The 57,671-nt window shown below is 58.1% G+C and carries 44 protein-coding genes (2 of these 44 running past the window's edge); 15 read left to right on the top strand and 29 right to left on the bottom strand.

What is annotated here, in order from left to right; genetic code table 11:
* From BLQ12_RS22120 to BLQ12_RS22110, 3 genes are all read right to left on the bottom strand, one after another.
* On the bottom strand, positions 1–1,036 hold the 5' portion of the coding sequence (locus BLQ12_RS22120; RefSeq protein ID WP_092214226.1) for an efflux RND transporter permease subunit. Its footprint begins 2,102 nt before the window's first position; only the first 1,036 of its 3,138 coding nucleotides appear in the window; its start codon is at positions 1,034–1,036; the stop codon falls past the left edge of the window.
* A gap of 118 nt (positions 1,037–1,154) precedes the next feature.
* The gene (locus BLQ12_RS22115) at positions 1,155–2,312 is read right to left on the bottom strand and encodes an efflux RND transporter periplasmic adaptor subunit (RefSeq protein WP_175470009.1); all 1,158 of its coding nucleotides are present in this window, start codon (positions 2,310–2,312) and stop codon (positions 1,155–1,157) included.
* A 333-nt stretch (positions 2,313–2,645) separates the two neighbouring features.
* Positions 2,646–3,056 carry a MarR family winged helix-turn-helix transcriptional regulator gene (locus BLQ12_RS22110; protein ID WP_175470008.1) on the bottom strand — a complete coding sequence of 137 codons (411 nt, stop codon included), beginning with the start codon at positions 3,054–3,056 and terminating at the stop codon, positions 2,646–2,648.
* Between the two features lie 377 nt (positions 3,057–3,433).
* Between BLQ12_RS22110 and BLQ12_RS22105 the strand changes: the two genes are divergently transcribed.
* Positions 3,434–4,345, top strand: coding sequence for an alpha/beta fold hydrolase (locus tag BLQ12_RS22105; protein WP_175470007.1), 912 nt, complete (start codon positions 3,434–3,436; stop codon positions 4,343–4,345).
* A 427-nt stretch (positions 4,346–4,772) separates the two neighbouring features.
* Here the strand turns inward: BLQ12_RS22105 and BLQ12_RS22100 are convergent, their stop codons facing one another.
* Positions 4,773–6,038 (bottom strand): NYN domain-containing protein, encoded by a 1,266-nt coding sequence (locus BLQ12_RS22100; RefSeq protein ID WP_175470006.1) that lies wholly within the window; start codon positions 6,036–6,038, stop codon positions 4,773–4,775.
* Between the two features lie 256 nt (positions 6,039–6,294).
* Between BLQ12_RS22100 and BLQ12_RS22095 the strand changes: the two genes are divergently transcribed.
* Positions 6,295–6,912 carry a LysE family translocator gene (locus tag BLQ12_RS22095; protein ID WP_175470005.1) on the top strand — a complete coding sequence of 206 codons (618 nt, stop codon included), beginning with the start codon at positions 6,295–6,297 and terminating at the stop codon, positions 6,910–6,912.
* Positions 6,913–6,920: 8 nt separating this feature from the next.
* Positions 6,921–7,715: a hypothetical protein gene (locus BLQ12_RS22090; protein WP_092214214.1), complete on the top strand. Its 795-nt coding sequence runs from the start codon at positions 6,921–6,923 to the stop codon at positions 7,713–7,715.
* Positions 7,716–8,191: 476 nt separating this feature from the next.
* On the opposite strand, the gene BLQ12_RS22085 is transcribed toward BLQ12_RS22090, so the two are convergent.
* Entirely contained in the window at positions 8,192–9,922 is a 1,731-nt protein-coding gene (locus tag BLQ12_RS22085) for a hypothetical protein (RefSeq protein WP_139164069.1), read from the bottom strand.
* A gap of 332 nt (positions 9,923–10,254) precedes the next feature.
* Here BLQ12_RS22085 and BLQ12_RS22080 point away from each other — a divergent pair, with 332 nt between their 5' ends.
* On the top strand, positions 10,255–11,268 hold the full coding sequence (locus BLQ12_RS22080; RefSeq protein ID WP_092214208.1) for a helix-turn-helix transcriptional regulator: 1,014 nt from the start codon (positions 10,255–10,257) through the stop codon (positions 11,266–11,268).
* Between the two features lie 219 nt (positions 11,269–11,487).
* Here BLQ12_RS22080 and BLQ12_RS22075 read toward each other — a convergent pair whose 3' ends face one another.
* The 7 genes from BLQ12_RS22075 to BLQ12_RS22040 form a co-directional block, all read right to left on the bottom strand.
* The gene (locus BLQ12_RS22075; RefSeq protein WP_092214206.1) at positions 11,488–13,011 is read right to left on the bottom strand and encodes a spermine/spermidine synthase domain-containing protein; all 1,524 of its coding nucleotides are present in this window, start codon (positions 13,009–13,011) and stop codon (positions 11,488–11,490) included.
* Complete coding sequence (locus BLQ12_RS22070; RefSeq protein ID WP_092214204.1) at positions 13,008–13,604, bottom strand: spermidine synthase family protein; 597 nt, start codon at positions 13,602–13,604, stop codon at positions 13,008–13,010. Before BLQ12_RS22070 ends, BLQ12_RS22075 begins: the two co-directional genes overlap by 4 nt.
* 324 nt (positions 13,605–13,928) lie before the next feature.
* Positions 13,929–16,346: a formylglycine-generating enzyme family protein gene (locus tag BLQ12_RS22065; RefSeq protein WP_175470004.1), complete on the bottom strand. Its 2,418-nt coding sequence runs from the start codon at positions 16,344–16,346 to the stop codon at positions 13,929–13,931.
* Between the two features lie 608 nt (positions 16,347–16,954).
* The gene (locus BLQ12_RS22055; protein WP_175470003.1) at positions 16,955–17,716 is read right to left on the bottom strand and encodes an enoyl-ACP reductase FabI; all 762 of its coding nucleotides are present in this window, start codon (positions 17,714–17,716) and stop codon (positions 16,955–16,957) included.
* Positions 17,717–17,871: 155 nt separating this feature from the next.
* Positions 17,872–18,654: an enoyl-ACP reductase FabI gene (locus tag BLQ12_RS22050; RefSeq protein WP_092214195.1), complete on the bottom strand. Its 783-nt coding sequence runs from the start codon at positions 18,652–18,654 to the stop codon at positions 17,872–17,874.
* Between the two features lie 58 nt (positions 18,655–18,712).
* A complete protein-coding gene (locus BLQ12_RS22045) occupies positions 18,713–19,198 on the bottom strand; it encodes an ecotin family protein (RefSeq protein WP_092214192.1) in 486 nt (161 codons plus the stop codon).
* A gap of 397 nt (positions 19,199–19,595) precedes the next feature.
* The gene (locus tag BLQ12_RS22040; RefSeq protein WP_226860049.1) at positions 19,596–20,447 is read right to left on the bottom strand and encodes an acid phosphatase; all 852 of its coding nucleotides are present in this window, start codon (positions 20,445–20,447) and stop codon (positions 19,596–19,598) included.
* 874 nt (positions 20,448–21,321) lie between these two features.
* Here BLQ12_RS22040 and BLQ12_RS22035 point away from each other — a divergent pair.
* Positions 21,322–21,981 (top strand): protein kinase family protein, encoded by a 660-nt coding sequence (locus BLQ12_RS22035; protein ID WP_092214190.1) that lies wholly within the window; start codon positions 21,322–21,324, stop codon positions 21,979–21,981.
* Between the two features lie 10 nt (positions 21,982–21,991).
* On the opposite strand, the gene BLQ12_RS22030 is transcribed toward BLQ12_RS22035, so the two are convergent.
* Together BLQ12_RS22030 and BLQ12_RS22025 are read right to left on the bottom strand one after the other, a co-directional pair.
* On the bottom strand, positions 21,992–22,579 hold the full coding sequence (locus BLQ12_RS22030; protein WP_092214188.1) for a methyltransferase family protein: 588 nt from the start codon (positions 22,577–22,579) through the stop codon (positions 21,992–21,994).
* Between the two features lie 210 nt (positions 22,580–22,789).
* The gene (locus BLQ12_RS22025; RefSeq protein WP_092214187.1) at positions 22,790–23,920 is read right to left on the bottom strand and encodes an alpha/beta fold hydrolase; all 1,131 of its coding nucleotides are present in this window, start codon (positions 23,918–23,920) and stop codon (positions 22,790–22,792) included.
* 559 nt (positions 23,921–24,479) lie between these two features.
* On the opposite strand from BLQ12_RS22025, the gene BLQ12_RS22020 reads away from it, so the two are divergent.
* The 4 genes from BLQ12_RS22020 to BLQ12_RS22005 all read left to right on the top strand — a co-directional run bounded on the left by BLQ12_RS22020 (position 24,480) and on the right by BLQ12_RS22005 (position 29,054).
* Positions 24,480–25,040: a DUF4062 domain-containing protein gene (locus BLQ12_RS22020; RefSeq protein ID WP_092214185.1), complete on the top strand. Its 561-nt coding sequence runs from the start codon at positions 24,480–24,482 to the stop codon at positions 25,038–25,040.
* A gap of 392 nt (positions 25,041–25,432) precedes the next feature.
* Positions 25,433–26,137 carry an aquaporin Z gene (aqpZ, locus tag BLQ12_RS22015; RefSeq protein WP_092214182.1) on the top strand — a complete coding sequence of 235 codons (705 nt, stop codon included), beginning with the start codon at positions 25,433–25,435 and terminating at the stop codon, positions 26,135–26,137.
* A gap of 136 nt (positions 26,138–26,273) precedes the next feature.
* Positions 26,274–27,923, top strand: coding sequence for a sulfatase-like hydrolase/transferase (locus BLQ12_RS22010; protein ID WP_092214180.1), 1,650 nt, complete (start codon positions 26,274–26,276; stop codon positions 27,921–27,923).
* Between the two features lie 249 nt (positions 27,924–28,172).
* Positions 28,173–29,054: a DMT family transporter gene (locus tag BLQ12_RS22005; protein ID WP_092214178.1), complete on the top strand. Its 882-nt coding sequence runs from the start codon at positions 28,173–28,175 to the stop codon at positions 29,052–29,054.
* A gap of 371 nt (positions 29,055–29,425) precedes the next feature.
* Here BLQ12_RS22005 and BLQ12_RS22000 read toward each other — a convergent pair whose 3' ends face one another.
* The gene (locus tag BLQ12_RS22000) at positions 29,426–30,592 is read right to left on the bottom strand and encodes an iron-containing alcohol dehydrogenase (protein WP_092214176.1); all 1,167 of its coding nucleotides are present in this window, start codon (positions 30,590–30,592) and stop codon (positions 29,426–29,428) included.
* A gap of 188 nt (positions 30,593–30,780) precedes the next feature.
* Here BLQ12_RS22000 and BLQ12_RS21995 point away from each other — a divergent pair, with 188 nt between their 5' ends.
* Complete coding sequence (locus tag BLQ12_RS21995) at positions 30,781–31,692, top strand: AraC family transcriptional regulator (RefSeq protein ID WP_092214174.1); 912 nt, start codon at positions 30,781–30,783, stop codon at positions 31,690–31,692.
* On the opposite strand, the gene BLQ12_RS21990 is transcribed toward BLQ12_RS21995, so the two are convergent.
* From BLQ12_RS21990 to BLQ12_RS21965, 6 genes are all read right to left on the bottom strand, one after another.
* Positions 31,641–32,780: a YibE/F family protein gene (locus BLQ12_RS21990; protein WP_092214172.1), complete on the bottom strand. Its 1,140-nt coding sequence runs from the start codon at positions 32,778–32,780 to the stop codon at positions 31,641–31,643. The genes BLQ12_RS21995 and BLQ12_RS21990 overlap by 52 nt on opposite strands.
* 348 nt (positions 32,781–33,128) lie before the next feature.
* Positions 33,129–34,577, bottom strand: a complete 1,449-nt coding sequence (locus tag BLQ12_RS21985) for an alkaline phosphatase (protein WP_092214170.1) — start codon at positions 34,575–34,577, stop codon at positions 33,129–33,131.
* A 202-nt stretch (positions 34,578–34,779) separates the two neighbouring features.
* A complete protein-coding gene (locus tag BLQ12_RS21980) occupies positions 34,780–36,798 on the bottom strand; it encodes a methyl-accepting chemotaxis protein (RefSeq protein ID WP_092214168.1) in 2,019 nt (672 codons plus the stop codon).
* 449 nt (positions 36,799–37,247) lie between these two features.
* On the bottom strand, positions 37,248–39,266 hold the full coding sequence (locus BLQ12_RS21975; protein ID WP_092214166.1) for a methyl-accepting chemotaxis protein: 2,019 nt from the start codon (positions 39,264–39,266) through the stop codon (positions 37,248–37,250).
* 509 nt (positions 39,267–39,775) lie between these two features.
* Positions 39,776–41,764: an acyl CoA:acetate/3-ketoacid CoA transferase gene (locus BLQ12_RS21970; RefSeq protein WP_254782096.1), complete on the bottom strand. Its 1,989-nt coding sequence runs from the start codon at positions 41,762–41,764 to the stop codon at positions 39,776–39,778.
* A gap of 85 nt (positions 41,765–41,849) precedes the next feature.
* Positions 41,850–43,091, bottom strand: coding sequence for a NupC/NupG family nucleoside CNT transporter (locus BLQ12_RS21965; RefSeq protein ID WP_092214162.1), 1,242 nt, complete (start codon positions 43,089–43,091; stop codon positions 41,850–41,852).
* 244 nt (positions 43,092–43,335) lie between these two features.
* Here BLQ12_RS21965 and BLQ12_RS21960 point away from each other — a divergent pair, with 244 nt between their 5' ends.
* Positions 43,336–43,854 carry a nitroreductase family protein gene (locus tag BLQ12_RS21960; protein WP_092214160.1) on the top strand — a complete coding sequence of 173 codons (519 nt, stop codon included), beginning with the start codon at positions 43,336–43,338 and terminating at the stop codon, positions 43,852–43,854.
* 321 nt (positions 43,855–44,175) lie between these two features.
* Here the strand turns inward: BLQ12_RS21960 and BLQ12_RS21955 are convergent, their stop codons facing one another.
* The 6 genes from BLQ12_RS21955 to BLQ12_RS21930 form a co-directional block, all read right to left on the bottom strand.
* Positions 44,176–44,919 (bottom strand): IclR family transcriptional regulator, encoded by a 744-nt coding sequence (locus BLQ12_RS21955; protein ID WP_092214158.1) that lies wholly within the window; start codon positions 44,917–44,919, stop codon positions 44,176–44,178.
* A gap of 451 nt (positions 44,920–45,370) precedes the next feature.
* A complete protein-coding gene (locus tag BLQ12_RS21950) occupies positions 45,371–46,096 on the bottom strand; it encodes an aspartate/glutamate racemase family protein (RefSeq protein WP_217640378.1) in 726 nt (241 codons plus the stop codon).
* A 440-nt stretch (positions 46,097–46,536) separates the two neighbouring features.
* A complete protein-coding gene (locus BLQ12_RS21945; protein ID WP_217640377.1) occupies positions 46,537–47,922 on the bottom strand; it encodes an NAD(P)/FAD-dependent oxidoreductase in 1,386 nt (461 codons plus the stop codon).
* A complete protein-coding gene (locus BLQ12_RS21940) occupies positions 47,919–48,212 on the bottom strand; it encodes a (2Fe-2S)-binding protein (protein ID WP_092214154.1) in 294 nt (97 codons plus the stop codon). Before BLQ12_RS21940 ends, BLQ12_RS21945 begins: the two co-directional genes overlap by 4 nt.
* A gap of 7 nt (positions 48,213–48,219) precedes the next feature.
* Positions 48,220–49,380, bottom strand: a complete 1,161-nt coding sequence (locus BLQ12_RS21935; protein WP_092214152.1) for an NAD(P)/FAD-dependent oxidoreductase — start codon at positions 49,378–49,380, stop codon at positions 48,220–48,222.
* 36 nt (positions 49,381–49,416) lie between these two features.
* Positions 49,417–49,797 (bottom strand): RidA family protein, encoded by a 381-nt coding sequence (locus BLQ12_RS21930; RefSeq protein ID WP_092214151.1) that lies wholly within the window; start codon positions 49,795–49,797, stop codon positions 49,417–49,419.
* Positions 49,798–50,220: 423 nt separating this feature from the next.
* Between BLQ12_RS21930 and BLQ12_RS21925 the strand changes: the two genes are divergently transcribed.
* The gene (locus BLQ12_RS21925; RefSeq protein ID WP_092214149.1) at positions 50,221–51,663 is read left to right on the top strand and encodes a sodium:solute symporter family protein; all 1,443 of its coding nucleotides are present in this window, start codon (positions 50,221–50,223) and stop codon (positions 51,661–51,663) included.
* Between the two features lie 474 nt (positions 51,664–52,137).
* Here the strand turns inward: BLQ12_RS21925 and BLQ12_RS21920 are convergent, their stop codons facing one another.
* The gene (locus tag BLQ12_RS21920) at positions 52,138–53,064 is read right to left on the bottom strand and encodes a cation diffusion facilitator family transporter (RefSeq protein ID WP_175470002.1); all 927 of its coding nucleotides are present in this window, start codon (positions 53,062–53,064) and stop codon (positions 52,138–52,140) included.
* A gap of 276 nt (positions 53,065–53,340) precedes the next feature.
* Between BLQ12_RS21920 and BLQ12_RS21915 the strand changes: the two genes are divergently transcribed.
* From BLQ12_RS21915 to BLQ12_RS21905, 3 genes are all read left to right on the top strand, one after another.
* The gene (locus BLQ12_RS21915) at positions 53,341–54,570 is read left to right on the top strand and encodes an NADH:flavin oxidoreductase/NADH oxidase family protein (protein WP_092214145.1); all 1,230 of its coding nucleotides are present in this window, start codon (positions 53,341–53,343) and stop codon (positions 54,568–54,570) included.
* A 247-nt stretch (positions 54,571–54,817) separates the two neighbouring features.
* Entirely contained in the window at positions 54,818–56,122 is a 1,305-nt protein-coding gene (locus BLQ12_RS21910) for a DUF945 family protein (protein ID WP_092214143.1), read from the top strand.
* Between the two features lie 93 nt (positions 56,123–56,215).
* Positions 56,216–57,016 (top strand): alpha/beta fold hydrolase, encoded by an 801-nt coding sequence (locus BLQ12_RS21905; protein WP_092214141.1) that lies wholly within the window; start codon positions 56,216–56,218, stop codon positions 57,014–57,016.
* Positions 57,017–57,415: 399 nt separating this feature from the next.
* Here BLQ12_RS21905 and BLQ12_RS21900 read toward each other — a convergent pair whose 3' ends face one another.
* Positions 57,416–57,671 carry the final stretch of a [Fe-Fe] hydrogenase large subunit C-terminal domain-containing protein gene (locus tag BLQ12_RS21900; RefSeq protein ID WP_092214140.1) on the bottom strand. The gene runs 1,682 nt beyond the window's last position, so the window shows 256 of its 1,938 coding nt (coding positions 1,683–1,938); its start codon lies off the right edge, out of view; it ends in the stop codon at positions 57,416–57,418.

Raw genomic sequence — 57,671 nt, 5'->3', positions numbered from 1 at the left:
CCAGCAGGGTGTGGACCACGGACTCAATGGAGATCTCCACAAAGGGCGTTGTGTCATAGGGAAAAGAGTAGCTCACCCCGTCCGGCAGGTACTCGGAGAGTTCTGCCAGCTTGTCCTTCACCCGCTTGGCCGTGTCCAGGGCGTTGGCCCCGGTGGCCAGGCTCACGCCAAAGGCCGCCGCAGGCGCCCCGTTACGCTCCACCACGGTGCCGTAGGTTTCTTGACCCAGGGAGATGGTGGAGACGTCCTTCAGGCGCACCTGGGAGCCGTCTTCATTGACGCGCAGGATAATGTCCCTGAACTGGTCCGCGGTGTTGAGCCGGGACTGGGCCAGGATGGTGGCGTTGATCTCCTGCCCCTTCACCGCAGGCAGGGCGCCGAACTGCCCTGCCGAGACATCGAGGTTCTGCTCGGAGATGGCGTGCAGCACCTCATTGGTGGAGATGTTGTAGGAGTAGAGCCGGTCCGGGTCCAGCCACACCCGCATGGCGTAGGGCGAGCCAAAGGTGCTCACCGATCCCACACCCTTGACGCGGGAGATGGGGTCCTGGATGCGTGAAGCCACCAGGTCCGCCAGGTAGGTCTGGCCGATGTCCGGGTTGGTGGAGTGAAAACTGGTCACGAACAGAAAGGAGGTGGACGCCTTTTCCACCACCACGCCCTGGGACTGCACCGCTGAAGGGAGCTGGGGCATGGCCGTCTGCACCTTGTTCTGCACCTGGACCTGGGCAATGTCCGGGTCGGTGCCCGGCTCAAGCGTCACGATGATCTCCACCTTGCCCGTGGCATCGGAAGAGGAGCTGAAGTACCGGAGGTTGTCGATCCCCGTGAGCTGCTGCTCAATGACCTGGGTAACCGAGTTTTGAACCGTGTCCGCCGAGGCACCCGGGTAAAAGGTGCTTACGGAGATCTGGGGAGGAGCCAGGGTGGGGTATTGCTCCACCGGCATCTGCGGGATCGACAAAACCCCTGCCAGCATGATGAGCAGAGCGACCACCCAGGCAAACACCGGGCGATCAAGAAAAAATCGAGACATGACTGCGTGTCCTTATATCATAAAGCGGTATGACCCGGATCCCGGGCAGGGCGGCCCCAAAGGGGGGATCGCCTGCACCGACACCGTGTCTGTATCATCTGAATTGGCGGGAGCGTCATTAATCGGCCAGGGCCAGTTTGGCGGGGGAGACCTCGACAGCACTGTCGGGCCGCAGGCGTTGAAAGCCTTCCGTTACAATGGATTCCCCTTCGGAAATACCACCTGCAACGATCCAGTTGTTCCCATGGGCTCCGTCCACCTCAATGGGGCGGGGGTGCACCTTGCTCTCCTTGTCCACCACCCACACGATACGCTTGCCGTTGGGCTGGAGAATGGCCGCTTTCTGGGGAACCAGGATCACGTCGGCCTTGTCCAGGAACAAGGTGGCGCTGGCGAAAAAGCCGGGGTACAGCTCTTCGTTGGGGTTGGGAAAAAGAGCCCTCAACACCACAGAGGAGGTGGTGGGATCCACGGTGACTTCTGAGAACTGGAGTTCCCCCATGTGCCCGTAGGCCCCTGCCTTGTCCCCGTAATCCAGGGTAACTTCGACCTTCTCGGTATGAACGCTCTTCTTCTTAAACTCCGAGAGCTTCTCCCGTGCCTGCTGCATGTCCACGTAGATGGGATCCAGCTGGGTGATCTGGGCCATCATCTGCTGTTGATTGGCCGTCACCAGAGCCCCTTCGGTGACCGTTGACTTGCCGATGCGCCCGGTGATGGGGGCGTAGACCCGGGTATAGTCCACATTGATCTTGGCCTGGGCCACCGAGGCTTGGGCCACGGCAATGGCGGCACGGGCCTTGAGCAGCGCCGCGTGGGCATCGTCGAACTCCTGACGGCTCACCGCCTTGTCCTCCACCAGGCGTCCGTAGCGCTCTTCCCGGGCCCGGGTTGTTTCGAGCTGGGCCTTGGCCTGGAGCAGATTCGCCATGGCTGAGTCATACACAGCCTGATAGGAGGAGGGGTCGATCTGGTAAAGGGGCTGCCCCTTTTTGACCATGCCGCCTTCCACAAAAAAGCGTTTGGTCACGATGCCCGTGACCTGGGGCCTGACCTCCGCCACCTTAAAGGCGTTGATCCGTGCAGGGACGGTCTGGGTATACTGGATGGATGTTTTTTCCAATGTCATGGCCGATACAGGGGCTTTGGCCTCGGGCCCCTGGGCCAGGGCGACGGACGGTATCACAACGAGCCCCAGGATCATGGCGGCAATCAGGCCCACGACTCCTGAGAGGCGGTGCTGGTTAAACAATGGTGATGCGAATCTTTCACTCATGATGATGTGTCTCCAAATCATACTTTTTTTTGACGTCTCCCCCCGACACAGTCGAGGGGGGCATGATCAACCGCTCGAAAAGCGGCCGTTATCCAGCGCCTGTGTGCGCAGATCGACTAAAAAAACCCCGACGGGGCAAGCCTCAAAAAACAAGGCGAATATCCTGTTATTTTTTACCGAATGAAATATAGGAAAACGGAGTGGTTAAAAAACCCTCAGCGTAGCCCGGTTCCATGGGCCGCAAGCCCACCGAGACGGGATTTATGCACTACCTCCGAAAAAAGGCAGCGGAAATAAACGTATGATCCAACCCATAGAGCGTGGGCGGCCCCCTTAAAGATCAATCCCCAGGTTTGATAAAATCCTCAGATGGGCCCGGTGCATGGTCTGGAGTTCCTCCTCGGACAAACCGGCAAACACAACGCCTGAAAAATCAGACACGATGGGAGCGCACTCATCCAGCACCTCCCGTCCTTCATCGGTGAGGAACACAAGCTGTCGGCGCTTGTCGCCACCGTCGGAGCGGCGCTGGACACAGCCTTTCTGCTCCAAAGAGGCGATAATGCGGGCCATGTTGTGCCGGTTTTTCCGGGTGAGTCGTGCCAACTCGCTCTGGTGGACGCCCTCCTGGTTCACGAGCATGGCCAGCACCACGAAATTCTCCGGGGTAATGGCGGCTCCTGCGGCCTCAAAGCGCCGCCTGATGCCTGCACCGATCTCAAGGTCCAGCAGGTGAATGATCATGCCCCTCGCATCTCGGTTTGGAATCACGGGGTGGTCGAACATCACAAATTCATTGGGTGGTGTTGTTGTTTTTGTTGCCATAGTAACGTTACCATAGCAACATAATTTTCACAGATCAATAGTCTGCCGCCGATTTTTGTCAATCCGCCTGTTTCCAAAACCAAGCAGAGAAAAATATCCACTTAAAATCAAGGCGCTACGCCTTGCATTCCCCCCCAAAAAAACAACATGCCCCCTTTTTTACCCCGGCAGGGGAACAGAACAGAATTCCAGTGATCCCGACGCGTCATTTTGGTAAGATGTCAAGCAATTGGCGTCCGTATGCCGTACCGTTTGAGCCTTCTAATCCCGACCAACAACCCACAACGAGGTACCCCATGAAACGATCCCGATTGTTGACGGTGTGTTCCCTTCTGATTGTCGGCCTTGCCCTCCTGCACCTTGCGGCATGCAACAGCACGTCCAAAGAGATGACCGGGACACCCCCCGATACAACCCGGTCTGTCACTTTAATCTCCGGCCTCTCCCTTGAGTACCTGGAGATGGGGGACCCGGGCGGCATGGCGGTGGTCTTTCTCCATGGCTACACCGACAGCCACGACTCCTTCAGTCGCGTTGCCCCCCTCATGCCCCGGGAGGTCCACGCCTTCTACCTGACCATGCGCGGCCACGGCAACTCCGCCAGACCGGGGGCCTACGCCATGGACCTCTTTGCATCGGATGTGGCCGGATTCATGGACCAGGTGGGTATCGAGCACGCCGTGGTGGTGGGCCACTCCATGGGCAGCTTCATAGCCCAGCGGGTGGCCCTGGACTTTCCCGAAAAGGTCACCGGGCTGGTCCTCATCGGCTCAGGTGCCTCGTGCAGCGACAACGCCGTCCTGGCTGAGCTGAAAACCTATGTGGATACGTTGAAGGATCCCATTGACCGGGGCTTTGTGCGGGAATTCCAGGCAAGCACCGTGGCAGCACCCGTGCCGGATGCCTTTTTAAGCCACGTGGTGGATGAGAGCATGAAACTTAAAGCCCATGTGTGGAAAGAGGTTCTGGCGGAACTCATGGCAGTGGACCACCGGGATCAGGTAAGCGCCATTGTGGTGCCCACCCTGGTGTTGTGGGGAGAAAAAGACGGGGTATTCGGTGCGGCGGACCAGCTTTACCTCGGCACCCATATCCCCGAGGCCTCCCTGAAGCTCTACGCCGACACCGGCCACGGGCTCCAGTGGGAGCGCCCCGAAAGATTCGTGGCCGATCTTTCGGACTTTCTCAAAACAACGCACAGCGATTGAGACGCGCGTTGCCTCCTATGGTTAAAGTCGGATGAACGACAGGGGCAAAAGGCCTGCAACCAGGCCTTTTTCAAAACACATTTTAAGGCACTTGACGGGCCTTCTCATGGAAGCCACTTAGGCAAAATACCTTGAAAGCAGGTTGCGAATGCGCTTTCCCCTTCGTTCCTCAGGGAAAATCACATTCGCCTTTAAAACGGCATTCATTCAAAAAGAGTTTTTAAGACCTGTTTGTTAAACGTTTTTCAAAGTTTAGCCCCCGGCAGGGCCGCCGGAGGCATCTTTAACCGGACTTCCTCCGGCGGCCCTGACGAGGACCAACCCGTTGAAACGTTTGATAAGCAGACAGCAAAAACGCCCTGTCGCGGCAACACGACAGGGCGTCATTTTTTTTCATGGTTCTGGGCAAGGGCCCCTTTGGACCGTCTCAGACGAACTTCTGGGGCAACCGGTTCAGGATATGTTCGATGTAGCTGTCGTCGTCTTCGGGCTCCAGCTCCAACAGTTTTTTGCAGATGCCCAGCGCATCGCTCAAAGAAGAGGGGAGCAGCTCCTTGATCTTGTAGATCAGGCTGTATTCAAACCGGCTGATAAACGACTCAATGTCATGGTACTCGGTTTTCAATGCGATGTCCCGGTCCCGAAAGGTGCCGTTGCCCGCATGCTGCATCTGAAGCATGCTCGAATGGTTGCACACCTTGATGTACCCGTCGAGTTTCCGGGAGCTGACCACGCGACCGTCATCAAAGGTCATGCCCTCCAGCTCTTCGATGATGGAGTTGACGGTGAAGGTCTCCGCACGGACCATGTTGTCGTGGATAAAGGCGAGCATGCCGTCCCGGGAGGCGCGGTCCCAGTCGATGTTAAGCCCGCTCATCTTGGCTCGGAGCTTGGGAATGATGTCATCGGCCTCGTCCCTTTGGGGGGCCTTGTTTTCGAAGCGGGCGGCCTTGATGTAAAAATCCCCCACGCTATCGCTTCGCTCCACGGTTGCGATGTCGTCCAGGGCCAGGATCAGGTCGATGAACTTGCGGAACCCGTAGCGCGACTCGTCAAAGGAGGAGGATATATGGCGGCGAATCAAGGATTTCAACTGGGCCCCTAAAATCCCCTGCTCTCCCACATGGCGCTCCAGAAGGTCCCGAAGCTGGGCCTTGAAGACGTTGAGCATTTCGGAATTGCCGCCGTTGTGGGGCCTTAGCCCCGTGTCGAAAATGTCCTGCAGGCTCTCGTAGTTCACAAAGCGATCACACAGCTCCGCCAGGTCTTCCGAGGCGCAGTTCTCCGGGGAGACCCCCACGATCTCTTTGTTGTGAAGCTTGAGCTTTTTGAGCAGGTGGATAAAATCCCGGTCCCCGCTGACAATGACGTACCGGTCGATCTGGGGGCGCTCGTAGATCATCTCCATGGCATCCACGGCCATTCTCAAGTCCACGGCATTTTTCTGGCCTTTGCCCAGGACATGGACCAGCTCCACCCCGTGCTGGTAGAGCTTGAACTGGTGCTGGTTGTAATCCCGATGGCGCCAGTCCGCATAGGCCAGGGCCGTGGTCAATTTCCCCTGGTCTTCGGAAATTTTCAACAGAAGTGAGGGATCAAACAGCCCTTCATCGCTGTCCGTGCTGTTGTTTCCGCTCAGCCCGCAGATGAGGTTTTCAAAATCGATAAGAAGTGCCGTGTTTTTCAGTTTCATGCCCTCGTTTCGTTCCAGAATCTTTAATGGTACATTCGTAAAAAAATTACCCATCGTCCGGGCCCGTCCCTGTCACGATACCTCACGTGCCAACGCGTCCCGCACCCCCATAACCCTTACCACATGCCACAAAAAAAAACAGGGCCATGGACTCCCCCCTCCCCATCCCAAGGGACAAGGACCTTGAATTTTAGCACAAAAAATGATCCAATACACCTTTTACTCATTTTTCTCACTATCTCAAGGATCACGCCTCATGGATATTTTCTCCCTTGCAGGACTGGCCGCCGCCATGGTGGTGCTCGCCCTGACACCCGGGCCGGGTGTTTTCGCCACCGTGGCCTCCGCCCTCTCATCCGGTTTTCGAGGCACCTTGAGCCTCATCGCCGGGCTGGTCACCGGAGACATCTGCTACCTCCTGTTTGCCGTCTTCGGCCTCTCCATGGTGGCAGAAGCTTTCGGGGAGTGCTTTATCTTCATCAAACTCGGCGCCGGTGCCTACCTGGCGTACCTGGGCATCAAGCTCATGGCAGCGGGGCCCGCCCGGGCCGGGTCTGCACCGACTCCGTCCACGGGCCGCTCCTACGCAAGCGGACTCTTCATCACCCTGGCCAACCCCAAGGTGATCCTCTTCTACTGCGGGTTTCTTCCCGCCTTCATGGATCTTGGGGCCCTCACCCCCACCGGCATCGGCCTTGCCGCCCTCACCGTGGCCACGGTGATCACCTCGGTGCTCTGCGGGTATGCCCTGCTGGCCTCCAGAGCAAGGCAGGCCATGACCAGGCGCCATGCCGTCGGTGCCGTCCAGAAGACTGCCGGGGGCCTGATGATCGCCGCAGGCCTGAAACTCGCCACCGACGTCATCACGGAGTAGCCCCTGCCATGAAAAAAGCGGTTTTGCACCTCATGATCGTCATCGCCCTTGTTCTCTGCACGGGCTGCACCACCATGATCTCACGGGTGGTGGAGCGAAGCGCCCTGTCCAACATGAAGGAGAAACCGATCCATGAAGCCTTCTATATTTCCCCTGCCACCCGATGCGGGGACACTGTCTACCGCTGGTACCACCATGACGAATTGGACAGGGACTTCGGCTCCTGGATCGAGGTGCTGGAGATCAACGGAGAAGAAATCCACCTGGCCAGTTACCCGGAAGGAGATATTTTCCTGCACCGGGTGCACTACTGGGTGAAAGACCACAAGGTGATCAGGGCGGAACTGCACTACCGGGACAGCGTCTTTCCCCTCTCGGTGGAGCCCGCCCGCAAAGACGGCATGTACACCTCCTTTGAAGCCCTGGACCTTGCAGCCCCCCAGGAACTGACCATCGGCGGTGCAACCTTCCGGATACACCGCATCGAAACCCTGAGCGTCCACGACGTCACCTCGGCCGTGGGCACCACCTACGGCACCCGGTTCAAGTCCATCCGGTACATCTCCAACGAGGTATCCATAGGCGCGGTCAAAGAGGAGACCTTCTTCAGCACCCAGGTTCTCCGGGACAACTGGGAATACGTCAAACTGGGCCTGAAGGCCCTGGACCCCATGCGCTCATCCGCCGACACCCTCATGGGCCTGCTGCGCACCTTCCGGGAAAAAGAGAAGACCAATTTTCAGATTGAGTTTTTTCAGGAAAAAAGAGAGAAAAACGCGCCGCCCGTGGCCAACGCCGGGTAACCCGGCCAAGACCGAAAGCATGACCTTTAAGAGGATGCCTTTGCAACTGATTCGTTTCTAAAAAGCAGCCTTCTATGGTTAAAGTGGGTGGGAAAAAGCTTGCCTCCGGCGGCGAGGTGAGCCACCTCGAAAGCAGATTGCGAATGCGCTTTCCCCTTCGTTCCTCAGGGAAAAACACATTCGCCTATGGTTCAGATTAAACTGAATCTGTTTTTTTAAAACCTGTTTATCTAACTTTTCAAAAGTTTGGCCCTCGGCAGGGCCGCCGGAGGCATCTTTAACTTGGCTGCATCCGGCGGCAAGGTGTGCCACCTTGAAAGCAGCTTGCAAATGCGCTTTCCCCCCTCGTTTCTCGGAGAAAATCACATTCGCTATTGATTTAGATTAAACGAAGTCTGTTTTTAAAACCTGTTTATTAAACTTTTTAAAAGTTTCGCCCCCGGCAGGGCCGCCGGAGGCATTGTGGCCAAGGGGACCTATTTTTTGTAAATGGTCACCTTGGCACCCGGCATGACAACGGAAACGGGCTCGTACCCGCTTCCGTTAAACTGTCGGCAGATCTTCACGTCGTAGCCCCTGTAAAAATCTTCCCCGTCCACGTGGTAAAGTCCCCTTCCCGTGCCGCTTTTGCTCAAAGGGATCCCCAGGTCGTTTTTATTGACATACCACTTTTCAACCGGCATGCCGACATAGACGAGTTCCATCCCCCTGGATTTCGCGGTTTGTGAGGCGACCCGTTTCATGGCCGAGGTCTTGTAAGGATAGTCTGATTTTTTAAATTTCAGCTTCTTTCGAACAGATTTGACGGATGCTTTGAAGGTATCTTGAAACGCCTTGATTTCTTCAAATTTTTCTGTTGGCACAGGAAGGCCCGTGACCTTGCAGACGGCCCGTGTCTTTGTGATGCAATTAAGAGGCTCACCGAAATTCGTAAGGTGCAGGTCGTTGAGAATACCGGAGACCACCAGGTTCTTTTCAAGGATACCTGCATTGGCTTTGTTGAAGAAGGCAACCTGGCTGGCCAAATCCTGGTCAATGGTCCTCTGGGCCAGGGCATTTCTATAGGTCAGGCGGTTTTCTGCAAGGTCGAAAATAGATTTTACCGTTTCCCCCTCAACCTCCCTGTCCGGATCCTGCTCCAGGAGCAGTGTGTATTTTTCCTGGCATGTCGCGTGAAAGGTGTCCAACGCGCCAAAATTTTCGAAGAGGGGTTCCAGGCTGACGAGGCTGTTTACGGTTTGTCCGTCCCGGCCCGCCTGGAGGTAACTCAGAATGCGTGCATTGTTTCGCACCTCGGACTCGAAACGTGTCCGGAGCCTGAGCATCTGGTTTTTCTTTTCGATCCCCTCCTTGCGCGCGACAATGGCCTGGGTAACGATTGCGTTCATCTCGTCAAAGGTCTTTTTGGTTGCCTGTACCCCGGGGTCCTGCTGGAATTCTGGACCGATTTTCACGTACAGTTTCTCCGCATCGATGAGCCGCCGCTCACAGATGGCGTAGTCCTTTTCCTTAAAAAACCGATCGGCTTCGGTCATTTTTTTCTCGAAACGGCTTGCGTATCTCTTTGCTTTTTTAAGCGCCTTGGGATCCAGGCCATAGGTCTCCGCTGACTCTGCGGATACCGCTGCAACAGCGGTTCCGGCTGTCGATGAAGCCCCCATCTTTGCTGCAAGCGCTTCGTATCGAGCATGAATCGCCTTCACATCGGCCCTGTTTCGCTGGCCTGAAGGAATGCCTTCGTAACTGGCAAGGGCCTTCGCCATGAATCGTTTTGCATTTTTGGTGTCTCGTCGGTCCAGGTACTTCTGCGCCTCGGTGACCTTTTTATCAAACGTTTTGACTGACTTTTCCATGCCGGCGAGGGCCTTGGCCTCATCCACCTGAGATGTGAGCTCATCAAATCGTTTTTTTTTGATCACGACATCCGGGTACAACCGGTAAGGAGCGAGCATTTTGTTATAGGTGCGCTCGGCATTGGCCAGCCTCTTGCCCGCCATGCTCAGGTTGTTCTTCTGAACGAACTGCTCCGCCTGATCGACTTGTTTTGCATACTGTGCGGAAAGGCGTTTTGCTTTTGACAACTCCTTTGAACTGAGGCCTGCCGCATCGAACGTTCCTGCCGTTGCCCCGGAGGCAACCAGCAATACCATCATCACACACAGGCAGAAAAATCTGCCGACCATCGACAACCCTGTACTCTGTCTCATAACTCTCCTCACGTCTTTTTTTAAAAAAATGCCACCCAAACATGTTTTGTTCTATAGCAACAACCGTCGCCGCCTCATTTGCCATCAAAACGAAACTCAGCAGCAGGTCATACCGCCCCATCAATACACACAAATTCAGCAAGAAATAAAAACCGTTACAACCCACCGACATCAAGCAAGCCACAACACAAAATGTCCCCTTACAAGTCGCAGGATATTAGGTCTTGTTTTCCTTTCCATCCCCACGATAAAGTGCCATCAAGTCATGCATGTGTATTTCATTTTTTATTTTCACTTAATCACCACATAACGCTGAAAAACCAGACATCACTATGCCCCCAAGACGACATGCCTCAAGCAAGCCTTCCCTGGACGAGATATCCTTAGCCATCGAAGACGACAGCCATCTCGACACCCAGAAGGTCCCCGAGGACATTGGGCAGGGGCACACCCGAACCATCAACATCGGCGGCCGGATTCGCCTCATCAACCGGGATATCATCCCCAAAAAAACCGAGACGGTTCACTATCAGAACAAGCTTCCCGACCAGGCCACTGTGGGCGCTATATCCCTCCATGGTGGCGCCCTGACCGACCTGAACAACATCCGATGCCAGCTGCACCACTGCCAGGGCAACTACCACTGGGGGCATATCCCTGAGGACGACGGCGGCATCATGTTTCGAGGTCAGGAGCGTTCCTGCATACTGTACCTCAGCGTAAGTCATGACCTGCTCACTCAGTTCCCTGAATCCATGGACTCAGTCGAGCAAAGCAGCCTCTGGCGGCTCATGACAGGCCGAGAGGACGGGGTATCCGCCCCCCGATTCCTGCCCAACGAAGCCATCTCCACCCTGAGGGACCTGGTGGCCAGCCCCATAACCACCCCCTGGGACTGGATGCGTGTGGAGGCCAAGGCCCTTGAAATCATCTCCACCTGCATTTTTCACTATGACCGCGAGCCCGAGGACTCCTCAGAGATCCCCCTCTCACCGGAGGACCAGAAAAAAATAACGGACGCTCGGGACCTTTTGATCCATCGCATGGACACCCCACCCACCATCGCCGAGATGGCCAAAGCCGTCGGGGTCAATGCATTCAAGCTAAAAAAGGGGTTCAAGCAGCTCTACGGCACCACCTTGTTCGCCTACCTGCGATCCAGGCGACTGGACCGAGCCTACGAGCTCATCCGGTCAGGGGAGATGAACGTCACCGAAGCCGCCTTTGAGGTGGGCTATGCCAACCCCAGCGCCTTTACCTCAGCCTTTCGCAAGGCATACGGAACCAACCCCATTGACTGCCGAAAGAGATATTTCCAGGTCGCCGACTCCGGACCAGAAAGCTGACCCGTCGGGATGGGACGCAAAAGGAACCTCACCACCCCAACCCGATGTCATTAATCCATCCGTGGGGCAGCCACCACCTCCAGCGGGAGTCTTTTTTACGTTTAAAGGAATTTTTAAAGATAAGAGGGAACGTTTTTGCAGGTTGCCATAGTGCAGCCAAAGACGAAAACGGGCGCTTTTCTCAAAAAACGCCCCATCGGAGGACAGGCGGACCGGTTGTCACCTGCCGCCCTTGCCGAACTCTGTCACCATGTTATCGTCTGTCACCGTGGACCTGCCTTTGGATCGGGCCAGAAGCTGATCGCGATCCACGCCCAACGTGAGTTTCCTCACCCTGTCAAGCAGTCGCCCGTCCCGGGGAGTTAACGCATCCACCACGGGGCTGCCGTTGATGGCATAACGAACCAGAAGGTCTGCAAAGCGATTGGGGTCAAGGTCAAAGGGGGAATCGGACGCCAGGAGGTAAACCGTGTATTTCCGGACGCATTTAAAGTGTTTGGCCACGGTTTTGTCCACAGAACGGGACCCTGTACCGTTCAGGCAGATCACCCCGCCCGGGGCAAGGTGGGCCTTTACCTCTTGAAGAAACTCTTCGGAAAGAAGGGCCGTGGCATGGTTCCGCCAATGGAAGGTGGTGTTCATGACGATGAGGTCGAAGGTACGCGAGGGGTTTCTCCGCAGCCACCGCCTGCCGTCGTCGATGACGGCACGAAATTTTGAATTGTCCAGAAGGCTTGCCATCTCCGGGCTGCCCTTCACCACCTCAAGATAGGCCGGGTTGATCTCCACGGCCGTCACCTGCTCCACCTTCGGTCCGTTCACCAACACCTGGCACCACGCCCCGCTGCCCAGACCAATGGTAAGGATCTCCCGCGCCCCGGGGTGCACAAGGAACTGGAGATAGGCGCTGAAGATCTCCGGGTTTGTGCGGTACGAGAGGCTGGTGCTCAGCACCCCGTCGTAGGCCCCGTCCCCGAACACCTTCCCATTCCGGCTCACGACCACCACCCCGTTGCGATTCTCGATCACCTGGGCAAAGGGGGGCAAATGCCGGCTCCGGGGCTTGTACTTCAACTTTTCGTACAGGTGCCGGTGAAACACCCCGCTGGTAAAACAGATGCAGACGGCCACCCCCAGGGGGCCCCACAGGGCCCGTTTCGAAAACCCGCCGCCTGACCGGAAGGCCGCCCAGGCATACCCCAGCCCGGGCACCAGGCATGCCACGGACATCAAGGTGGAAATCCGGCCTGCCGGAAGAAGGTCCAGCAACAGGTACCCGGTCACCAGGGCCCCCAGGGTAGAGCCGGCGATGTTGCCCGCATAGAGCCCGCCGGTCAGGGCCCCGGCCCCTTCTTCGTCCCGAAGCGTCCACTGCACCAAAAGGGGCAGGATCCCCCCGAAAGAGAGCGACGCCGCAAAAACAGCCGCAAAACCCCACGCCCACCCATTGTACGAAAGGGTGGAAAACCACGCCGTCAGGGGGATCACCAGATAGCAGGCCATGGCCGACACGGTAAAGAGAAGGGCCAGGAGGCTGGAAAGCCATTGCCTGGAGGCCCCCATCCACCGCCGGCAGACAAAGGATGAAATGGCGATTCCCAGAAGGTAGATTCCCAAAAGGTTCCCGAAAACACGGGGGCTGGACTGGGAGGCAAAGGAAAAGACCCGCACCCAGAGGACCTCGAAGGAGAGAAAGACAAACCCCGAGACAAACGCCGCGGCAAAGGCACCAAGCCGGTTCATGACGCCCTCCTTCCCGCTGCCAGAACGAAGGCCGCGATGCCCATGTTGATCAGGGCGGCAAACCACACCGTCTTCTGGAGCCCCAGCAGGCCAAAGAGAAAATTCACCGTGGCCATGGCCGCGCAGGCCGCCCCCAGGGTGTTGGCAAAATAGAGCGTGGCCACCGTCTCCCCCGCGTTCTTCACCCGGGCGTTAACATGCTGGGTCAACAGGGGCAAGGATGCCCCCATCATCACCGTGGGACCGATAAGGATCCCGAAGCAGAGCCCGAGGGTGTGCAGATGGGTGGGCTGGGGAAAGTGGGCCAGGCGTCCGATGGCGGCCAGGCTCACCAGACCGTAAAGCCCCGTTCCCGCCTCCAGCAGGGCAAAGAGACGCACCGAAACGCACGCCCCCAGCCTGGAAAGCCGCCCACCGGCAAAGGCCCCCAGACCGAGGCCCAGCATGAACACCGCCACCACCAGGGTCACCGACTCGATGTCACTCCCCACCAAAGTAAGGAGGGCCCGCTGCCAGCACACCTGGTAGATGAGGGCAGAAAACCCGCTTAGGAAAAAGAGAAGGAGATAAAGACGAATTCCGGGACGTGCCATATCAAAAGGCGCCTTCTATGGGTAAAGTAAGTGTATGATAAAAGCCTCCGGCGGCAAGGGGCTGAGCCCCTTGACCCCAGGTTCGCAAATGCTCTGTACCTTCGTTCCTCAGGTACTTCACATTTGCTGACGGATACCATTAAGGTCGTTTAAAAGCTGATAAAGGATTTGGCTGCCGGGGCTTTGCCCCCGGAGGGGCCCAATCATGCGAATGCTCCAGGGCTTCGCCCGGAGCATTCGCAAACCAGCGTTCAAGGTATTTTAGCCTGAGTGCTTCGCCACCCTTGCCCCCGCAGGGCCGCCGAATCGTTTCAGGCAGAGGGATTAAAAGCCAATACCGAGGAAGGGCAATTTTGCTGTCGCAGTTTCAGTGTCGAATTCCAACCAACGCCCATCTGTGGATCCATGGTGTCCAAAAGTGGCATTAACACTGTCACCTTTTCGGGTCCAATTAGAAGCAGTGGCTCTGGGGGTGCCATCCAACTCGCTGCCGCTCCACCAGTACTCTTCCCGGCTGCCCTCGAACACCCCGGCAACACGAAGGGCCACCTCGATCGTCCCATCGAACAAATCCGCCCAGTTGTTGGCGATGACGGTCTCTCCATCAGGGCTTGTGATGGGTATGTCCGTCGGAAAACCGTATCTTTCCGGCAGATTCAGAAGATAATCATACTGACTGACAGTCACAAACCCGAAGGTGTTGGGCATGCCCTGGGGACGATTGGCATCCTCCCGGCAGAGGCGGTCGATGCCCTCACGGCCGCCGGCGTCGGTTTCATGCGTCTTTCCGGTGGCAAAGAGGCGCAGCTTGTCCGGTGTGTGCACCGACCGGGTGATGACGGCGATGCCGACCAGGTCGTTCCTGTCATTGGAGTCGTCGGGTTCATATCCACTGACCGCGCTGTGATAACTCAGCCACGATTTATCAGCTGAATCAAAGCTGCCCACAGCGCCCCGGGTGCTTCCATCCCCCTCGGTCCAGCCGTTGCAGTTATCGGCCAGGGTGCCGTCGGGCTTACTGCCGCTCCACCACGTGTTTTTCTTGGTACCTAAACCCCCGAGTTCGTCCAGAGAGGCCGGCAGGGAGCCATCCATGAGATCAGCCCAGTTTTCCGCCACTTTCACTGCCCCGTATGTTGTTCTGTCCTCCTTAATGTAAACGGGAATATTATCCGGAAACCCGAAATTTTTCGGCATATTCTTGATGCAGTCCTCTTCGGTCACCGACAAAAAGGCGTGGATCTTCTGGGCGTGCCAGGGAAGCCAGTAGTAGTACTTCACCAGCTCATCCGCACCGGTGCGCCCCCCCTCACCCAGTTCTCCCGTGAACTCGTTGTAAAGGGGAAACAGCACAACCTTGTCGATCACGTGGGCATCCATGGTCAGCGCCTTGGAGACCGGCGCACTGTGGCCGTCGTCCACCGTCAGCTCAAAAGTGTAGTAGCCGGGGATATCCGGGGTGAGCGAGGCGTTGGCACGTGTTTCTCCGGAAAGCCTTGCCGTGCTACCTTCCGGGGCAGAGATCAGCTTCCACTGGTACGTAAGGAGGTAGCCGTCGGGATCGTAGCTTCCGGAGCCGTCCAGCTGAAAGGGAGACCCGACAACCGTCGTTCCTTCCACGCCGGGATCCGCCACTGGCAGGGTCTCCAGCTCACGCACCAGGCGAAAGCCGATGTTGTTGGGATAATAAGGGTCACCGGGATCGTCGAGCTCGCCGGTCTCCCTGGTCGCGCTGCGGCAGCCCGCCTCCGTGGAGTTATAAGCGCCGCCCCTCACCACAGGGTCGCCGGTGTCAGCTCCGGTGGGGTCAACGACCGGCTCCACCGCATAAGGCGTGACGCCGTCCCAACGGTCGAAGCACATCTCGCGCACGTTGCCGTGCATATCGTAGAGGCCCCAGGCATTGGGTTCCTTCAGAGCCACCTCATGCTTCTGGCCACCGGAGTTGACGCTATACCACCCCACTTTGTCGAGGTTTTCCGCAGAAAACGCCCCGTTGGCAAAAGCCTCCTCGCTCCCCGCACGGGCCGCATACTCCCACTGCGCTTCCGTGGGCAGGTGGTAGACCCATTCGGGATATGTGTTGAGATTTTCCAGAAAGCCTTCCGCTCTACCGCTGTCAATCTTTGCCGGTTTTTCCGATTCGATAGTGACCGGTGCCGCGACGCCCTTGTCAATGGTTTCCCATTGCCGGTTGGTCATCTCCGTGGTCATCATGTAGTACCCCTTGGTCAGGGTCACCTCATGCGGTGTTTCTTTGGGATCCCGTTCGGGTTCATCCAACGGGCTGCCCATGGTAAAGGTGCCCGGGGGAATGTAGGCAAACTCTAAAATGACGCCCTCACCCACCTCCCGGGTAAATCCGGTGATCACCGTGACATAGGCCGGGGCACTCTCAGCCTTGCCGTCGCTCACCACCAGCTTGAAGCGGTACATCCCAAGCTTATCGGGGACAAATGAGGGATAGGGAATCTCCGGGTCGCTCAGCTCCGCCGTGCTGCCGGAAGGTGCTTTATCCAAGGTCCACGCGTAGGTCAAGGTGTCGTTGTCTTCATCTGAACTGGAGCCGGCAGAGAGGTCCACCGTGTCACCCACACGGGCCTTGATATCCGCCTCTTCCACACTGGCCACCGGAGCCTTGTTCTCCGGTGGCGTGTCACCACCGCTGTCGCCGCTTCCGCCACACCCGACCATGCCCATCAGGCACAGGGCCGCAATCATGGCAGCAGCTCTCTTTTTCATAGCCATATTCTTTCCTTATCGATTTTCTACTATTCATCTTCTCCGAAGTATCTTTCCAACTCCGGCTTCTCCATCACGGAGCCATAAGTCACCAGACAAGGGGCGTAAGCGGTATCGCACGCCCCAGCCCGGTGTCATTAGTCCATCCGTGAAGCAGCCACCACCTCCAGCGGGAGTCTTTTTTATGCTTAAAGGAATCCATCGGGAAAACGTGGCAAAAAGTATTCCGTTTGCTGCCCACGTTCCCTGGGGGGCAAGGGATAAGGAGTTTTTTTATGGGTGGGGAAAGGGAAAAAATGGATTGGTCGAAAGCGGAAAGGCGGGTATGAATCCGGGGCCCGGGAGCGCGAAACCGCAGCCCCTCTTCCACCGGAATTGTTCTGCACAACGTCACGGGAAAGCGGGTTACAAAACCTAAAACGTAACCATTCAGCGCCTAAAAAGCAGCCCCCGGCGGCAAGGTGTGCCACCTTGAAAGCAGGTTGCGTAATGTAAAAAAGTGGAAATTATTTCGGCGGAACCTGGAAAGGCTTGCTTAAGACTTGCTTGTCAAACTGTTTAAACGTTTGGCCCCCGGCAGGGCCGCCGGAGGCATAGGCTCTGCCCGGCTACCGCTCCATGATCTCCACACCGCAGTCGATGGTGTAGACCATGCCGGAGATGGAGTTGTTTTCAAGGAGACTCACCGAAAGGCTCGCCACGTCCTCTTTTCTCACGTTGGTTTTCAAGGGGGAGGCGTCCCTTGCCTTTTCAAGGAGCTCCAGGGTGTTGCCCACCTTGGCAAGGGAATAGGTAGGAACAAAGCCGGGGGAGATGCCGTTGACCTTCATCTTCCTGGCCTTGCCCAGGGACTGGGCCAGGCCGCGCACCATGGATTCCAGGGCGGCCTTGGCTGCACAGACCACGTTGAAATTAGGCACCGCCACCCGCCCCCAGCGAAGGGAAACGGCCAGGATGGAGGCATCCTCCCGGAACACGTCCAGGAGCCTTCCGGAGACCTCCACCAGGGAAAAGGCCCCCACCCGGATGGCATCGGTGAACTCACCCCACTCCACCTGCACCAGGGGCAGGTTCAGCTTGGCACCGGACGCCGTGGAGTAGGAGATACCGTGGACCAGGGCGTCGAGCTTCACCCCTTCGGCCTTGAAGGCCGCAACAAAGGCGTCCAGGTCCTCGTCCTTTCTCGCGTCGTATTTAAAGAGCCGGCGGATTCCCAAGTCCTCGGCCACCCGCTCCACATGCTCCCGGGTATCCTCATCCTGATAGGTCGCATACAGGGTGTACCCGGCCTTCTTCACCTCGGCCGCAATGGAGGTGCAGAGGCTCTCTGTGTTTCGAATCCCGATGATCAAGGCGTTTTTGTCCGTCATGTTCATGGTCTCCTTGAAAAAAACAAAAGCACAAAAGAAGGACGCCTCCGGCAGCCCTTCCGGGGGCCAACGTCTTGAAAAGTCAGACAAATAAGTGTTAAAAAAACACCACCCAGCGGAGGCACCGCTGACAGCCATCCGTCTCCCGGGGAAAGTCAGGGAACGTCGGGCTCCCTGCCCACGCGGACCAGGACGCTTGACCCGCAATCCACCACGTACGAGCCCCCGTTGATGGACGGATTGGTGATCACCTCGTAGGCGATGTTCCCGATGTCCTCAAGGGTGGCGGTCCGGTCCAGGGGCGTGGCGCTGCGCACGTGGTTGATCAGGTCTGAAAAACCGCCGATGCCGCTGGCGGCCCGGGTCATGACGGGCCCCGGAGAAAGGGCGTTCACACGGATGCCCTTGCCCCCCAGCTCCGAAGCAAGGCCTCGCACCAGGGCCTCCAGAATGCTCTTCACCGGCCCCATCATGTTGTAGCCCTCCACCGCCAGATGGGAGCCGATGTAGGAGAGGGTCAGGATACTGCACCCCGGGTTCAACAGGTCCGCGTCCAGCATCCGCCGGGTGATCTCCACCAGGGAAAAGGCGGAAATCCGTGTTGAATCCCGAAAGCTCTTCCAGGACACCTCGTGGAGCTCCTTTCGGATCTCGGAGGCATAGGCGATGCCGTGGAGGATCACGTCAAGACGCATGCCCCTGCCCCTCAGGTACGCCACCAAGCCGTCCAATTGCTCCTTGTTGCCCACCTCAAAGGGAAGCAGGGCATCGTCCTCCACCCCCAGGGCATCAGTCACCTCCCTCACATGGCGCAGGGCCTTCTCGTTCAGATAGGTCGCCACAATCCGGTAGCCGTTCCGATGAAGCTCCTCGGCAATCCCGGCGCTGATACTCTCCCGGTTCGCGATCCCAATAACCAGGGCGTTTTTCTTTCGCATAAAACGTCACCTCAGTGTTGGTTAAATAACGCGTGGAGCCGTCACACAGGTGTATCCCTTATTTTTTCTCCGCAGCCGAAACCGTCTCCGATGCCTTCCAGATACGGTACCTAATCTCATACCCCTCCGGGGCATAAACCACGATGGGAAGCTTGCTGTTGTAACGAACCTTCAAGGGGGTCCCCATGACAAAGGCCTCCACCTGGGGGGCACCTTCCGGGGCCGCCATCATCGTACTCATCATGGCCGAGGAGCCGGTCACCTCATAGTACGTATACCCCCAGCCGGTAAGGGGACGGGGCTCAATGGCACTGCCCAGCCGCACAAGGTTGACCCCGTCGGTCATCATCACCTTGCCTGCCATGAGCTCCACCATACTCGCCTCCTCTTCCCCCTTTGCCTTTTCCGGCAACACGATCACGAAACGCTCCATGCCCTCCATGGCATCGGGAAAGGCCTTGAGCTGTCCATGTCCCGCACAGGAGACCGATCCGAACACCACAAGAAACCCCAGCACGCCCAGCATCATCACTGTTTTTTTCATCTCACCACGCTCCTTCTGCGGTTACCGTTCATTGCATTGATACATCCGGCAGCCATCTAAAGACGCCGGACCATAAAGGAATAAAGACCCATACCTCCGCAACCCGGGGAGGGGCCGGGTGATCATCCCCGGGACGCTGAAGGCGCGTCCTCCCCACATTGATCATGCAAAACAAAGGGAATCGTTTCAAAACAGCAAGGAGATGGCAATGATCTGAATCACCCATACCGTGAAGGGCTGCGCCCTCAGACCTTCCCGAACCCCGACCGCAAGAAAATGGGCAGCCCCGAAAGGAGGGGCCTCCCGTCCCTTTGAAGTCATCAAGGCCGACGGCTCAAGACAAAACGCGCTGAGGCCCCCAAAAGAAAAATGTTTTCCGCTGCAAGGGCATGTCGCTCTAAGGCAGGGGATACCTCGCCAGGGTCTCGGCCTCGGCTTCGCAGTCCCCGGTCGGGGAAAGCCCCTTGGAAAGGGCCACGGCATACTCGGCCTTGGCCGCCGCCAGGTCCGCACAGAACACCGGATCGGCATGCAGCTTGGCCACGGTGGCGGCCCCCATGAATCTCCCTTCCATCACATCACTGTACCAGTGGGCGTTGCAGACAACCCGGCTCTCCCCGAAGGCCCTGCCCCGGGCAATGAGCCTGTCTGCCCTGTCCGGGGCGATTTCGGTAAGGATCAATGCCCAGGCCCACCCGATGGCGGTGTGGCCCGAAGGGTATGAGCCGTCATTTTTCAAGTGGTCTTCATCCTGGGGAAAGCAGGTGGGCTGCTCCATCATCACAAAGGGGCGCACCCGCTTGTAATGATCCTTGGCCGTGTAAGTGGAAAGCCCGGCATCGGCGAGGCTCCTGCGCAACACCATATAGAGGTGGGGTGTCTCTTCCTTTGTGATGGCGATGCCCAGGGCACAGGAAAAGGTCTCGGCCGCGGCCGGAAACATCAGCTCGGCATCCACGGCGGCCAGTTCCCAGCGGGGTGTCTCGGCAAGCTTGCGACTCCGCTCCTGAACATCTTTGTCCAGGGCAAAGGCGGCAGAGCTGTCTTCGGGGGGCAGGGGAATCAACGCCAGGCTGTTGGGCAGGGACTCCGTGGGCAGGTAGCCTTTCAAAATCCCCGGTTTCACCTCGGGGACCACCTCCATGGCTGGCTTGGGGTCGGCCGTGGCGCAGGCGGTCAGGAATGCCGCGCACAAAAAGACAGGCACCGCCCTGCGAAAAAACATCCGGAAACCGTCAGTCATCTTCATAAATGCCTCCACTCCTATTCTTGAATTGCGTCAGGGGATCATGCATGCACAGCCTCCGGCAGCGAGGCGAACAAAAGCGCAAAGACAGTGTACCCACGGATGCCCAAGGGGTAGCGTCAGAAAGCTCGGCATATGGCATCCGTATGATTCAGGCAAGGCCGCCCGTCATGGCCGGGCCCCGCTCGCAGAAAGGCCGCGCGAATCGATGATCCATCGTTCGACAACGGATTGTGGCAGGAAATACAGGATGTAAAACAGAGTACCCTTAGTACCTGATAAAAAACAACAAAAAAACAACGTCATTTAAACACCGGGCGACGTCAAAAACTCCCCCTGCGCCGTAAGGAGCAAGGGGACCGCCCGGCCGTCGAAATACATGAATTTCAAATAGAATCCCTGTGGAATGGTTGAACGCAGGGAAAAAGGAGGCTATAATAGGCCACATTACTGTCGCCGTCGCCGTAATCCCGGCTCGATGCCTTTCTATACAACCCAAACGGCATGCAACCTAAATGGATGCCATGCGGGTGTGGTTAACAAAAGAAGAGCGCGTTCCCTGAGCAATTCTGGCGACGACCGTGCACCGCAAGGCGCGCAACCTGCGTACTCGAACGCCAGTACCACCCACCCAGCACATTGCAGCAACATAAAGACCACCGGGCCTGCAGGTTTATCAGGTGAATGTGTCACCCATTGCACCGGGCCCATGTACACATTGTTCCCTTTAAAAATCACGTGATGGATACACACCCCACAGGATCTCAACCAAGAGGCAACATGCCTGATCGGTTTTTGCCACGCCAGTGCCCGACCATTGACGGCATACGATTTTTTGTCAAACCAATCACAGTGCGCGTGAAGAGGCTTTGAAAACATGAAAAAATCGTTTACACGACGAGACCTTGAATTCGGCGAGTATCATGTCATTTCCAAAGGTCGCTGGGGCAATGCGAACCTCTACCAGTTCCAGCACGGGCACACCACATGGGTCATCAAAGACTTCTCCCGCTGCCCCCCCGCCATAAAAAAAACCTGGGGCCGCCTTATGGCCAAAAGGGAATTTCTGGCCCTGAAGAAGCTCAAAGGCATGGACGGCATTCCTGCCGACCCGTTTTTTCTGGATGCGTATGCGGTGTGCTATCAGTACCAGCCTGGAACAACCTTGAAGGAGACACCTGCGGAGTTGATCAGTGATGATTTTTTCTATGAATTCGAAGACCTGGTGAAGCGGATGCACCGTCATAACATGGTGCACTTAGATATCCGGAACCATCGAAACATTCTGGTGACGGACAAAGGCCGGCCGGCGCTCCTGGATTTTCAGTCCAGCCTGAACCTTGAAAACACCCCCCGCGTCCTGCACAAGCTCATGAAGGACATCGATTTATCGGGGGTCTACAAAAACTGGAGGCGGAAAAAACCGGCATCCCTGGACAAAACGCGCCAGGAACACCTGGACGCCCTCAACCGCATCCGATTTTTATGGTTTCTGAAAGGCTACCCCTTAAGCGCGAAACCAACCCGCAAGGCATAAGGGCCATGCCTTAAGCGGCCCTCAAAAGCGTCGACACATAAAGCAGGACATAACACACACAGGGAAGGGCGATATTGGTCAGCACGTTATTTTGCACCACGCTCTCCCTGTTAAAAGACCAGAGACCGGCAGGATTAAACCGCTTCATTCCCGGAAAGTACGGACGCACATCCCTGCAATACGCCTTATACTCTTCACCGAAAAGCCCGGCCAGAAGTTGCTCTTCCCGTCTTACCCGGTTCACCATGTAGAAATAATAGACCAGGGAGACCACACCCAAAAACAAAAAACTCCCGGTCATCATCACAACCCCGGACACGAGCAAAAAACGCCCCAGATACATGGGGTTTCTCACGAACATGTAGGGCCCGGTGACGGTGAGTTTTTTCTGGGTTTTGATGGTGGCCATGCACCACACTTGAAGGAGCTGCCCAGCAACAGACACCAGGAGTCCGGGCACAAACCAGCCGGGCTCAACCTGGGTAAGCAGCACAATAAGAAACAGCACTCCCAGGGGGACACGCAGGGCAAGAAACGTTTTTCGCAAGGATTTATTGTTGAAAAGACCGTGGATTGGGCTTGAGACATGTTCCGGCATGACACCTCCCCTTAGACGGTGGTTTTATTCCCTTTTTCAATCAGTACTGTTTTTATGATATCAATTCCCCGACAAGTCAAACTTTTTTCCGACCCCGGAGCTCTGCCATGCCGGAAGGCGCCGAAAAAAACGAACACGCAGCGACATGGGAGACCATGGGTAATCCGTCCCGCACATGATACGTGATGCACGGGACGGATGGTCATGGGGCTACTCAAAGGATGTGATAAAGGTCTTAATCTTTGCAATCGCTTGGTTTCGGATGGCGTCCTCTTCGCAGAGGATTTCATGGTATGCGGGGTGCTCCCCGTTGATATCCGAATCAAACCGGACGTATTCCCTCAACACACCGGGCCTGAGCCTGCTCGCAAAGGTCTCATGGCCCTCCGATGTGGTGAAGTGATCATCCACAGCTTCAAACAGCATAAGGGGTGTGGTGATTTTCCAGGCATTTCGACGAAGCTTGAAAATGGCCGCATAGCCCTCTTCCAGCCACCGCCAGGTCACCCCGATGATGGCGCCCCCGGCAAGGAGTTCCGGTCGCTCGGAAAGATACTCTTCGTTGACCAGCCATCGCTTGTAGCTGTGGGTGACGGCCTCGGCGAAAAACCGGGCCTGCCCCTCCTCGTAGCCCACGTCCTGCCCGAAGTCCTCGGGAGCCTCCTGTTTCAAGCCATACTCTTTTCCCTTGCCGGCAACGACGTTGCCCAAGGCCAGGGCGTATCCGGCTTCATCGGACATCTTGATGAAGTCTTCGGTGTTGATCCCCTGCATGGGAGCGCACAACACGGCCCCGTCAAAAACCCTCGGATACTTCTCAAGGTAAAGGCTTCCAATGGCTCCTCCCATGGAGTGGGCCACAAGAAAGAGAGTCTCGTGCCCGTCCCGCCTCTGGACGATGTTGCTGATCAGGTTGTTTGCGTCCTCCACGTAGTCGTCAAAATCCTTCACATACACCTTCATGGGATCGGCAAGCAGCCTGCCGGAGGCTCCGTGCCCCCTGTGATCCAGCAGGTAAATGGCGTACCCCATGTCCTTCATGTCGTAGACAAACTCTGCATATTTGGTGAGGTTTTCTGATTTGCCGTGAAAGACCACAATGGCCCCCTTGGACGAATCCGTGGAAAAGGCCCTGTAGGCAATATCCACACCGTCGATGCCGGTAAAATACCCCTCTTCGCCCGTCTCAAAATACGGCATGACGGTTGATCGATAATACACCCTGTGCCGGGCAACCTCTTCCTGCGTATCGATGTCAAACACATCGTTGCAGCCAGCAAACGTGAACAGTGCGCCGACGAGCAGCAGGATGGCACACAGCCTTGAAACGCGATGATTCATGGTCAATCCCTTCTGTAATGCATTGCTATATGGTTATACATGCCAGCGGGGTGAGCAAAACCAGCTCCCCCACCATTTCCCCTTTGACATTTAAGAGCGTCCCGCAACAAACCGCCCCGTCACAAAAAGGCATCTTAAAGCACCTTTGCGAACAAAGTTTCAGGCCAGATAAAAAGCCGCCATGCATCGACCCGAATGTTCACAACTCAACATACAATGTTCGCAACATTACACCACAACCCCACAGGGTGTATACTCATTTTTTATCGATACGGGGATAATATAAGTCATCCCACTGGCAAAACCACGTAGCAAAAGGACCGACAAACCCCGCATCAATGGGGATTACACATAAAGCAGCAAGCTCTCAGCCAGCAGAGACCCGAAGGCGGCATGGCCCGCAATAACGCCAAGATGGCTCGATACGTATTTTCGAATATGAAAACACTTGCTCTCGAGGGATCAAGATGAGAAAACAAATCAGTGACGGGACATCAGGGGCCCTGACGGGGCACCAACCCACTGCGAAAAAAGCCGGTCCCGTGTGAAAGGAAGCCCAATGAACATCAATATGCACACATCCCACCCCTCGGCATTCATCAGTTCCACATTCATGGATTTAAAACAGGAACGCAAAGCTGTCGCACAAATCCTGCGCGAAAACGGGTTGAACGTGAACGCCCTCGATGTAAAACCTGCCTCCAGCCAGACATCCAGACGGGAAATAGTGAACGGGATCAAGGAGAGTGACTTTGTGATCCTGATTATCGGTAATCGGTATGGTTCCATCCTTCCCCAGGTCACCGGGAGCAGCACATTGAGCATCACAAGGTGGGAATACAAGAAAGCCGTCCAACTGAATAAATCCATCCTGGTCTACTACAAAGAGAACCCGGGGAATGAACCCGCAGACACCGGCGATTCACCCGATCCCGATGATGCCTTCAAACAGGAGCAGCTCAAGCAGTTCAAGCGGCAATTGGATGAAAACCACACCCCCAAGTACTTCTCAAACCCGGATGAGCTTGCAAGAGAAATACACGCGGCCTTGATACCCGTGTACAGGGATGGCCTTAAATTGCTGTTGTCGCGACAGAGAAGGCGAAAAATCAGATATTGACCGGGATATGTCCGAAGGATGAGAACGTCGAGCGAAAAACGTGAATCACGCCTCAGGGCTATGGCATGACCGTTTTCACATGAAATGTCCGGGCAATCAGCCCGACACGCCGTATCGCGCCATGGCGTGGATCACCATCGTCCCCCGCACCCCGGCAAGGCCTTGCCAAAACAACCTCTTAAGTATAAAATATCATTTTAAAATCGCACCGCCGCCCCAATCCTTCCCTGCACCCCCGGCGTGAGAGGCCTTCGACGCCAGACACCGGAGCCCTCAACCAACCCGCTGCCCCGTCAGGCGGTCGCAATGCAAGACAAGACACACCCCCTTTCATTTTCCAGCCCCACCCAATGCATGACGTTGTGAACCCTTACCTGCAAAGGAGCACACCAATGAAGACGTATGGCGCGGAATTCTTAGGGACATTCTGGCTGGTACTCGGCGGATGCGGAAGCGCGGTCCTGGCAGCGGCATTCCCAAACGTGGGGATCGGCCTTCTGGGGGTCTCGCTGGCCTTTGGCCTGACGGTACTGACCATGGCTTTTGCCATTGGGCACATCTCCGGGTGTCACCTCAACCCGGCCGTATCCTTCGGACTCTGGGCCGGAGGCCGATTCCCGGGAAAAGAGCTGATACCCTACATCGTGGCCCAGGTTTTTGGCGGGATTGCTGCAGGCGGTATCCTGTTTCTCATTGCCAGCGGCAAGCCCGGCTTTGTCCTCTCCGACGGGTTTGCATCAAACGGCTACGGTGCCCATTCCCCCGGAGGGTACGGGTTGCCTTCGGCCCTGATCTGCGAAATCGTCATGACCGCCATGTTTCTCATCGTCATCTTAGGGGCCACGGACAAGCGTGCCCCACAGGGATTCGCACCCATTGCCATCGGCCTGTGCCTCACCCTGATCCACCTGATCAGCATCCCGGTGACCAACACCTCCGTAAACCCCGCCCGCAGCACAGGGGTGGCCCTTTATGTCGGCGATTGGGCGGTGGCCCAGTTGTGGCTCTTCTGGGTTGCGCCGATCTTCGGAGGCATTCTCGGCGCGATTCTCTATCGCCTTATCGGCCGAGAGCCAACCGAAGGCTCGGGGAAATAATACGTGCTCAGTTGAGCTGTGTGGGCCGCCTCAGCAATGGGGCCCATCCACCCATCGTCCCTACGGCTGACGACATGTTGCTGTTATCGTACCGGACACACCATTCATCTTAACCGATACACACAAGGAGATTATCATGCGACTTGCAAGACTTCTCTGCTTGGCCGTTATCGCTTTATCTATGGGCAGTTCTGCCTGTGCCAGTGGCATTGTGCAGGACGGAGAATTCAACTTCGTCAAAGCGCAACACCTTGAGCAATGGTCTGAGCAGGACAAGCAGATTGACACAAAACTGGCAGAAATTCGTGAAAAGCAGGGAGGAAAAAGACCCAACATCCTATACATTTTGATCGATGATGTGGGCTTTGGGGAGTTTGGTATTCCCGAACTCAACTATGTACGCGGAACCCAGACCCCCCGCATCAATAAACTCTCCGACGAAGGTTTGTCCTTTATGCGCATGTACACCGAACCATCGTGTACCCCGACCCGAACCGCGATGATGACAGGGCGACACCCCGTACGAACAGGCCTTGAGGAAGTCAAGGTGGCACTCATTGGGGAGGGGCTGCCCAAAAACGAAGTGACCATCGCTGAAGTACTCTCCAAGGCTGGGTATGCCACAGTTCATATCGGCAAATGGCACATGGGCGACATCAAGGAGTCCTACCCCCATAACCAGGGATTTGATTTTGCCGCATTCCCCCTGAATCAACAGGTGCAACTCTCCTTGATGACGGAGGATGCCGAGCGGTCCAATGCCATGACAGGCTATGTAAAAAGCTCTTATACCGACAAATTTGCACTGGACAAAAAGTTCAAGCCTTTTGGCCTGGTCACCGGTGTTGAGGCATACAAAGGCAAGGATGCCCATGAAGTGGATATGGAAGCAGGCGAGCAATGGAACCAGGAAAAGTACAATGACATGAACCTGCGCTACCAGAGGCAAACACTGGAGCAATTGCGAAGCCTGGCCAAACAGGAGAAACCATTCTTCCTCCAATACTGGCCCCTGATCCCGCTGAATTTTGTGCGGAGTGACCGAGAGCAGTTCAACATGCAAAATGGCGGTACCATGGTCGAGAGCATGAACCAGCTCGATGGATGGGTTGGTGAGATTCTCGACGAATTGGACAAACTCGGCATCGCAGACAACACGCTGGTCGTCTTGATGGGCGACAACGGACCGTTTCTCAGAGGGTACCAGAAAATAACCGGCATGAGCGACATGATCTACCGGGGCGGCAAAGCCGACCACCTTGAGGGCGGCGTCCGTGTCAATGCCTTTGCCCGATGGCCGGCAGCCATCAAACCCGATACCCTGGCAGGGGATATGATCCATGTCAGCGACCTGTACACGACCTTTGCCCGGTTGGGGGGCGCAACCAAGTACATCCCCACGGACAGGATCATTGACGGCATCGACCAGACAGCCCTGCTTCTTGAAGGCGAAGGAAACGGTCGTCGGGATTATGTGTACATTTACGAAGGTGTGGTCCTGCGCTCCATTGTCAAACAGAAATTCAAAATGCACATGCCGGCCCCCGGGGTACCCGGAGCGGCCGCACCAGTCTTTGATATCGCCAGGGATCCACGTGAAATGACCCCATTGATTGAGGCGGCATTGTGGTCGGGCGCCAGCTTTCAAGACATGCTCAAGCGCCACATGATGGGGGTCAAAAAATACCCCCATTCTAAAGGCGGCTCAGATAAGCCGTATGAAGGGATAGACAATTTGCGACCTGAAACCCTGGATGCGGTGGAAACCTTTATGTCATGGCATTGACATAGTCAGACCCGAATGGGCGGAGAGACCGGGAATCGGGCTCTCCGCCCTTTTGCCTTCCCGTGCCTGCACCGAAGGCCGATCCATGGCCCCCTCCCCCTACCCCCCGCAATTTTGTTCAAACCTGAACGGTGGTTTCCTGCTATAGTCCCTACCCACAACCCACTGCTGCGCAATCCGCTTTCGAGGCGCACACCTCGCCGCCGGAGGCGTGTTTTTTTTGCCTGACCACAAGAAGGACCACAAGCCATGACATCACACAAAAACCACCTCCCCCTTCTCATCTTTGCCATTCTTGGCGTCGTCTGGGGAAGCAACTTTATCTACATGAAAATGGCGGTGGACCTTATTACCCCCGGGCAGGTTGTGCTGTACCGGGTATTTTTCGGATTTGTCCCCGTGCTGGCCTATGCCGGAATGAGGAGGGACCTGCGCCTTGGCCACCTCCGCCATGCGCACCACTTTCTGGTGATGTCGGTCCTTGCCACGGCCTTCTACTACTACTGCTTTGCCAAAGGAGCCAGTCTGCTGCTCTCCGGTATTGCCGGGGCCGTCAGCGGGGCGATCCCCCTCTTTGCCTTTGTCATGGCCGTGATCTTTATCCCCGAAGAAAAGGCCACGGTGCGCAAGCTATGCGGCGTGCTCGTGGCCCTTGCCGGGGTGGTGCTCATCTCAAGACCCACGGGCCACGAGGTGCTCACCACCAACCTGGAAGGGGTCGGCTACATGGTGGCAGGCTCCCTGGGCGTGGGGGCATCCTTCGTCTATGCTCGAAAATTCATTGTCCCCCTGCACATCCCGGCGGCGGCCCTGACCACCTACCAGCTCGGTTTCGGCCTCCTCATCCTGACCCTTTTCACAAACACCTCGGGCATCGGACGCATCTGGACCTCCCCCCACGCCTCCGCAGGCCTCGTCGTGGGCCTGGGACTCCTGGGAACAGGCTTTGCCTACATCCTCTACTACTACATCGTGGACACCATGGGTGCGGTGGCGGCCTCGTCCGTCACCTACCTGCCACCGGTGGTGGCCCTCTTCATCGGAGTCCTCCTCGTGGGCGAACCCATCACGACCGCAGACTTTGCAGCCACGGGCATGATCTTTGTCGGAGTGTTTCTTCTTAAAGAGTAACGAGGCAGCACATAAAAACGAAAAAGCCTCCGGCGGCAAGGTGAGCCACCTTGAAAGCTGATTGCCGCTGCGCTTTACCCCTCGTTCCTCGGGTCAAAGCGCAGCAGCATGTTTTTTTTTGCGTGAATCCCTGAAACTCAAGCCAATCAGAAGGGCCCGAATCGTGTCTTCCTGAACAATTAAACGGGTATCTCCTGCAGGGACGGCTGCCGGGTTTCGCCCTTTGCGCGAATGCCCCGGCAACACCTGCATAACCACAGCGCCCATGCATTCGCCATGGGGTTTCAAGGTGCCCCCACCTTGCCGCCGGAGGCATCTTTTGGCTTTTTCACTCGGCCCTCAGAGACGCTTTGGCTGCCCTTAAAAAAGAACTATGCCCCGTGCAAAGCGTGGGCCAGAATCCGGCGGCTCACCTCGGGGGTCACGTCCCCGGTCTCGGACAGGGCAACCATGCCGTGGGCTTCGAGGGCTTTCACCACGTCATCGATCTTGTCTTCGGTCACCCCGTAGTCGGAGAGCCGGGTGCGGATGCCCAGGGACTCGAAAAACGCCCGGGTCCTTCCGATGGCTTCGTCGATGCGGCTCTCCTCGTCCCCTTCGGTGATGCCCCACACCCTTTCGGCATACTGAAGCAGCTTGCCGCGCTTCTGCTCTTTTCTCAGGGTCCAGATGGAGGGCTGGAGCACGGCCAGGGTCTTGCCGTGGTCGATGCCGAACATGGCGGTAAGTTCGTGGCCGATCATGTGGGTGGTCCAGTCCTGGGGCACCCCTGCGCCAATGAGCCCATTCAGGGCCATGGTGGCGCACCAGACAAGGTTGGCCCGGGCGTCATAATCGTCGGGGTCTGCCAGGGTCTTTTCCCCCACCTCGATGAGGGTCTGGAGGATTCCCTCGGCGGTTCGGTCCTGAAAACCTGCCGATACGGGGTAGGTGACATACTGCTCCACCGTATGAATAAAGGTGTCCACGATGCCGTTGGCCACCTGAGTGGGAGGCAGAGTGGCGGTCAGGGTGGGGTCCAGGATGGAAAATACGGGGAAAGACAGGGGACTGAACACAGGGAATTTACCCTTGTTATGGCTGATGACACCGCCGGAGTTCATCTCCGATCCCGTGGCGGGAAGGGTCACCACCGTGCCCAGGGGAAGGGCCTTCTCCACCGGTACCGGGTTAAACCCGCAGGCCAGCAGCTCTTCGGGGTTGCCCTCAAAGCCGGAGGCCAGGGACACGAATTTGGTGCCGTCCATGACCGAACCACCGCCCACGGCCAGCAGAAAGTCGATCTTCTCGGCCTTGACCACCTCCACAGCCTTCATGAGGGTGGTGTATTTGGGGTTCGGCTCGATGCCGCCGAAGGTCACCACCTCCCTCTCTTTCAAAGCAGAGGTCACCTTCTCCAGGGTTCCGAAGCGCTCCACGCTGCCGCCCCCATACAGAACCAGCACCTTGGCCCCCTTGGGAACAAGGGTGTCGAGTTCCACCAGCCTGTCCTTGCCAAAAACAATACGTGTCGGGTTATAAAAATCAAAATCAAGCATGGATGTATTCTCCGATTAGGGTTTCAGTTTATTGCTGTAAATACAATAATACATCGCCTTTTTATTGGAATACACAATCCTCGCGAAATCATGCCCGTTCCTGCTTATCAAAGCAGAACCAGGCTCTTTATGGTAGACTGCTTTTCATCCCGGCCATCAGGCAACGGCCACAAGCGCAAGGAAGCACCATGACAACAACCGCAGAACTCATGAACAGGCTAGCACCCTCGGTGGGGCTCAACAACACCCGTCTTGACGGCGTGCGAATCTACAAAGCAACCCAAAGCTCACCACGTTCCCCCCTCCTCTACACCCAGGGCATCATCATCGTGGGGCAGGGGAAAAAACGGGTTTTCTTAGGGGACACGGCCTACGAATACACCCCGGACCGTTACCTGGTCATGTCGGTTCCCATTCCCGCGGAGTGCGAAGCCCCGGCAACCGAAGAAGAACCCTTTCTGGCCATGCTCATCGACATCAACCTCGCCCACGTGAGCACCGTCATCGGAAAAATGGGGGATCACCTCCCCCCCCTGGCTGGCACCGGCGACACCAACCGGGGCCTCTTCCTGGCCGAGGCCGATGCCTTTTTCAAGGAGACCACCGCCCGCCTTCTCAGCGCCCTGACCTCCCCCATAGAAACCGAGGTGCTCGGCGATGCCCTCCTCCAAGAGCTGTTCTTCCGGGTGATGTGCGGAGACAACGCCGCCTCCCTCTACGCCCTGGCCGTAAAAAACACCCACCTGTCACGCATCGACAAGGTCCTCAAGCAAATTCACAGCCACTACCAGCGACCCATGGACGTGGACCAGCTTGCCGGCCTGGTGAACATGAGCCCTTCGGCCTTCCACCGCGCCTTCAAAGAGGTCACCGCCTCTTCCCCCATCCAGTACATCAAAAAGGTCCGGCTCAACAAAGCCCGGGACCTGCTGGTCCTCTCCGGGGCACGGGTCAACGAAGCCGCCACCCAGGTCGGCTACGAGTCCCCCACCCAATTCAGCCGGGAGTTCAAACGCTACTTCGGGGAGAGCCCGGTGGCCTTCAGCAATCAGGCGGCCCGCGCCACAGCGTCACAGGCTGGCGTAGCATCCCGCTTGTAGATCACCGCCCCGCACATGGCGGTAAAGGGGGCCACGGTCACAAGGCCGATGCTGCCGGAAAGGGTGTGGATGATCTCAGAGGATACCCACGGGGTGTTGAGCATGACGGACAGGGGCACATTCTGGGCCATCATGGCCATAAGAAGGGAGGTAAAGCCGCCGGAATAGGCCAAAAGGAGGGTGGTGGTCATGGTCCCGAGGACGGAGCGCCCCACCCGGAGGCCGGATCCCATGAGGGCCACGGGAGAGAGGGTGGCGTCCACACGGGCGACCTCGGCCATGCTGGCGGCGATGTCCATGGCAAGATCCATCACGGCCCCGGATGAGGCAAGAAAAATCCCTCCGATAAAGATCATGGAAAGAGACAGGTCGGCATACCCGGCGTAGAGCAGGGCTTCGGAAAAAGGCTTCACAGCCCCGTTCAGGTGAATCGCCTTGCCGGCTGCCAGGGCAATGAGGCAGGTGGTGAGAATGCCCAGGGTGGCCCCGCAAAAGGCGGTGAGCCCCAGCCGATTGAGCCCGCCCACCAGAAAGATCACGGAAAAATTAAGGATCATCACCACGCCGAAGGAGACGAGAAGAGGGTTCCACCCCGCCAGAAGGGCCGGGATCAACACCTTCCAGATCATGACCCCCGTGAGCACAAAGGAGACCAGGGCCCGGGCCCCGGTCTCCCCGCCCGTGATGAGAAGCAGGCCGAAAAAAAGGGACACCATCACCCAGAGACCCGTGAGCCGGTAATGATCCCGCGGGGTCACGTGAACGATCTTCCCGCCGTCTCCTACGGTGAGCACCGCAAGGAGCCTGTCCCCTTCGCCGTAAAAGGCATCGAGCTCCAGCTTGCCCATGAGGTTGGAAGCGGCGGAGACAACCTCTCCGGCATAGGACCCGCTTTCCACCCGCAGCACCAGCTTCTGAAACCCCGTCTTGATGATCCCGTGCTGCATCACCTGGCCATTGTCCGCGGACAGTACCTTTGCCCTGCACCGAATCCCGCCGTCATCGGGCCGTCCCCCCGGCCAGATCAGCAGCACCAGGGTCACCAGCACAAACACGCCCAGGGAAACCCGCTCCCGTTTTTTCGCCATCTTTACCACCCTTGGTTCGCGAATGCTCCACCCCTCGTTCCTCGGGGTGTCGCATTCGCTTACGGGCTGCGCCCGTGATTAACGGAATTATTACGGATACAGTCAAACGAAGCCTCCGGCGGCCCTGCCGGGGACCAAACTTTTATAAAGTTTGATAAACAGGTCTAAAACAAGCCTTTCCAATCTCCGCCGAACCAATGTTGCCTTTTTCGTACCCGTGCTTCGTGTTGATCGCCCTTCTGGGCGATCAACACGAAGCACGGGTGCAATAGGACAGTTTTTTGCGGAGCTTTTTTTCAAAAAAGCGACCCGCCGGAGGCATGCTGAATAGTTACCATCGGGTTTCCCTTAAAGATTCATGACGTGGGCGATCTTCTTGGCGATGTCGGTGTTGTCGTAACAGCCGCTGAACAGGGAGGCCCCTGCGCCGGAAGCGGAAGTAAGAACGGGCACGCCGGTGTGGGAGTAGGTGGTCCAGCCGAGGCCTGCCTTGCGGTTGAGCAGGTGGGTCAGCTGCATGGTAAAGGGGTCGTAGCTGCCGTAGAGCATGTAGTCGGCCATGCCGGGCTTGAGGGTTTCACCCCGAAGGCTGGCGTCAAAGGCGCGCTTGAGTTCGGCCACTTCAAAGGGTTTCAGGGCTAAGGGGCCGTCGGCGTCCGGGGCCAGGCCGAAGTGGGCCTTGACCAGCTTCATGGCCCCGTCAAAGGAGCCCTTTTTCTTAAGGTAACCGGCGAAAACGTCGTCGAAAAAGGCCTGGTGGCTCTTGGTCTGGTGGTTCATGAGGCTGTAGGAGGTGGCGTACTTGGTACCGGAGAACCCCAAGGCAAGGCCCCCGCACTCATGGTCTCCGGTCACCACGATGAGGGTCTCATCGGGGTGCGTTGCGGCAAAATCCACAGCCACGGCCACGGCGTCGTCAAAGGCCAGGGTGTCTTTGATGGCGGCGGCAGCATCGTTGGCGTGGCAGGCCCAGTCGATCTTGCCGCCCTCTACCATGATAAAAAAGCCGGGATCGCCGTCCAGGAGTTCCACGGCTTTTTGGGTAAGTTCAGCAAGGCTGACGTCTTTTCTGTTCCGATCCATGTCGTAGGGCATGGCCTTGCCGTCGGGCAGGCGCGGGTTGATGGCGATGACCCGGCCGTCGCCCTTGCCAAGGTCCATGATCTTACGCCTCGAATCCGCAACCGTGAAGCCATTTGCCTTTGCCGCGGCCAGGGCATCGCCCCGGGGAGCCTCGGACTTTTTCCCTTCTGGATCTTTCAGGCCTCCCCCGCCGAAAAAGTCGATGTCGCTTGCAGCCAGGGCATGGTCGATCTCATGGTACATACTCCGGGAGGGCTCGTGGGCGTAAAAAGCCGCAGGGGTTGCATGGTCGATGGAGACGCTGGAGAGGATCCCCACCTTGAATCCCTCCCGCTTGGCTCGCTCGGCCAGGGTGGCCACCGGGCGCAGGCTGGCGTCCACCCCGATGCACCCGATGTTGGTCTTCACCCCCGTGGCCATGGCAGTGCCCGCGGCGGCAGAACCCGTAATGAATCGATCCGCCGCCCGGGTAGCGGTGACTCCGTGTACGGGCATGGCCTCCATGGCCAGCCGCCGCTCCATGCCGCTGTCCTTGAGGAACTCCGTGGCCGCGGCGCGCTGGGGCATGCCCAGCCCGTCGCCGATGAAAAGAAACACATATTTTGCCTTTACACAGCCGTAAGCGGCCGGGGATTGGGCCGAGACTCCCGAGACCGTTACAAACCCCGCGAAAAGGACAGCGATAAACCAGGTTAACCGGCGACATCGTGACATGGGTACCTCCCGTGATGAAGTGATGAAATATTACACATAAAAGCGCTGAGCCAAGGGCTCATGCTCGCTCTTTTGTCACGAGAGACTATTATGAAGGGATGTTCGGATTGTGTGAGTGTTTGGTGATGATCCGTTGAAAAGAGTGATCGGCAGGGAACCTGCCGGTAATGGGCTCCCTGCCGGTTGTAAAGCGCTCCGGCTTTCAGACCTTGAACTGACCGACCACCGCGTTCAGACCGCCGGCGAGCCGGGAAAGGTCTTCGGATCGATCGTGAACCGCACCGCTGCCATCCGTAAGGCGATGTGCCGAGTTGCTCACGCTCCCCATGTCCCGGGCAATCTCTTCTGCGACGCCTGAGCTCCGGGCCACCTGACCGTTCACCTCCTGGAGCCCCGCAGAGGCCTGGGCCAGGTTTTCGGCGATTTCCCCGGTGGAGACGGACTGCTCTTCCACGGCAGCCGCGATGGCCCCCACCAGCTCGCTCACCTCCTCGATGACCGTTGAAATGCGACTGATCCCTTCCACGGACTGCGCGGAAGAGGACTGCACCCCGTTGATGCGTGAACGGATCTCACCTGTCGCCTCTGCGGTCTGGGCCGCAAGGGCCTTGATTTCTCCTGCCACAACGGCAAACCCCTTGCCGGCCTCTCCGGCACGGGCCGCCTCGATGGTGGCGTTCAGGGCCAGAAGGTTGGTCTGCTCAGAAATCTCGGTGATGGTTTCGGTAACCTTTCCGATCTCTGCAGCGGCCTGACCCAGGGCATCCATGTTCGCCCTGGCCCCATGGGCCTGGTCCACCATGTCGGAAGTCACCCCCCGCGCCTTTTCCGAGCGTTCGGCGATCTCGGCAATGGTGGATCGCATCTCTTCCGTCGCTGCCGCCACGGTGTTGACGTTGGTGGCCGTCTGCTCGGAGGACGCCGCCACGCTGGTCATGACAGCACTCATCTCCTCGGCGGACCGGGTGACGCCGCCGGCAAGCTCGTTCATCTCCCTCGCCCCGCCGGACATCTCATCCGAGAGTTCGGAAAGCTCGGCCCCTGCCCCGGTGACCTTCTCCGCATGCTGTGAGAGCTCCCGAATGATGGCGTGGATCTTCTCAACAAAGGCATTGAACCACGTGGCAAGAATCCCCAGCTCATCGTTGGAGACCACCTCAAGGCGACGGGTCAGGTCCCCTTCCCCTTCGGCGATATCGCGAAGCATTTCAGACGTGCGGTTGATGGGCCGGATGATGGCATTTGAGATCAGAAAGGCAACCCCCACGAACAGGGCAAGAAGGACCACGCCGATGGCAACCACCGCAACGACCATCTTGTGACCGGAGGCCATCACCTCCTCTTTTTCGATGACCCCGACATATTTCCACCCCAGCCCGGGAGAGGTATAGACGCAGGCATAGTAAGCCACCCCATCTTTTTCCAGCTCCACCCGGCCCTCGGACATGCGGTCAAGGGTCTGGAAAACAGGGTGATCCAGCTCCGACATCTTTTTAAAGTTCGTCTCCGGGGTCTTGGGGTTGGCCAGGATGGTCCCGTCCTCCTGGGCGAGCATGGCAAACCCGCGCTTTCCGATCTTGATGTCCAGGACCATTTTTGTCAGGTTTGTCAGCGGGACATCGATCCCCGTTACCCCCACCAGCGCCCCCGAGGGGTCGAAGGCCGGTGCCACCACAGAGATGACGCCGGACATGGTGCCGCTACCGGTCACGCTCTGGTATGCCGGCGTAACGGAGGGAACCCCTTTCTCTACGGCAACCTGGTACCAGTCCCTTTTACGCGGATCGTACCCGGGGGGCAGGGCACCTTTATTGGACGAGACGAACCCGCCCCAACGGGTCCCGAAAAAGACCTCATAAAACGCATTATTGGATACCTGCACCCCGGTCAAGGACCGATAAATCGCACCATTGACCGCGCCTTCCTTTTCCGGGTCAGCGGAATGGGCCGGAGCGCCCGGAAGGTAACTCAATACCGAACGGTCGGCCCCCTTCAACTCGGGCCTGGCCGCCACATATCCGGCCGAGGTCTTCACCATATCCGCGAACTGCACCATGGCGTTGTCCAGCTGCTTGAGTTCCCGGGTTGTGGAATCGACGAAATTCGCCTCGGAGATGGTGTTCACCTTCACCACGGTCACCGCACAGATCACCGCCACGGGAACCAGTGCCACGAGGGAAAACGCAGCAATCAACTTCTTCCTGATTGTCAGATAGCTCAAAAAAAACTCCTTTAAAATAAAAACCGTTGAACCTGTCGATATTTCCTAACCACTAAGAAACACGACCCCTTCCCACGGGATGGCCCAAATTCATATCGGAGCGAAGCTAGAAATCTTTAATGTTATTTTTCACGCCATACAAATAAATAAAACCAAGCACATACATCATGTATACAGGCACATAATCAAACAAAAGAAGCCTGCAATAAAGTAATCGCCAACCGTTACGACACTGACGAAATCCCGTCACCGAACGGACCGAGAGCCTCCCGACACAACAAAAAGGGCCCGGTGATTCTCACAAGCCACCGGGCCCTTCCGCATCAAGCTGCGGATGTGTCACTTCAAATGGCTCCCCATGAAGGTTATCCGGCAGGAGCCACGTTTTCCATGAAGGCCGACAGGACAACCAACACGATCCCCCCGCCAGCCTCTCATCAAGCCATCTGTCACACCTTGAACTGACCGACCACCGTTTTCAAGCCATTGGCAAGGCGGGAAAGCTCTTCCGACCGGGCATTAACCGCACCGCTGCCACCAGTAAGCTGCTGTGCTGAATGGCTCACGCCCCCCATATCCCGGGCAATCTCTTCGGCGACCCCTGAGCTCCGGACCACCTGCCCGTTCACCTCCTGGAGCCCCGCCGATGCCTGGGCCAGATTTTCGGCGATCTCCCCGGTGGAGACGGACTGCTCTTCCACGGCAGCCGCGATGGCCCCCACCAGCTCGCTGACCTCCTCGATGACCGTTGAGATGCGAGTGATCCCTTCCACCGACTGCACGGAAGAGGACTGCACCCCGTCGATACGCGAGCGGATCTCACATGTCGCCTCGGCCGTCTGGGCCGCAAGGGCCTTGATCTCTCCTGCCACCACGGCAAACCCCTTGCCGGCCTCTCCGGCACGGGCCGCCTCGATGGTGGCGTTCAGGGCCAGAAGGTTGGTCTGCTCGGAAATCTCGGTGATGGTTTCGGTAACCTTTCCGATCTCTGCAGCGGCCTGACCCAGGGCATCCATGTTCGCCCTGGCCCCATGGGCCTGACCCACCATGTCCGATGTCACCCCCCGCGCCTTTTCAGAACGTTCGGCGATCTCTGCGATGGTGGCCCGCATCTCTTCGGTTGCCGCGGCCACCGTGTTGACGTTGGTGGCCGTCTGCTCGGAGGACGCCGCCACACTGGCCATGACGGTGCTCATCTCCTCGGCGGACCGAGTAACGCCGCCTGCAAGCGCATTCATCTCGCCTGCACCGCCGGACATGTTCTTTGACAGCTCCGAAAGCTCAACTCCGGCTCCTGTGACCTCCTCCGCATGCAAAGAGAGCTCGCGGATGATGGCATGGATCTTCTCCACAAAGGCGTTGAAGAAGGTGGCAAGGGTTCCCAGTTCATCCTTGGAGGTCACGTCAAGGCGACGGGTCAGGTCCCCTTCCCCTTCGGCGATATCGCGCAGCATTTCAGAGGTACGGTTGATGGGCCGGGTGATGGCATTGGAGATCAGAAAGGCAACCCCCACGAACAGGGCCAGCAGCACCCCACCTATGGCGACCACCGCAACGACCATCTTGTGCCCGGAAGCCATCACTTCATTTTTTTCGATGACCCCGACATACTTCCAGCCCAACTCAGGAGAGGTGTAGACGCAGGCATAGTACCCCACCCCGTCCTCCTCCAGTTCCACCCGGCCTTCGGACATGCGATCAAGGCTTGCAAAAACCGGGTGATCCAGCTCCGACATCTTCTTGAAGTTCGTATCGGGAGCCTTCGGGTTGGCCAGGATGGTCCCGTCGCCCTGGGCGAGAAGGACAAAGCCCCGCTTCCCGATCTTGATGTCCAGGACCATCTTCGTCAGATTCGTCAGCGGAACATCGATCCCCACGACACCCACCACCTCGCCCGAGGGGTCGAAGGCAGGAGCCACAAAGGAGATCCCTCCTGCCCGAACACCGTCAGCCCCCATGCTCTCGTACGCCGAAGTGACCGCAGCAGCCTTTGTCTCGGCGGCAGCCGTGTACCACTCCCTTTGACGCGGGTCATACCCCTTGGGCGGCACAGCTTTCTGGGACGACACAAAACCACCCCAACGGCTCCCGAAGAACACCTCATGAAAGGCAGGGTTGGAGGCCTCGATCCCTTCCAGCATGTGATAAATCGCGCTGTTCACCGCCCCTTCCCGCTCCGGATCGTTGGAGTGGGCCGCGACTCCCGGAAGGTAGCTGAGCACTGAACGGTCCGCCCCCCTCGCCTCCGGCCGTGCCGCCGCGTATCTCGCCGATGTCTTTACCATATCCACAAACTGCACCATGGCGTTGTCCAGCTGCTTGAGTTCGCGGGTCGTGGAATCAACAAAATGCGCCTCGGAGGAGGTGTTCACTTCCACCACGGTCACCGCGCAGATCACCGCAACGGGAATGAGCGCCACGAGGGAAAACGCGGCGATCAGCTTCGTCTTGATTGTTAAATAATTCAAAAACAACTCCTTTGCCTTGAATCAATTGGACTCGCCGCCTTTTCCTTCTTCCAGAGAAAAGAGCACCTGGGACTCGGCCGGAAAATAAGGATATACCCTGACATGTTGGCCGTTTGAGCGATGACGGGAATTCACCGATTGATAACGCTCAGGGAGAGCTGCTTCACACGCCAATACGTGTATATTTTATTTTTGTCATAGCCCCTACACCACGAGCCAGTCTCTTTTTATATCGGATAAAATAAAAAATTCTTAACAGCAACGCCCATCCGCACCCCCGACCACGCGCCAGAGAGTCAAATCTCCATTAAGGAACAATAACAAGCGGTTTAATTCAACATCCACCGCACTTCAATTTTCTTACTACCCCTCCCCACACAGAGAAAAACCCGCCAAATCTCAATAAAAAATTATCATACTCGCCCCTTTTTTCCTTTTTCAGCAAAAAAAAGCCCGGTGGGTCACGACGACCACCGGGCTTGTGCACTTTACGCTTTTGGCAAGGCCCCTTACTCCAGGGCGTCAGAAGCCTCCGAAAGTGTTTCGTAGATATGGGGCGAAAGGTTCCTCGCCTTAAGGGACTCTCCCATCTTCATCCGCATAAAGGTACTGGTGGTATAACGGGTCACATCGGAGTAAAACCGATTCATAAGGGTTTTCACCATGTCCATGTACTCATCGATAAGCTCAGGAGAGATATCAAAGTTGTCGTAATTGACGATGGCCTTCACCCTGGCCCCCACCGGAGACAAGATCGTCGCCACCTGCTCGTCGATGATACGAATCTCGTCGCGGGACCGGATGGCAAGCCCCTCGAAGTTGACGTAAAAGACCTTCTGCTCGGCGTCGTAGACCAGGCGCTGCTCAATGGGAATGGAGAGAAGCTCGTCTTTCAGTCCCATGGGCTCGGGGATAAAAAGACGGGGATCCATAAGCCGGGGCGCCTTGGGGATCAGCGGCCGGAAATCCATCTGGGCCAGGATATCCCGTTCCAGGTCAACCCCCGGCGCGATCTCCGTCAGCACCAGCCCCTCGGGCGACAGGGCAAAGACGCATCGCTCGGTGACATACAGGACCGGGTTCCCGGTCTCTGCGGCGACGTTGCCCGAAAACGTAATCTGCTCCACGGCATCGACAAATTTTCTCACCTTCCCCTCCTGTTCGATGCAAAGGGCTCCGTCGGCCACGGAAACCTTGAGACCTCCTGCGGTGAAGGTGCCCACGAACACGATCTTCTTGGAGTTCTGGCTGATGTTGATAAACCCGCCGCACCCGGCGAGCCGCGGGCCGAACTTGCTGACGTTGAGGTTGCCGGCCCCATCGGCCTGGGCCAAGCCCAGGACGGTGATGTCCAGGCCACCCCCGTCGTAATAGTCGAACTGATAGGGCTGGTCGATGATGGCGTCCACGTTGGCGGCGGCCCCGAAACTCAGGCCGCCTGCCGGGATGCCGCCGATGACTCCCGGCTCAGCCGTCAGGGTCATGTAGTCGAAAATGTTCTCCTCGGCAGCCACGTTGGCCACCCCCTCGGGCATACCGATGCCCAGGTTCACCACGCTGTTTGGGATCAGCTCAAAGGCGGCCCGTCGGGCAATGATTTTGCGCTCATCCAGGGCAAGGGGCTTGATGGAAGAAAGAGGCACCCGGAACTCCCCGGCAAAGGCGGGGTTGTAGGGGACGTCAAAGGTCTGCATGTGGTTTTCCGCTGCGGTTGCCACCACCACACAGTCCACCATGATCCCCGGAATCTTCACGTCCCGCTGCCTGAGCGCCCCCTTGCCTGCAATGCGCTCCACCTGGACGATGACAAAACCGTCGTTGTTTTTCGCCGCGATGGCAAGGGAGAGGCTCTCCAGGGTCAGAGCCTCCTTTTCCATGCTGATGTTCCCGTCCGGGTCGGCCGTGGTTCCCCGGATGATGGCCACATCAATGGGCTGGGTTTTATAAGCCAGGTACTCTTTGCCGTCGAAGGTCACGAGCTCCACCAGCTCCTCGGTGGTGCGTTCGTTGATCCTGCCCCCGCCGTTTCTGGGGTCGATGTAGGTTCCCAGACCCACCCGGGTGATGGTCCTGGGTTTGTGGGCCCCTGCGTCCCTCAGCATATGGGCCAGGCAACCCTGGGGAAAGTTGTAGGCTTCGATCTTGTTGTCCATGGCGAGCTTCTGCATCTTGGGGATCAGCCCCCAGTGCCCGCCGATGGCCCGCCTGACCAGACCCTCATGGGCCAGATGGTTGGCCCCCCGGTCCCGGCCGTCCCCCTGACCCGCGGCAAAGTAAAGGGTAAGGTCCACAGGGGCACCGGAGGAGAGAAAACGCTCCTCCAGGGCCCGGGCCACCTCTTCGGCAAACCCGCTCCCCACAAACCCACCGAGGCCGATCACATCGCCGTTCTGGACAATTTCCACGGCCTCCTGGGCCGTCACCACCTTGTTTTTGTGAATGGGTCCGGGCTCTATACTGGCGTTAAAGGGGTGAGACAACGTGTTTTTATCCATCATGCTCTCCTGTTTAGCGCGTGTAAAAAGACACATGGTCGCCGACCATGCATTCGACGTAGGGAACAACGGAAAGTTCTTTCCTATTTCAGGGCATCATAACCCCCACCATGGCGCCGGTCATCAGGGTGGCCAGGGTGCCGGAGACAATGGACTTCAGGCCGAGGCCCACGATCTCCTCCCGCCGTTCCGGGACCATGGCGTTGAGCCCGCCCAGCATGATGCCCAGGCTGCCAAAGTTGGCAAACCCGCAAAGCGCATACGTCATGATGAGCTGGCTCCGGGAGGAAAGGGTCCCTTCGGGGAGGTTGGCCAGCTGGATGTAGGCAAGGAGCTCGTTGAGGACGGTCTTCACCCCCATGAGGCCCCCTGCAACCCGGGCTTCGGCCCAGGGAATGCCCATGAGCCAGACCAGGGGAGCCATAAGCCACCCGAGAATCCGCTGGAGGGTCAGGGGGTCGCCCCCCAGGTCCGGCAGCAGCCCCATGGCCTGGTTCACTATGTGCACCAGGGCGATGAGAACCAGGAGCATGGCGGTGACATTGAGAAAAAGGGTCAACCCGGCCAGGGTTCCCCGGTTGATGGCGTCCATGCTGCTGGAGGCTGATTGCTGTGGGTCAAGGGTACCCGAGGTGACGGTTTCGGTTTCCGGAACCATGAGCCGTGCAACCATCAGGGCTGCCGGCACGCTGATAAGGGACGCGGTGAGGATATGCCCCAGGGCACCGGGAAGAATGGTGCCCACAAACCCGGCGTAAAGAACCAGGACCGTGCCGGCGACAGTGGCCATACCGCAGGTCATGACGGCAAAGAGCTCGCTTCGGGTAAGCTGGGCCAGGTACGGACGGATAAGCAAGGGAGCCTCCACCATGCCCACAAACACATTGGCCGCTGCCCCCACCCCCAGGGCACCCCCTACGCCCATGCTGCGCGCAAGAAGCCAGGAAAACCCCTGCACGACCTTGGGCAGGATGCCCCAGTAGAAGAGCAGTGCGGAAAGGGCACTCATGACAAGGAGAATGGGAAGGGCGCGAAAAGCCAGGATAAAATCCGCCCCGGGCACGCTGGATTCAAAGGGAAGCGGCCCGCCCCCCAAGTACCCGAACACAAACCCCGTGCCCGCCTGGGTGGCCTCCTCCAGGGCCAGGACCACCCCGTTGAGGGAAATAAAAACATCCCGGAACACGGCCCACTTCAACAGGAAAAAAGCCAGGGCCGCCTGAAGCCCTAAGCCGATGAGAATATTTCGTGCCTGCGGTACCCGCCGCTTCTCACTCATCCCCCAGGCCATGGCCGTCAACACCACCACCCCAAACACACTTTGCAGCATACCCTCCCCCCATCAAATACATCGCCCAAGACTCACCAGCCAACACCCCGGTATCGCTGAAAGCTTCCCTCCATGTGCCCAAGGTACAAAAAAGTGCCTGCTTGTCCCATGCCGCCCCGCTTCCTATACTGTCACCGGAAAACAAAGCCGAAAACAGGCCCTCGGCCAAACACAAACCACACAAAATAACATTGTACGCGTTACGGTCAAATCATTCACATCTTTTTTTGGCAGGAGACAGCACATGGATCCCTTCAACATCTTTTATCAACGGAAAAGCGTCAGGAAATTTACAGAAGAAAACCTATCAAGGGAGACGTTGACGCAGCTGATCAGGGCTGCCATGGCCGCCCCCACCGCCGGCAACAAGCAGCCCTGGGCCTTTGTGGCCGTGGATGCCCCCGAAGTGTTGGCACGGCTCGGCGCCGTGCTCCCCTACGCAGGGTTCGTCAAAGGGGCTCCCGCAGCCATCGTGGTCTGCGGCGATCTCTCCAAGGCCTTTGACGGGGTCGAAGAACCCTTCTGGGTCCAGGACTGCTCCGCCGCCACCCAGAACATCCTGCTCGCCTGTGAAATGAAGGGGCTGGGGGCGGTCTGGACCGGCGTCTACCCCCTGCAGGAGCGCATGGACGCCGTAAGCAACATCCTGAACCTGCCCGATCACATCGTCCCCCTCAACGTCATCCCCTTAGGGACTCCGTCAGGCACCCCCAAACCCAAAGAGAAATGGGCCCCTGAAAACCTCCACTGGCAGGCATGGTAAGGCACGGGACTGAGACAAGACAATAAAGCATACTAAAATTGGGGCAATTATTCTAGTTCCGGAAAGCTGCATTCTATCGTTAAAGTCTGAGGAATCACAGGATCAAGATGGCTCATAAAAGAACAAAAGCAATGCCTCCGGCGGCGAGGTGTGCCACCTCGAAAGCAGGTTGCGAATGCGCTTTCCCCTTCGTTCCTCAGGGAAAATCGCATTCGCTTTTGATTTTGATTGGCCTGAATTAGCTTTTTAAAACCTGTTTATCAAACTTTTCAAAAGTTTGGCCCCCGGCAGGGCCGCCGGAGGCAAACTGAGCAGTAACGTTTATTTTTTGGCAGGCTGGTTGAGGCGGGTTCGAAAGAAGGCGACCATGTCGTCGAGTTTGTTGTCCCACTCGGCGCCCTTCAAGGCATCCACGGTGACGGAGCCCACCACCTCGCCACCGGAGCACAGGGGAAAGGCGAGGCCCACGGCCCCGTCCACGGCCAGGTCGTAGGCGTAGCCGTAGCCGCGGTTGCGGGAGATCTCAAGGAAGAGTTTCAGGGTATCCCAGCTGCCCACCATGCGCTCTTTGAGTTCGGGCTCGTTGCGGGCCAGGATGGCGTCCCCTTCATCGGTGGGAAGCACGGCCAGGATCCCCAGGGTACAGGAGCCGAGGCCCAGAGGGCGTCGTTCCCCCACCCGGCTGGAGAACACCTGGATATTGTGGGTCCCTTCCACGCGCTCCACGCAGGTGCAGTCGTCGTTGTCCCGCGAATAGAGGGATGTGGTGTACCCGAAGGTCCGGGCCGCTTCGTGGGCCAAAGGGGAGAACCGGGAGAGAATCCGCTGGTCGCGGTCGAAGTTGGGCCGGATGATGCACTCGTCGCCCACCCGGTACCCCTTGGTGTCGGGATCGCAGGAGACGAACCGGCACTCCTTGAGGACCGAGAGGAGGCGGTGCACGGTGGGGGCTGGAATGCCCAGCCGTTCGCTGATCTCCCGGGGTGAAACGGTCTCCTCGCTCTCCTCCACGATAAGGGAAAGAATATTGAGGATCCGGTATGCGCTTTGAGCTCCTTTAATCATAATGGGGTGAATCTACCAGCTCCCCTTTCAAGGGTCAACAGGGGTTCGCCAATGCGCCGGTAAGTGGCCTGCTGTGGTTAAAGTGGATAAAAAAAAGGCCTCCGGCGGCCAGGTGGGGGCACCTGGAAACCCCATGGCGAATGCATGGGGGCAGACATCCTGCAAACGGTTTCGGGGCATTCGCGTGGTGTATGACATGTGGCAGCCGTTTTGGCAGAAGAGGCCCATTTCATTGTTTAGAGCATCGGCGTATTTGCATCACACCCCGAACACCCTTGCCCCCTGGAGCGCCGCACTCCGGTGCGGCACGGGTAACGACGGACGAAAAAGCCGCACCGGAGTGCGGTGCTCCGTTTCGGTGGAGCTTTCTCATTTTTTTTGGCGGTCGCGGCAGGGACGCCGGAGGCATCGTTCACGTGACGGGCCTTCCCATGGAAGCCGCGTCAGGCCACTACAGCCCGTGGTACCTCTTGCGTTTCACGGCGTAACGGGCGTACTCGATGAGGCCGTCGATGTCATACACCGGGCAGCCGATGCGCTCCTGAATGCTCCGGGCAAAAGCGGAAAGGTCGGTGCACTCCAGCACCAGGGCGTCAAGGTTGTGCTCTGCCATCAGGGCCTCGGCCGCCCCGCAGATCTCAGCCTCCAGTCGGTCCATGTCGAAGTCGGTGCGCCTGGCCTCGATGATGGTCTCCCAGAACTCGGGGCAGCCCTCCATCCCCTTGATGACCACGTCGTTGATGTCTCCCCCCACCTGGGCAAAATGCATGGGGGTCAGGGCATCTTTGCTGGCCGTGAGAACCCCGATGACGGCATCCGGCCCGTGGAACGTCCGCACCATGGGAATCTGGATGAGGCCGGAAACAAGCACCGGAACCCTCACCGCCTCGGTGAGTTCCTTCTGGAACCGGGCAAGAAACCCGCAGCTCCCCGTAATGGCCATGGCCCCCTCCCGCTCCAGCGCCCTGGCCGCCTCGATAAAAGGAGCCACCAGCTCCGGGGTGGGGTTGAAAAGAAGCGTGGGCACATCAATCCCGCGCAACACCTTGTAGGTGACCGGAAAATCAAAGGTCACCGGATTCCTCAAATGCCCAGGGGGCTTGGGGAAATAAGACTCCAGACACAGCACACCAATGGGGGTGTCCGTATGGAGAAGACCACCCTTTAAAATCATCATCTCTCCTTTTATGCTCAAAGCCGGTTCGAAAAGCAGGCCTCCGGCGGCGAGGTGAGCCACCTCGAAAGCTCATTGCCCTTGCGATTTGTCCCTCGTTCCTCGGGCCAAAGCGCAAGGGCCTTCGGCTCGGGCTTCGCCCGATATACTAAGTTGACGGCTGACACGGGGTGGCGCACAGGCTTCGAAATACCTGGATACGTTACCGTGCCTTGAGGATTATCTGGTTTTGCCTGTGTGCCCCAAATTCGAGAATGCTTTTTCGCCAAAGGATCCATGTGACGACACCCTGCGAAAAGCGAGACAGCGACCGGGTTGCGATCCCTGACTTACACGTGCACCCCCACAGCAAAATCATCACGGGCGAAGCCCTGAGCATTCGCGCCCCTGGGGTGCAGGGGATGTATCCCCTGCCCGCCGGAGGCATGCTTTTTCGTTTTTTCTTAGTCCCCGCCCCCAAGGCCGCAGATCTCACCGAAGAGGACCGGGCGCATGGGGGGACGGATGCGCAGGGAGCCCACGTCGGGGACCTCGCGTTCCAGGGCGTTTGCCGCGATCTCGGCCAGGGCCGGGCCGCACATGCGTCCCTGGCAGGGGCCCATGCCGCAGCGTGTCCTGACCTTGATGTCGTTGACTTCGTGGCATCCCTCTTTGACGGCCTCGCGGATGGCCGCGGCTGTGACCCCTTCGCAGCGGCAGACCAGGACATCGTCGTCCACCTCGTAGAGGTCTTTGCGGGGGGCGAACCAGCCGTCCACGAACTTTCGCGGGGCCAGGGCCTTGCTCAGCACCTTGCGCGGGCGGGTGCGCTTTCGCCTGGCGTCTTCATCGGTGAGCACCTGAAGGGAGCGGGCCACGTCGATGCCTGCCAGCTCGCCTTTGGCGGCGGCTGCGGCGGCACCATGGACAAAGACCCCGTCCCCTGCCACGTAGATGCCTTCCCGGCTGCTCTTCCCGTTTTCGTCGCACACCGGGTACCAGTAGCGCTGCACCGGGTTCCAGGCGTGGTCGAGGCCCAGGGCCCGGCTCATGTGGGTCCGGGGCAGGATCCCTTCATGGACCAGGAGGGTGGCGGCGCTCACGCTGCGGGGGGTGCCGTCCACGGCAAAGCTCACCCGCTCCAGGCGATCTTTGCCGAAGGCGTTGATATCAGAACCGTTGCGATGTATAGGCACGCGGCTTCGGGTCATTTTGGCCACCATCTTGAGCCCCTTGAAGAGAAAGGGGATGTCCCGAAGGGCCATGGGCATGTGGGGGGCGGCTTTCATCATGTTGGCCTTGGGGGTGGTATCCACCACGGCGGCGATGTCGGCTCCCAACTCCAGGAGGTGGTTTGTGATCAGGGGAATCAGGGGCCCGTTGCCTGCTACCACGATGGGGCCTTTGGGCACCACCGAGGCGCTTTTATAGAGGATATCTGCGGCACCGGCAGCCATGACGCCGGGCAGGGTCCATCCGCTGAAGGGCACGGGACGTTCCATGGCCCCGGTGGCCACGACAATGTTCTGGGTCTTGTACTCCCGGGTCTGGGCGTCCCGGGTGGCCAGGACGCGTCCGGGTTCTGCAAACCAGACGGTGCTGCGGGGTTCGTAGGCAGCCCCGCTCTTTTGAAAGCGCCTTAAAATCCGAAGCCCTTCGGCCCGGTCCTCCTTCTGGAGAAAGCGCCCCTTGGCTCCGGGGGCGTCCACGGAACGATAGATCTGGCCGCCTGCAAAGGCCTGCTCGTCCAGAAGCACCACCTCCAGGCCGCATTCAGCGGCGGCGGCTGCGGCGGAGAGTCCCGCGGGTCCCGCCCCTATAACAACAAGGTCCCACTGCTGCTGGATCATTTCCCCTCCCGCTCCGCCGGTTCACGCCGGACGGTCATTCCCTCTTGGACAATGGTGACGCAGGACTGCTGGTTGGGCCTGCCGTCGATCTCCATCATGCACTCAAAGCAGACTCCCATCATGCAGTAAGGGGCCCTGGGCTCATTGGTTACGCTGTTCTTGCAGGTGTGCTTGTCGTGGGAATGCCCCAGGACAGCGGCGGCAACGGAGATGCCTTCCGGAACCGTCATGGGCTCACCGTCCACGGTGATGGTGACGGTCTGCTCCGCCTTGGCTGGTTTCTTGCTCATGGTTTCCTCACTTGGCCCCGGTCTTGGTGAACCGTGAAAGGCTGAAAATCTTGCCGTCCTCGGGCAGCCCGTTGCCGAGCACGTAGTCGGGGAGGGTTGCCACGTGGATCCCGGAGAGGGTCACGGCGCTGTGACAGTTGAAAACAAAGACGTTGTCGTGACCGGGCACGGTGTCGTAGATGGGCAACCCGTCCACGGGCATCACCCGCAGGCAGCTCCAGCACCGGATCACGCGGAGCTTTGCCAGGTCGGGCCAGACAGACACGGCCCACCGCCCTTCCGAGGACACGGCCTCGGGGGTAAAGCCCGTGTCCGTGCCCACGTACTCATGCTTGTAGCCCACCATGATGGTCCCCCCGGGGGTCTGGGTGAGCCCCAGGATGGGAATGGGCAGCACGTTGTCCGTCACCCGCTCGGTAAGGAGGTCCTGGGCGCGGTCCGGGGTCACGGGCACCTTAAGGTCAAACCAGGCCCCGAGCTGCCGGTTGCTAAGTCCCCCTGCCAGCACCAGCTTGTCGCAGGCGATCTCTCCCCGACTGGTGGTGACGAGGTAGCCGGAGCCCTCGCGCCGGATGGTATGGGCGCGGCATTCGGGCAGGAAGGTCCCCCCCAAGTTCACCATGGCCTTGCGCATGGCAAACATCATCTTAAGGGGCTCCAGAAAGCCGTCCTCTTCGCACCAGGCCGCCCCGCATACCTTGTCGCCAAAAGAAATCTTCGGGAGCAGTTTTTCCAGCTCGGACCGGCTGATCATGGTGCCGTTGTAGCCGAAGTCCCCCGCCTCTTTGCGAAGCCCTTCGATGTACTCGGCCCTCCGCCCGTACTCTTCTTCTCCCACGCAGGGGATGAGGCCGCCGGTGGGGTTGTAGGGGATGTGGATGCCCGAGGTCTCTTCGAGTTCGGCGATGAGCCCGGGGAAATGACGGGAGGAGTTAAAGCCCCAGCGCATGTACTCGGGGATCCCCAGGGCCTTGGACTGCACCCAGATAAGGCCCATGTTGCTGCGGGAGGCGCGGTCCACCACCGGGGTGTCATCGATGACGCACACGCGGACGCCTTTTTTCGCCAGGCCGAACCCCACGCCGGCGCCGGTGACCCCGCCGCCGATGACGAGCACATCCACCTGCCTGCGATCGGCCGATTTTTTCGATCTGTTTCCTAATATCATCGTCTCTTGGATCCTGTGATTTTCATGATACCCGGGTTAGGACGCCTTCCATGCGATGCAGTCCACTTCCACCTTGCAGTCGCACATCATGGAGGACTGGATGGTCACCCGTGCCGGTGCGTGGGCAGAAGAGAATCGGGCAGCGAACACCTTGTTGAACTCGGCGAAATCCCTGGGGTCGTCGATCCACACCCCCACCCGGACCACGTTGTCCATAGTGTATCCGGCGCCTTCAAGGACCTTGACCATGTTGTCAAAGGCAAGCTCGGCCTCGGCTTTCATGCTGCCGGCCAGCAGCTCGCCCTTTTCGTTTCGCGGGACTTGACCACTGACATAGAGCCAGCCGTCGGCCTCCACCGCCTTGGAGATGGGAAGCCCCCCGCCCGTGGGGGTGCCGTGGCGTTTGATGTCTGACATGCGACCTCCATTAATTCATATTATGATAAAACTTCATATTATGAACAAATGTATACGCCACCGCTTTTCAAAATTCAAGGAAAATTAGCCCATTCTCCAAAGCTTGGCCATGTCTATTTTTATCATATAATGATACGCAGATCACATAATGAATAATTTCCATTGACAGAAATCAGATATATCAGATATTGTACTGGCAATCGAAGCGACAAATGGCGTACACTTTTGAACATTGATGATGGCCCGACCCGCGGTTCAACCCAGGCAACGGCGCCTGCCATACGGACCGAGCCATCGCCGCTGTTCTCCGGCCCCGACCAGGGAGCCGGGGTGTCGGTTGCTTCGGTGAGAGTTCACCTGCACGGCCTTGTTGAAGGCTGTGCCCGTCTCTTTCATCGAATCTACGTAGGAGGTAGAGGAAGTATGGCAGTATCCACGTTGGACATGATACTGATCTTCGGGTATTTCGCACTGGTACTCGGTATCGGCGTCTTCTCCATGAAAAACATCAAAGATTTCGACGACTATTCTGTTGCCGGCCGCTCCATCCCCATGGCCATTCTCTTTGCAACCGTGGCTGCCACCCTCTGCGGCGGCGGTTCCACCATCGGGCGTATCGCCTTTGTGCACAAGCAGGGCATCATTGTTCTTATGGGCATCTCGGGCATGGCCCTAGGCCAGGTCTTAAGCGGGCTTTACATCGCCCCGAAGGTGCGTGAAGCCGGTGCCAACGTCTACACGGTGGGCGACCTGTTCGGCCGGAGCTTCGGCCGAAGCGGCCGCCTGGCTTCAAGCATCGTCTCCTTCGCCTTTGTCATCGCCCTGTTCGGGGTGCAGATCCTGGCCATGGGACGCATCCTCCAGACCGTTACCGGTATCCCCCTGATCCCGGCGGCCGTCATCTCCTCGGTGATCACCATCGCCTACACCTGGGCAGGCGGCATGCTGGCCGTTATCCTCACCGACGCCATCCAGTTTGTGGTCCTGGCCCTTGGCATCACCCTCTGCGCCTTCCTCTCCCTGAACCAGGTGGGGGGCATCAATGAAGCGGTGCAGACCGTCATCGCCATGGGTCCTGAATTTGCCGACAAGGTGGATTTCTTCCGCTCCGACTGGAGCATGACCAAGATCTTCGCCTTTTTCCTCACCTTCATGTTCGGTGAGATGGCCGCGCCCTACTTCATCCAGCGATACGCCACCGGCGCCTCCCCCAAAGACAGCAAGTGGGGGGTCACCATCTTCGGCGGCTATTACATGTTCTTCCTCGTCACCACCCTGGTCATCGGCGTGTGTTCCCTGGTGATCCAGCCCGATGTAAGGCCCGACCTGGCCCTGACCACCCTGATCCGAGAGACCCTGCCCCCCGGCATCTCCGGCCTCGTCTTCGGTGCCCTGCTGGCGGCGGTCATGTCCACAGGCGACTCCTTTATCAACACCGCAGCGGTCATCTTCACCCGGGACATCTACAACGAGTTCATCAACCCCAAAGCCAGCCAGCAGGAACTCCTCTCCTGGACCAAGAAGATCACCATCGTCATCGGTGTCGGCGGCGTGGGCATTGCCCTGGCCTTCCCCAAGATCTTCGAGCTGATGATCTACGTGTACAACCTCTGGGCGCCTGCCGTGATCCCCACCCTGCTCGTGGCCCTCTTCTGGAAAAAAGGCATCTCCCCTTACGTCGGCGCCCCCGCCGTGGTGGTGGGCCTTTTAACGGCCCTTATCTGGGGTCCCAAGGTCCTCGGCGACCCCTTGGGCCTGCCGTCCAACATCGTGGGGATGGCAGCCAACATCGTCACCATGGTCGTGGTACACCAGATGACAAAAAACACGACACCGTCCCGAAACTTTCAACCCGAGTCCATCTAAGGAGGGAACTCCATGCTTGAAGCCATTATCTATACATCCTTTGCCATCAACGTCGTTGCGGCGGTCTATGTGACCTTAGGCATCGTGAAATACATTCTCAGCATCAACAAATCCTGACCCCAGCCCCGAAGGCGCCCACCCCCTGAACGGGGCGCCTTCGGACTTCCTCCCCTGAGATGTGCAAAACGGGCGACCCATCACTACCGATGGTGTCGCCCGTTTTGCTTTGCAGCGAGTACCTGTAAAAAAGCCTCCGGCGGCCCTGCCGGGGGCCAAACTTTTGAAAAGTTTGATAAACAGGTTTTAAAAATCAATCCAGTTCAATTTGAATCAAAGACGAATGTGATTTTCCCTGAGGAACGAAGGGGAAAACGCATTCGTAACCTGCTTTCGAGGTGGCACACCTCGCCGCCGGAGGCAGGCTTTTCCATGCACTATAACCATAGAAGGCAAGGCGCCGGGGTGCAGATGTATTTAATGGTCATGGGGTTCGCGCCGGCAGGCGGCGTCGGCGATGAGATCCGTGTCGTCGCACACCTCAAATTCGGGCTGCAACAGGACATGGGTGACATGAAACCGGTTGCGCAGGCGCGCTTCGATCCCTGCCAGGGTGTCCCCCACGCGGCTCAAGGGGAGGTCTTCATGGAAATCGACGTGGGCTTCGAGGTGGATGTCGTTGTCGGTGAGCTGCCAGACATGGAGATGGTGGATGTTGCGCACCGCCTTCTCTTCGAGCATGGCCTCCTCGACCTTTGAAACGTCCACGGAAGGCGGGGTAAACTGCATGAGTACGGACAGGCTCTGGATCACAAGACCCCAGGACGCGTAGATCAGGTACAGGGCGATGCCCATGGAGAGCAGGCTGTCCAGGCGGTGCACCCCGAAAAGGGCGACGGCTACGCCCCCTGCCAGGACGGCCACGGAGGTAACCATGTCGGTGAAAAGGTGCAGGGAGGCGGATCGGATGTTGAGGCTGCCCTCGGCTTCTTCCTTTAATAAAAGGACGCAGAGCCCGTTGAGGGCAATGCTCAGAATCGCCAAGAGGATCACCGGCCCAGGAGACACGTCCACCGGATGAATGAGGCGCGTCACAGCCTCCTTGATAAGAAGCAGGGCAATGGCCATGAGGGTGACGCTGTTGATCATGGCGGCCACCACCCCGGCCCGCCGGTAGCCGAAGGTTTTCTCCGGGGTGGAGGTGCGGGTAATGAGCTTTTCGGCGATGGCGCTGATGATAAGGGCCACCACGTCACTGGCGTTGTGAAGGGCGTCGGAGAGAAGGGCCAGGCTTCCCGAGAGAAGCCCCCCCACCACCTGGGCAACGGTGATGACGACATTGATGGCGATGGTTGCCCCCAGGCGACTTCCGGTGGGGGTATGGTGGTGATGGGCGTGGTTCATGGGGACCTCCCTGGCAAAGCAGGCAAGGGGGCAGTCAGCGGCACCACCGTGCGACGGGACCGGTGGGAAGAGCCCCGGTGTGTGCAAGCATCCGGACAACAACCCGTTTTTTTTAACGCAATGAGCCATCATTGTACCGCGCATTAAAAAAAAGCGAAAGGACCGCCCCTTGCGGTGCCACGAGAAAAACCACTTGCATTCGGCGATTTCAGGATTACGTTTGGACTGCACACAACAAAAAAAGCCACCCCTTAATCCACCCGAAGGGAGAGTCCCATGAAGACAGCCGTCAGCCCCCTCGCCGCCCCCCTCACCCTCCCCTGCGGAGCCGTCCTGAAAAATCGCATCGTCAAATCCGCCATGAGCGAGATCATGGGAGACCGTGGGCATGGCCCCACGCCGGAACTCTTCCGTCTCTACCGCAGGTGGGCACAAGGGGGCACCGGGCTCCTTGTCACCGGCAACGTCATGGTGGACAGCCGGGCCCTGGGGGAGCCCAACAATGTGGTGGTTGAAGACGACCGCCACATGGCAGCCCTGTCCCGGTGGGCCGAAAGCGGCAAAGAAAACGGGGCCCACATCTGGGTTCAGCTCAACCATCCGGGTCGCCAGTCCCCGGCCTTTCTCTCCCCGGAGCCCGTGGCGCCGTCGGCCGTTCCCTACGCCTCGGACCTTAAACGGGCCTTCAACACCCCCCGGGCCCTGGCCGACGCCGAGATCCTTGAAATCATCGACCGCTTTGCCAAGGCCGCAGGGACTGTCAAGCGCGCAGGCTTCACCGGGGTCCAGATCCACGGGGCACACGGCTACCTTGTCAGCCAGTTTCTCTCGCCCCTTTACAACCACCGCTCAGACCGCTGGGGAGGGGATATCGCCGGACGCATGCGCTTTGTACTGGAGATCTACCGGGCCATCCGGCGGGAGGTGGGCCCGGAGTTTCCGGTGGGCATAAAGATCAACTCTTCGGATTTTAAACGAAACGGGTTGACTGAAGAGGAGGCCCTGGCCGTCATCAACGCCTTAGACTCCGAGGGCATCGACCTGGTGGAGATCTCCGGGGGCAACTACGAAGCACCGGCCATGATGGGGCAACGCGGCAGGAAAAAAGAGGGCACCCCATACTTCATGGCCTTTGCGGACCATGCGGCCCGGGCCGTCTCCACGCCCATGGCCCTCACCGGCGGGTTTCGAACCGCTGAGGTGATGAAAACAACCCTTTCCGAGACAGCCATCGCCATGGTGGGCCTTGCCCGGCCCCTGGTGGTGGACCCCGGGCTGGCCGGCAAGGTACTCTCCGGCGCTCCGGTCACCAGCTCCGTCCGGCCCCTCACCACGGGCTTTGCCTTTTTGGATCGCATCACCATGCTGGAGATCACCTGGTACGAGAACCAGATGCGTTACCTCGGCATGGGCCGGAACCCCAGGCCCCGTGAAAATGTCTACAAAACCGTCTGGAAAATCCTCTCCGGCATGGGCACCGTGGCCTTTAAAAGGCGACGCGCCTGACATGAAAGTGTCCCCTGTCAACAGCCCCGCAGGCCGTTGACAGGGCCGCCTCACGCCCTTTTCACCCACCCCTTCCCCGGGATTTTCAAGCCCGGGGGAGAGCCTCCATTGTAGCGCATAATCAACCACTTTTACGCAGCCTGCCCCTTTTTTATTTTACTCGCATTCATTTGCTGATATGTTAGCCATCATTGTTTTTGTAATTATTTCAATCTCGAACCCCTGACACATATCTCACGGAGATTTTATGAAAAAAGTACTCGGCGGCATAATCCTTCTCATTCTTGTTCTTCTGATGGGCGCCCCATGGTATATCGGCAAACAGGTCCAGACCTTCTACACGCAGATCACCGAAGAATCCCTCCAGCAGAACCCGACCCTGGACATCAAAGATCTGGACTACCAGAGGGGCTGGTTCTCCTCGGTCATCACCGGAACCATCACCTTCAAAACCATGGGAGATGACCTGGCCCTTCCCGCGGACATCCGCTTTAAAAGCGACGTCATCCACGGCCCCGTATTCTGGGCTGCCCTCTCCTCCGGGTCCGCCATGGGCCTGGCTCTGGACCACTCCACCGTCTGGATTGAGCCCGTGGCTGAATCCGACCCAGAGATGGCCGCCATGATTAAGGAGATCCCTCCCTTTGAGATGAAGAGCCTCATCGGCTTCAACAAGACCATCTCAAGCGTCTACAGCATCGCTGCCTATGCCAAGTCCATTGAATCCGGGTCCTCCCCGGTGAACATCGATTTTGCAGGTCTCACCGGAAACGGAACCTTTAACTGGGGCTCCAAAGACTTCGACTTCAAAGCGGAGATGCCCTCCTTTTCCATCAAGGAGAGCGAAAACGAAGCCTTCATCATCGATTCGCTGACCCTCTCGGCAGCCAAGGCGGGTGGAGACACAAGCGCACGCTACGACATCGCCAAGATCGCCTGTAACAGCAAGGCCGCCAACATCCATTTCGTCCTGGACAAGGCCTACGTGGAAGCCCTGAGCAAGGAGGCCGGAGAGGTCTACAACTCCACCCTTGAAACCGGCTTCGACAGGCTGGTCAACAACTACGTCACCTTTGCCCCGGCCAAGCTTGAGCTCATGTTGGACAACCTGGACAAGGCATCCATAGACACCCTCCGGGAGACCATCAACGAAGCGGCCGCCTCCGATGCCATGGGCTCCGAGATGTACGGCATGATGCTCATGGGAAAAGTCATGGAACTCCTCCCCGAGATCCTGAAGCGCGATCCGAAACTCACCCTCACCACCTTGAGCCTCGGCACCGGAGATGACGAAACCCTCACCGCCACCGGCTATGCCAAGATTCTGGGCGAGCAGGCCATCAACCTCCCCTCCGCAGCCTTTATCGCACAGGCCCTGGACGCCGAGTTTGAAGCGGCCCTCCCCAAAGCCTTTCTCAACAACTTTGTGGACCTCGGCCAGCTGATGCAGCTCATGGATCAGGGACTCCTTGTCTCCGACGAGATGTACTACCGCACCAAAGCCATCGTCAAAGAAGGCCACGTCACCATCAACGGAAACACCATCATGTAACGGCCTTAAAAGACCCAAAAAGGCCCCCGGCTCATCAGCCGGGGGCCTTTTGTAAACGTTCCGCATCCAGGAGCCCTCAAAGGAGACTCCGCCATGCCCCGAACCATCGTCAACGGCCTCTCCATGCACTACGAATCCCATGGAGACGGTCCCCCCCTCCTCCTGCTCCACGGCTTAGGCTCCAGTCTCAGGGACTGGGAATACCAGATAGCCCCATTCGCCTCCCGTTTCCGGGTCCTCACCGTGGATCTCCGCGGCCACGGCAAAAGCGACAAGCCCAAAGGCCCTTACAGCATGGCCCTGTTTGCAAAGGATGTGGGAACCTTCCTCAAAAAACACGTGTCGGAGCCGGCCCACGTGGTGGGGCTCTCCATGGGCGGAGCCGTCGCCTTCCACCTTGCCTTGGACCACGGCCACCTCGTCAAATCCATGGTCGTCACCAACATGAGCGGCATGGTGCCCGTGGACACCTTCACCCAAAAGCGGTTCTACTACAGCCGCCTCATCCTCTCGGCCCTCATGGGGCCCGGAGCCATGGGTAAATTCATCGCAGGGCACGTGTTCCCCAAGCCCGAGATGGCCCCCCTTCGGGAGACCCTGACGGCGCGATGGGCCGAAAACCCAAGGCGCCCTTACCTCTCCTCCCTCAGGGCCCTTAAGAACTGGAGCGTCATGGACCGGCTCCACCGCATCACCTGCCCCGCCCTCCTCATCCACTCAGAACACGACTATTCCCCCCTGGACCACAAAAAAGAGGTGGCAGCGCGCATGCAAAATGCCACCCTCATGACCCTACCCGGCACCCACCACATCGTCAACGTGGAGGAACCGGCCTCCTTCAACGCCCTGGTGATGAATTTCCTCAAAAGCCTGGAAGAGCGCCCCGCCGAGTAAGGGACTAAAAGCAATGCCTCCGGCGACAAGGTGGGGGCACCTTGAAACCCTATGGCGAATGCATGGAGGCAGTCGTTTTACACATGCTTTCGGGGCATTCGCGTGATGTGTGACATGTGGCAGCCGTTTTTGCAGGAGAGGCCTATTTCATTCTTCTGGAAACACGATAACAGACATTGGGAATTCGTTTGACTTTAACCGGAATAACTCCGGCGGCGAGGTGTGCCACCTCGAAAGCAGGTTGCGAATGTGCGTCCCCCCTCGTTCCTCGGGGAAATTCACATCCGACTTAAAAAATAAGGAGTTACTCGCCAATCGTTTTTTAAGATCTGTTTGTTAAACTTTTTAAAAGTTTAGCCCCCGGCAGGGCCGCCGGAGGCGCGTTTTTTTCGAAGCCCTTTACCCTTCGGCCACGCGGCTGAGGTTGGCGTGGATGTCCGCCACGGCACAGGAGAGATCCTGGAGGAGTCCCGAGGCATTGTGGGTGTTGGTGCTCTGCTGCTCCACGGCCGCTGCGATGGAGACCTGAAACTCTTCCAGGGTGGTCACATACCCGCGCAGGGCGTCCATGGCCTGGTTGACGTTTTTGGAGGCGGAGACGATTTTTTCCGTGATTTCCCGGATGCGCACCACGGCCCCTGCCGTGGAATCGGCA

Origin of the sequence: Desulfoluna spongiiphila, from assembly GCF_900101345.1 — a bacterium.
Classification (GTDB): Bacteria; Desulfobacterota; Desulfobacteria; order Desulfobacterales; family Desulfolunaceae; genus Desulfoluna; species Desulfoluna spongiiphila.
The sequence above is the reverse complement of the archived record's forward strand: the minus strand, read 5'-3'. Positions and strand labels throughout refer to the sequence as shown.

Bases quoted from the DNA above. Each gene is read 5' to 3' on its own strand.
- BLQ12_RS22115 (WP_175470009.1), bottom strand. From the start codon at position 2,312: ATGAGTGAAAGATTCGCATCACCATTGTTTAACCAGCACCGCCTCTCA.
- BLQ12_RS22110 (WP_175470008.1), bottom strand. From the start codon at position 3,056: ATGATCATTCACCTGCTGGACCTTGAGATCGGTGCAGGCATCAGGCGG.
- BLQ12_RS22105 (WP_175470007.1), top strand. From the start codon at position 3,434: ATGAAACGATCCCGATTGTTGACGGTGTGTTCCCTTCTGATTGTCGGC.
- BLQ12_RS22100 (WP_175470006.1), bottom strand. From the start codon at position 6,038: ATGAAACTGAAAAACACGGCACTTCTTATCGATTTTGAAAACCTCATC.
- BLQ12_RS22095 (WP_175470005.1), top strand. From the start codon at position 6,295: ATGGATATTTTCTCCCTTGCAGGACTGGCCGCCGCCATGGTGGTGCTC.
- BLQ12_RS22090 (WP_092214214.1), top strand. From the start codon at position 6,921: ATGAAAAAAGCGGTTTTGCACCTCATGATCGTCATCGCCCTTGTTCTC.
- BLQ12_RS22085 (WP_139164069.1), bottom strand. From the start codon at position 9,922: ATGAGACAGAGTACAGGGTTGTCGATGGTCGGCAGATTTTTCTGCCTG.
- BLQ12_RS22080 (WP_092214208.1), top strand. From the start codon at position 10,255: ATGCCCCCAAGACGACATGCCTCAAGCAAGCCTTCCCTGGACGAGATA.
- BLQ12_RS22075 (WP_092214206.1), bottom strand. From the start codon at position 13,011: ATGAACCGGCTTGGTGCCTTTGCCGCGGCGTTTGTCTCGGGGTTTGTC.
- BLQ12_RS22070 (WP_092214204.1), bottom strand. From the start codon at position 13,604: ATGGCACGTCCCGGAATTCGTCTTTATCTCCTTCTCTTTTTCCTAAGC.
- BLQ12_RS22065 (WP_175470004.1), bottom strand. From the start codon at position 16,346: ATGAAAAAGAGAGCTGCTGCCATGATTGCGGCCCTGTGCCTGATGGGC.
- BLQ12_RS22055 (WP_175470003.1), bottom strand. From the start codon at position 17,716: ATGACGGACAAAAACGCCTTGATCATCGGGATTCGAAACACAGAGAGC.
- BLQ12_RS22050 (WP_092214195.1), bottom strand. From the start codon at position 18,654: ATGCGAAAGAAAAACGCCCTGGTTATTGGGATCGCGAACCGGGAGAGT.
- BLQ12_RS22045 (WP_092214192.1), bottom strand. From the start codon at position 19,198: ATGAAAAAAACAGTGATGATGCTGGGCGTGCTGGGGTTTCTTGTGGTG.
- BLQ12_RS22040 (WP_226860049.1), bottom strand. From the start codon at position 20,447: ATGAAGATGACTGACGGTTTCCGGATGTTTTTTCGCAGGGCGGTGCCT.
- BLQ12_RS22035 (WP_092214190.1), top strand. From the start codon at position 21,322: ATGAAAAAATCGTTTACACGACGAGACCTTGAATTCGGCGAGTATCAT.
- BLQ12_RS22030 (WP_092214188.1), bottom strand. From the start codon at position 22,579: ATGCCGGAACATGTCTCAAGCCCAATCCACGGTCTTTTCAACAATAAA.
- BLQ12_RS22025 (WP_092214187.1), bottom strand. From the start codon at position 23,920: ATGAATCATCGCGTTTCAAGGCTGTGTGCCATCCTGCTGCTCGTCGGC.
- BLQ12_RS22020 (WP_092214185.1), top strand. From the start codon at position 24,480: ATGAACATCAATATGCACACATCCCACCCCTCGGCATTCATCAGTTCC.
- aqpZ (WP_092214182.1), top strand. From the start codon at position 25,433: ATGAAGACGTATGGCGCGGAATTCTTAGGGACATTCTGGCTGGTACTC.
- BLQ12_RS22010 (WP_092214180.1), top strand. From the start codon at position 26,274: ATGCGACTTGCAAGACTTCTCTGCTTGGCCGTTATCGCTTTATCTATG.
- BLQ12_RS22005 (WP_092214178.1), top strand. From the start codon at position 28,173: ATGACATCACACAAAAACCACCTCCCCCTTCTCATCTTTGCCATTCTT.
- BLQ12_RS22000 (WP_092214176.1), bottom strand. From the start codon at position 30,592: ATGCTTGATTTTGATTTTTATAACCCGACACGTATTGTTTTTGGCAAG.
- BLQ12_RS21995 (WP_092214174.1), top strand. From the start codon at position 30,781: ATGACAACAACCGCAGAACTCATGAACAGGCTAGCACCCTCGGTGGGG.
- BLQ12_RS21990 (WP_092214172.1), bottom strand. From the start codon at position 32,780: ATGGCGAAAAAACGGGAGCGGGTTTCCCTGGGCGTGTTTGTGCTGGTG.
- BLQ12_RS21985 (WP_092214170.1), bottom strand. From the start codon at position 34,577: ATGTCACGATGTCGCCGGTTAACCTGGTTTATCGCTGTCCTTTTCGCG.
- BLQ12_RS21970 (WP_254782096.1), bottom strand. From the start codon at position 41,764: ATGATGGATAAAAACACGTTGTCTCACCCCTTTAACGCCAGTATAGAG.
- BLQ12_RS21965 (WP_092214162.1), bottom strand. From the start codon at position 43,091: ATGCTGCAAAGTGTGTTTGGGGTGGTGGTGTTGACGGCCATGGCCTGG.
- BLQ12_RS21960 (WP_092214160.1), top strand. From the start codon at position 43,336: ATGGATCCCTTCAACATCTTTTATCAACGGAAAAGCGTCAGGAAATTT.
- BLQ12_RS21955 (WP_092214158.1), bottom strand. From the start codon at position 44,919: ATGATTAAAGGAGCTCAAAGCGCATACCGGATCCTCAATATTCTTTCC.
- BLQ12_RS21950 (WP_217640378.1), bottom strand. From the start codon at position 46,096: ATGATGATTTTAAAGGGTGGTCTTCTCCATACGGACACCCCCATTGGT.
- BLQ12_RS21945 (WP_217640377.1), bottom strand. From the start codon at position 47,922: ATGATCCAGCAGCAGTGGGACCTTGTTGTTATAGGGGCGGGACCCGCG.
- BLQ12_RS21940 (WP_092214154.1), bottom strand. From the start codon at position 48,212: ATGAGCAAGAAACCAGCCAAGGCGGAGCAGACCGTCACCATCACCGTG.
- BLQ12_RS21935 (WP_092214152.1), bottom strand. From the start codon at position 49,380: ATGATATTAGGAAACAGATCGAAAAAATCGGCCGATCGCAGGCAGGTG.
- BLQ12_RS21930 (WP_092214151.1), bottom strand. From the start codon at position 49,797: ATGTCAGACATCAAACGCCACGGCACCCCCACGGGCGGGGGGCTTCCC.
- BLQ12_RS21925 (WP_092214149.1), top strand. From the start codon at position 50,221: ATGGCAGTATCCACGTTGGACATGATACTGATCTTCGGGTATTTCGCA.
- BLQ12_RS21920 (WP_175470002.1), bottom strand. From the start codon at position 53,064: ATGAACCACGCCCATCACCACCATACCCCCACCGGAAGTCGCCTGGGG.
- BLQ12_RS21915 (WP_092214145.1), top strand. From the start codon at position 53,341: ATGAAGACAGCCGTCAGCCCCCTCGCCGCCCCCCTCACCCTCCCCTGC.
- BLQ12_RS21910 (WP_092214143.1), top strand. From the start codon at position 54,818: ATGAAAAAAGTACTCGGCGGCATAATCCTTCTCATTCTTGTTCTTCTG.
- BLQ12_RS21905 (WP_092214141.1), top strand. From the start codon at position 56,216: ATGCCCCGAACCATCGTCAACGGCCTCTCCATGCACTACGAATCCCAT.